Source organism: Pseudomonas sp. KNUC1026, from assembly GCF_021650705.1.
Lineage (GTDB): Bacteria > Pseudomonadota > Gammaproteobacteria > Pseudomonadales > Pseudomonadaceae > Aquipseudomonas.
The window spans coordinates 5,160,440-5,216,554 of record NZ_CP087138.1; the positions used below are offsets into that span (position 1 = coordinate 5,160,440).

Consider the following 56,115-nt stretch of genomic DNA (forward strand, 5'->3'; position numbering starts at 1 on the left):
TTCCTCGCCGATCTGCGCCTGGCGCTCGGCCAGGCACTGGTGCAGGCGCTCGATGCTGCCGGCGGTGGGCGCGTTGTCGTCGTCCATCAGCCAGATGTGCTCGGCGCCGGCATTCAAGGCGGCCTCGATGCCGACCCGGTAGCCGTGGGCGGAGCCGGTGTTTTCGGCAAGCTCGACCACCTCGACCTGGCCGGGCCATTGCTGGGCCAGGCTGGCGAGGTTTGCCGTGGCGGCATTGCTGACCACGATCACCCGGCCGATGAAGGGGCTTTGCAGCGAGCGTTCGATCAGCTCGCGCAGGTACGCGGCGCGGTCGCCGTAGGTCAGGGTGACCAGGGTAGTTTGAGCGTTCATGGCGGCTTCCTCAGCAGGCAGTGGCAAGGCGCGCCACGCGTTCGCGTGGCAGGCTGACGCGCTGCTGGCGTTGCAGCAGGTTGAGCAGGATTACCGCGCGCTGGTCGCCGTCGTTGCACAGGAAGATCGCCTGCAGCTCGCCGTTGCCGGCCTGCACCCGCACAGGTTCACCTTCACGCAGGGTTTGCAGTTGTGGCTCGGCCAGGCGCTGGCGCATCTGCTCGATCAGCGCGTCAGGCACCGCGCAGGGCGCTGGGCCGAACGCCACCACCCGGGCCACGCCACGGGTGGAGCGGATCGGGAACCAGCTGTCGGTCGGCGCCATGCGCAGGAACAGGTAGCCGGGGAACAATGCCTGTTCAGCACCCTTGGCGCCTGCCTTCACCGGGCGGTAGCACTCCAGCTGCTGGCGGCGCAGGTGCTCCTCGGCACGCGCTTCCTGGCGGGCCTTGGTCTGGATGAGGTACCACTGTGGCTGAGCGAAATTGATGAAGGCATTCATGGTCGCGATCCTGTGCAACGTAATGGGGGTCAAGCCACGTGTTCGGTGGCGGCGCGGGCCGGCACACGGGTGAAGTCGGGCAGCCAGGCGCGGATGCGCTCGACCGGGTTGAACATCAGCACATCGATGATCGACAGGCTGGGCACAAAGGGCTCGCGCAGCTGCGGGTAGCTCAGCGGGTTCATCCGGTGGAACTCCAGGCTCATGCCGGCTGCCTCGAAGTAATCACGGTCGTACAGGCCCAGGCCGCCGATCGGGTTCAGGTAATGGCGGCCGCCTACGCACTCCAGGGTGCGGATCACCCGGTGCTGCTTGTCGGCCACAGCGCCTACCGGCAGGGCCGAAGCCACCAGGATCGGCGTTTCGATGTGCAGGTAAGCGCACAGCCCGCGCAGGGTGTGTTCCAGGTAGCGCGCCAGGTTGGCCTGCGGGTGCAGCAACAGCGGCTCCAGCAGCGCCATGACCTGCTCGCGGTACGGCGCGCGGGCGTAATGCAGGTTCAGCGTGCGCAACAGTTTGCCCATGGCCGCTTCGGCGTCGCCGGCAAGCTCCCGCTGGTTGATCGCCAGGCCGTGGGCGGCCTTTTTCAGCGGCAGGCTGAAAGTCCACGGCTCGCCGTTGCAGAGGATGCGGTTGCGGTTGATCCAGCCGTCCTTGACGTACTGCAGGTCATCGCCCAGCACGAACACGTCGGCAGCGGCGATCAGCTGGAAGTAGCCCAGATAGGGGAACCAGTAAGGCTGCATCATCGCGACGGTGTGGGTCATGGCCTGGGCTCCCTGCTCAGCGTTTGCGCGGCGAATAGTCGTAGCCGTAGGCGGCGGTGTCGTACTCGGCGGTACGGGCCTTGCGCTGCACGGCGTTGAAGATCGCGCCTTTTACCAGCACGCCGTTCTGCTCCAGGCGGCGCTTGGAAGTTTCGATTTCCTTCTCGGTGCTCTGGCCGAAGCGCGCCACCAGCAGGGTGGTGCCGGCCTGGCGGCCGACCAGGGCAGCGTCGGTGACGGCCATGATCGGCGGGGTGTCGATCAGCACCAGGTCGTAGCGTGGGGCCAGCTCGCGCAGCAGCTTGCTGAAGTTGTCGTGCATCAGCAGCTCGGACGGGTTGGGCGCGGCGTAGCCACAGCTGATCAATTGCAGGTTGTCGATGCCGCTGTCGTTGATCACCTGCGCGTTGGCGGCGCGGGCTGCCAGGGCGTCCGACAGGCCCAGCTCAGGGTGCAGGCCGAAGGTCTTGGCCAGGTAGCCCTTGCGCATGTCGGCGTCGATCAGCAGCACGCGCTTGCCGGCCTGGGCCATGATCACCGCCAGGTTGCCGCACACGAACGACTTGCCCACGCCCGGGGTAGGGCTGGTGATCATCAGGATGTTGTTGCGCGCTTCCATCATCGCGAAGTGCAGGCTGGTGCGCAGGCTGCGCAGCGACTCGACCGCCAGCTCCGCAGGCTCGGCCACGCTGAGCAGGCGCGAGCCCTCGCCCTGGCGCTGCTTCTTCAGTCGCTCCTGCTGGCGCGACAGCGGCAGCGAGGCGTACACCGGCATGCCGAGGTTTTCGATGGTCTCGGGGTTTTCCACGCCGCGGTAGAAGGCCTGGCGCAGGAACACCACTGCCACTGCCAGCAGGCCGCCGAGCAGCGCGGCCAGGGCCACGATCAGTGCACGCATCGGCTTGACCGGCTGCTCGATGTTGCTGTCGGCCTTGTCGATGATGCGCACGTTGCCGATGTTGCCGGCGCGGATGATGTCCTGCTCCTGTGCCTTGTTCAGCAGCAGGGTGTAGGTCTGGGTGGTCACCTGCATGTCACGGGTCAGGCGCAGCAGCTCTTGCTGGGTTTGCGGCAGGCCCTTGATGCGCTGCTGCAGGGCGGCCTTCTGGCCTTCGAGTTGGCTGATCTGCTGGCTCAGGGCGATGGAGGCCGGGTGCTGGCGGGTGTAGAGGCGGTCCATGTCGGCGCGCTTGAGGCGCAGCTCGGAAAGCTGGTTTTCGAAGTTGACCACCTGGTCGAGCACCGAGCGGGTTTCCAGGGTGATATCCACCGACTTGCTCTTGCTCTGGTAGTCGTTCAGGGCTTTTTCCGAGGTTTCCAGCTGCTGGCGCACCAGCGGCAGTTGCGAGCGCAGGAACTCCAGGCGCTGGGCGGCTTCGGCCGAGCTGCGTTCGACGTTCTGGCGCACATAGAGCTGGCTCACCTCGTCGAGCACGGCAATGGCCTTGGCCGGGTCAGTGTCCTGGATCGACAGGTAGACGATGCCCGAATCCTTGCCGGCTTCGGCGATCTTCAGGCGGCTCTGGTATTCCAGCGCCGTGGCCAGGTTGCGGTTGCGGGTGAGGTAGAACTCGGTGCCGGGGCGGGCATTGAGCTCGGCCACTTGCAGCTGCACGCCGTTGTTGTCCAGCTCTTCACCCACAGCGCCGTTGAGCAGCGTGTTGCCGTCCTTGTCGCGCAGGGTGAAGGTGGCGTTGTCACCGGCCACCAGCACCAGGCGCTGGCCGATGAGGTTTTCCGGCACGTTGAACGCATAGACGTCCAGCTTCTCGCCGCCCCAGGCGTAGCTGCCCAGGCCCAGCGGGGCAGGGGCGACGGCCTGGCCGGCTTCTGGGCTGAAGCGGCGCGCGTACCAGTGGCCGAAGCCTGGGAAGTAACGGGGCGTAGCGACCACGTCGAGCTTGAGGTCTTCGACCACCTTGGTCAGCACCGCACGCGACTTGATCAGCTCGATCTCGGTGGTGGCTTCGGACACCGAGTTGGGCTTGCCGCTGATCACCGGGGTGGCTTCGATGCCGATCTTCTTCGGCTCGATCTGGATCATGGCGTTGGCCTGGAACACCGGCGTTGCGGTGACCGCGTAGAGAATCCCCAGCGCGGTGCAGGCGGCGACCATCGAACCGATCAGGGCCTTGTGGTCGACCAGGGTGCGCAGCACGGTGGCGATGTCGATCCGAGTGTCCTGGTACAGCTCCAGGCCTGAACGGTTCATAGCGGCGGTCATGGGTGTTGCTCCTGGGTGGTCAGGTAGGGCAGCCAGTCGTCGACACAGCGCGACAGGTGCTCGAAGGTTTGTTGGAAGGCCTTGCGTGGCTTGCGAAAGGGGTCAGCGATCTGCAGCTCGTTCTGCCATTTGCCGATCAGAAACGCTTTGCCGCGTACCTGAGGGGCCAGGTGCTGCACCTGGGCGATCTGGGTGTTTTCCATCAACAGCACCAGCTCTGCCCAGCGCAGCATGTCGGCGGTGACCTGGCAGCCGCGATGGGCCTGGATGTTCAGCCGGGCTTCGGCCAGCACCGCCTGGGCGTGCGGGTCGGCAGGCGCGCCGACGCAGGCTTGCAGGCCCGCCGAGGCGACCTCCACGGCCTGGCCGGCCAGGCGCTCGCGCAGCATGGCTTCGGCCATCGGGCTGCGGCAGATGTTGCCCACGCACAGCACCAGCACTCTGCTGAACATGGCTCAGCTCCGCGCGGCGCGCAGTTGCAGGCGCCGGAACAGGTTGCGGGTGACGTTGCGCAGCATCAGGCCCACGGCGAGCAGCTTCTGCCCCGGCGAGATGGCGGCCAGGGACAGGCCGAAGACCTGCACCAGGTAGTGTTCGTAGAGCAGTTGGTCGCCCTGGTTGTGGTAGTAGTTGGCCAGTGCCATGTGGGTCTGCAGCGACATGTGGATCTTTCGCTTGTTCGAGCGCATCGAGAAGATGCCCCCGTCGTGGCGGCGGTAACCGCCGGGCTGGATGCCTTCCATGAACTTGCCCTTGCCGTGGCTGCCCAGCAGCGACCACCAGCACAGGTCCAGCATCGGTGCGTGCTCCAGCTCCTTGGGCAGTACGCCCAGCACGTTGCGAAAAACCGCCGTAAGGGTTGAGATGCGGCGGCCCTTGAGCAGGTCCATGCCGGTGGCGTCGCAGCGCTGCGCCTTGTCGATCTGCAAACCGTGGGTGCCGTGCTGGTCGACCACCAGGGCGTCGTGGTAGGTCAACACGTAGTCGGGGTTGGCCTCCAGAAAGTCCACTTGCTGTTGCAGCTTGGTCCGGTCGCACCAGTAGTCGTCGCCGTCGCAATAGGCGATGTAACGGCCGCGGGCCATGTTGAACAGCGCAGGGAAGCAGTACTTGCCTTGCTGGTACTGGTTCTGCTCGTGGAACACCGGGCGGATCAGGTTCGGGTAGCGCAGGGCGTACTCGGCGATGATCTCGGTGGTGCCGTCATGGGAAGCGTCGTCGTTGATCAGGATCTCGAACGGGAAGCTGGTTTGCTGGCTCAGGAAGCTGTCCAGGGTCTGGGCGATCCATGCGCGCTGGTTGTATGCCGGGCAAGTGATGCTCACTACCGGCTCGCGTGCCTGGCCCCAGGCGAGCATGATCTGCTGCTCGGTTCTGTTGCTCATCGTCCTACGCTCGGCTTGTTCAGAAGAAGTAAAAGGCGCGCAGCCATGGCGCGGTCGCTGGCCAGGACCAGTGCCAGGGTGATCGCACCGCACAGGCCCAGGGCGAACAACGAGCTGAGGCGCCCGCCGGCGATGGCCTGGTACAGCGGCTGGGTGATCAGCAGGCTGAACGCGGTTACCGCGCTGATGCGCAGGATGTCGCCCAGCCAGTGGCGGTGGATGCTCGGTGCCAGGCGGCTGTGCACCACTTGCGGCCAGATGGCGAACGACACCAGGCGCAGGATGAACCAGGCCAGTGCCGCGCCCAGCGCGCCATGGTTCTCGACCGCCAGCAACATCACCGGCACGGTCACCAGCGCCGACACCAGGCTGTACCAGACGTGCAGGCGGATGCGCCCGTGGGCGTACTGCAGGTGATACTGGAACGCGCTGGCGGCCATGATCGCCGCGCCCAGGGCGTACCACAGCAGGATCGGCGCGCCCCAGGCGGCTGCCTCGGCGTCACCGCTCCAGGCCAGCAGCAGGTCGTAGGCGTGTACGCCCATCACCGCCGCCAGCGGAAACAGCAACGTGCAGGTGAAGCGGCTGGCGCCCAGGTAAAGCTGCTGCATGTCCTGCTCGCGGGCTTCTGCCTTGAGCATGGTCATGCGTGGCAGCAGGGTCTGCACCAGCGGGTTGATCAGCATCAGGATGCCGTTGGTCATCAACGCCACCAGCGAGAAATAGCCGTAGTGCGAGAGCGACAGCTGTTCGGAGAGCAGCATCTTGTCGAGCTGGGTGAGCACGATCCAGAGCACCGAGGTGAACGACACGCTGGCAGCGAAGGGCACGATCGGCCCGACCAGGCCCCAGTTGAAGCCGCTCAGGCGTGAAGGCGCGGGCAGGCGGGCGTAGGCCTGGGAGGCGAAGATCGCCACTTCCACCAGCGCGACCACGAACTGGAATTCGAAGAACACCAGCGGGTCTTGCGACACGAACGCCACCAGCGCCAGGCCGCCGAAGTAGCGCAGGGTGGCGATCAGCACGTTGGCGCCGTTCAGCCAGGCATGCATCTCCAGGCCTTGCAGGCCGCTTTTATAGAGCGTTGCATACAACCGCAGCCCGACCATCGCGCCCATCAGGGTGATGCACTGCATCAAGGTGGCGGTGCTCAGTGCCTGGGCGTTGAGCCAATGCGCGGCGATCCAGCCGCTGCCCTGCCACACCACCAGCAAGGTGCCCAGGGTCAGCGGCAGGAAGATGATCTCGAACGAGCGCAGCAGCCAGCCGGCATCGCGCAACCCGCCTTCGGCCTGGCCGCGGTGGTGGGCGATCTGTCGCACCAGAGAGGCCGACAGGCCCACATCCAGCAATTGCAGCCACGACTGCATGACCGTGTAGAAGCCTACAAGGCCATACACCTCGGCACCCAGGTGGCCAAGGTAGAACGGCATGATCAGAACGCCCACCAGCAGTGCGTAAGCCTGGCCGGCGTAGCTCAAGGTGGTGTTGTGAACAAGCGAAAGCTTTCTGCTCATGGCGTTCTCGAAGGGGGCGGAAGGTTTAACGTGCGCCGATGAACGACGGCACGCTGACCGGCGCGTGGCTGCGCAACAGAGTGGTGGCTACCGTGCGCTGCACCTCTTTGCTCAGGCCCGGGTAGATCGGCAGGCACAGCACACGTTCGGCGAGGTCCCTTGAGACCGGCTGGATGGCTTGTGGTTGCAGGTACGCCAAAGTATCGAGCGAAGGGTAGAAATAGCGCCGCGGGTTGATGCCTTGTTCCTGCAATGCCGCGCGCGCAGCGAGCATGCTGGCGTGGTCGGGCAGGGCGATCGGGAAATAGCTGTGGTTGAGCTGTGCGCCGTCGGTGGGCGACTGCAACTGCACGTGGTCGCACAGGGTGCGTTGGTAGAAATCGGCGATCTCTTCGCGCTGGGCGAGGATGCTGTCGATGTCGTCCAGCACGGTCAGGCCCATGGCCGCGCAGAACTCGTTGAGCTTGGCGTTGATGCCCACGCCTTCGATGGTTTCGTAGTCGGCGATGCCGAAGTTGCTCATCAGGCGAATGCGTTCGGCCAGGTCATCGTCGTTGGTCACGATGGCGCCGCCTTCGATGGTGTGGAACAGCTTGGTGGCATGGAAGCTCAGGGTGCTGGCGTGGCCGTGGTTGAGCACCGACTCGCCACGGTAGCCAGTGGCGAAGGCGTGGGCGCCGTCGTAGATCACTTTCAGCGAGTGTTTGCGCGCGACCTTGTCGATGGCTTCGGTGGCGCAGGGGTTGCCGAACACGTGAGTGGCCACGATCGCCTGAGTGTCTTCGCGCAGGGCGGCTTCGATGCTCTGCGGGGCGAGGTTCCAGGTGGCCGGGTCGATGTCGGCGAACACCGGGGTGATGCCTTCCCAGGCCAGGGTGCTGCTGGTGGCCACGAAGCTGAACGGGGTGGTCACGGCCGAGCCTTCGATGCCCATTGCCCGATAGGCCAGTTGCAGGGCCAGGGTGCCGTTGCTCACCAGCACGATGTTACGCACGCCCAGGTAATCCTTCAGACGTTCTTCCAGCTCGCAGCACAGCGGGCCGCGGTTGGTCAGCCAGCGGCTGCGGTACAGGCCATCCACGTAGCTTTTGAATTTCTCGGGGTTGCCCATGTAGGACTGGGTTACGTTGATCATGCTGCTCTCCCTGCGCGAGCCATGCGCGTGTCTGGACGTCATCTATCCGGGATGTGGGGGCGTGGTATCAGGTGTGTGCGGTGTTGCTGCCGGCGCGGCCACCGGCTCGTTCGCTGGCCCGGCGCGCGCGGCGCTGGTTCAGGCGCAGGATCCAGCGGGTCAGGCCGCTGCCGGCGTGCGGGTCGGCGTAGTGAAACAGTGCCGTGGCGCGCCGGGCATCGACTGCGCAAGGCTGGTTGGCGTGCAGCGAGCGGTAGCCCCAGAACAGGTAGGCATTGCCCGGCACCATCGGCAACAGTTGAGGCTTGAGCCAGCCACGCTCGATGGCCAGGCACAGCAGCTTGCGTGCCACGCGGTTCTGCAAAAGCGCCTTTTCGATCACGTTCAGAACCACGTTGCTGCGTACGCGCCGGCTGTTGGGGAACAGCACCAGGTCGCCGCGCTGCTCGCCTTGCGTGGGAATGTGGATCGGCAGCAGCAGGGTGATGAGGGTGGCGTCGTAATGGAACGCGTTGGATTCCTTGCGCCCGCTGCCGCCCTGCACGCAACGCAGCACGGGGAAGATTCGCGAGCTTGCGGCCGCCTCGCCGGCCCCTGCCTGGTGCAGGCGAGCCAGGGTGCGCTCGAAGCCTGCGGCCTGGGCGAGCTCGGCCAGGGGGCTGCCGGCCAGAGCGTCGAGGCCGTGGTAGGCGAAATACTGTTTGTCATGGCGCTGGGCCTGGGCGTCGACATAGTCGCGCAGGCGCTGCAGCTCTTCGGCACTCACGGCGCCTTCGATCACGGCATGGCCGCGCTCGTCCATGTCCTTTGCCAGGCGGCGTGCCAGAGATGGGTCAACATCGAGTAAGAGCGACATGGCAATCCATTCCTTGGGTGAAAGTTTGACTTTCGTTAAGCACGCCGCGGCGTAATCGCCTGCCCGGCAGTGGCTGGGCTCAATAACTTGCAACTTTGAAGTTGCTTTCCAGCGGCAACAGCTCGCCGGGCTCACCGCGCGTTTAATAGGCGAGGCAAGTTTCTCTTTGGTTAATAGCGCCTCACCCTGGCGAGAATGCGTCAGGAAATCGAAGGCTGTAGGCGGCAGGGGCTCACCGAGGTTTCGTGTGATTTTATTGGATGGTTGCCCCGGTCTTCGCCGTGGGTCGAGCGCATTTATCGGCTTCGGCGAAGGTGCTGTCAAACGCTTTTGTCAAAAAAATGGGCAAAAGTCACATAACGGTGCGGTGTTGTTGTTAACTGCATGTTTTATAAGGAGAAAAACTATTTGCACAGAGTCTGTTTTCGGTTTTTTGCATACTGGCCACCCGATAGTGGCACTGGCGGGCGGCAAAGCCCCGAAAATGCTGGCCAAAGGCTTGTTCCAGGCGGAGTTCGAGCAGATTTCAGGGGAGGTTGTGCCGACGGGTCCTTGGCTATGCATTTGCCAAAATATTGACTGAGGGCAATGTGCCAGATACCTGCGCCAGAAAACTGCTGATGTTTACGACGATTCAGAGCGGCTTTCAGTGCGCAGGTCTGTGAGATAGGGGTTTTCACGTCGAGATTTTGTCAGCTCAGGCCGGTTCACTGTTGTGAGCATCAATTCCTCGTTGGCAGCGGAGCCTTCGATTCGGCTCCCTGACGGCCCGTTGACGCTGCTGAGCCCGCAATAGGCCAATCCGTTTTCCTTGCCGGTAAAGTTGGCGTAAGCGACAAAACAAGCGCTTTCCCACGCCCGCGCCCTCACCGTGACCTGGGCGACGAACTCGAAGCCTGCCATGTTTGCCGTAGGCACCAGCACCAGCTCTGCGCCAGCCTGAGCCAGGCGGCGAGTGCCCTCGGGAAATTCGATGTCGTAACAGATCTGCAGGCCAACCGACCAGCCGGCCAGCTGTGCCACCTGTTCCAACGCATCACCTTCGCTGAACTGTTCCCGATCAAGTACGCCGAACAGTTGGCGTTTGCGGTAGTTCAGCAGGGGTTGGCCATTGGCATCGAGCAGTTGGGCACTGTTGAACACATGGCCGTTTTCACCGCGCTCCGGGTAGCCATAGCACAAGGCAATGCCTCGCTTGCGTGCGATGGCGCCAGCCCGCTCGGCCATTGCCCCGTCCGCTGGCTCGGCCAGCCGCTGCACGGCCTCGGCGCCGATGTTGTAGCCGGTCATGAACATTTCCGGCAGCACCAGCACGGCCGCGCCTTGCTCGGCCGCCTGCGCCGCCTGTGCTTCCAGCCGCGCCAGGTTGCCGGCAATGTCCAGCGGCCGTGGCTCACATTGATAGAGCGCGATGCGTAGGGTGTCGGGTGAATTCACGGGTTGCTCCTGTTGCGTGGTGTGAGTGTTCGAAGCGTCGCGCGGCAAGCCGCCCTCCCATCAGGTGATCAACTGGGGCTCAGATCAAACCGTGGGAGGGCCGCTTGCCGCGCGACGGCCTATCTCAATCCGGCAGCGCAATCGGCCCCAGTTCTTCGAACACATCCCCTGGCCCCGGGTTCTCGGCATGGGTGGCGCCCCCGAAGTGCGCGATGATGCCCCACACCGCGTTGAGTGAAGTCTGCACCGCCCCTTCGACCCACGCCGGGGTCCACGAAACGTCGTCGCCCGCCAGGAAAATGCCTTTCTGCGCCTCAGGGAAGCCCTGCTGCATGAAATGCGCGTACATCCGCTGGTTGTAGCGGTAATGCCCGGGCAGTGCGCCTTTGAATGCGCCGAGGAAATACGGGTCTGCCTCCCAGGACACGGTGATCGGGTCGCCGATGATATGGCTGGCGATGTCCACCTTCGGGTAGATCTTCTTCAAGGCGTCCAAAGCCAGCTTCACGCGTTTTTCCACCGGGTACGGCAGCACTTTGAGCGCATCGCTCATCCAAGCGTAGGAGAGGCATATCACCCCTGGCTTGCCCGGCCCATGGTCGAACAGATAGGTCCCGCGCGTGAGGCGGTCGGTGAGGGTCATGCTCATCACGTCGCGGCCGGTTTCCGGGTCTTTGTCCTTCCAGAACGGCCGGTCGACCATCACGAAGGTTTTGGCCGACTGCATATAGCGGGTGCGGTCCAGCGCCATCCACAGCTTTTGCGAAAACAGCGATTCGTCACAGTCGATCTGGGTGGTCAGCAGCCAGCTCTGGCACGTCACCAGCACCGCCGGGAAGCTGCGCTCGCTGCCCCACACATCGGTGATGCGCACCTGGCCGTCGGTTTCGCGGCTGATGCGTGCAACCCCTGGCCGGCTGGCGCCGCTGTGCAGGCTGCTCAGGCTGGTGCCGGCCGGCCAGTGCGCGCACTGCTCTGGCACATGGCGCCAGAGCCCGGTGGGCACCTGTTCTACGCCGCCTACCACCAGGTGCTGATGGTCATCGCAGTTGGTCATCACCACGCGGAAGATTTCCAGCATCGAGTTGGGGAAGTCCGAGTCCCAGCCGCCGGTGCCGAAGCCCACCTGCCCGAAGATCTCCCGGTGCTGGAAACTCAGGTTGGCGAAAGAGCGCGAGGTGGCGACGAAATCATAGAAGGTGCGGTCGTCCCACAGCGGCACCAGCTCGTTCCAAAGGGCTTTGAGGCGTACGGGGTCACGTTCACGGATGGCTTGCTGGATACCGCTGAAATGCGCGCGCTCCTCGAGGGCGTCGGCCCAGGCGTCGGCCACTTCGCGAAAGATATCCGGCAGATCCTTGAGTGTTTCGGCATACCAGGTCTGCCCCTCGAGGTCGATCACGGTGCTGCCGGAGGCGCCGGTCAAGGGGTTGGGAAAGGGCTGGGTGCTCAGGCCGAGCTTGTCCACGTAATGCCAGAATGCAGTGGATGACGCCGGAAAACGCATGCCGCCCAGCTCCGCGACGATGCCGTCTGCCGCCTCGAACGGCTGTGAGCGCAAGCGCCCACCCAGGCGCGAGGCCTCATACACCACCGGCTTGAGCCCCAGCTTCATCAATTCGTAGGCGGCCACCAGCCCGGCGATGCCGCCGCCGACGATAGCGACTTCCTTGCCATGGTGCTCGGCGGGGACCTGCCCGAGGCCTGCGGGGTGCTCCAGCCATTGGTCGAAGGCGAACGGAAAGTCCGGGCCGTACAGGGTGATCGGCTTTTGCGAACCTTCGGGGTGGCGGCTGGGTTTGAGCATGGGAACCTCGCGCGGTGGGCTGGGTGAGTATAGGAAAACACCGGGCCATTCTAGGCAACGCGAAGCACGTAATTAAGACGAAAAATGCAGCGTTCTGCGGGTCTTTTTACGCAGAGTGACGATCATTTGCAGCAGAGTGACGAAATCAGATGCGACCGCGGTCGATCTTGGTGCTCAGGATGATCGACGTGGTGGTTTTCTCGACCCCTTCGATGTGCCCGATGGCGTCGAGCAGGCCGTCGAGTTGTTCGGGGGACTCGCTGCGCAGCCAGGCCACGTAGTCGAACTCCCCGCTTACGGCGCACAGTTGCAGCACCTGGTCCATGCCCTCGAGCTGTCGCAGCACTTCCTTGCCGCTGCGCGGTTGCACGGTGATGCCGACGTAGGCTTGCAGGCTGCCCTCCATCGCCTTTTGCCCAAGCCGCACGCCATAGCCTGCAATCGCGCCGCTGCGCTCCAGGCGCGCCAGCCGCGAAGTAACCGTGGTGCGCGCAATGCCCAGATTGCGAGCCAGGGTCGCAACGCTTTCGCGGGCATTGAGCTGAAGGGCGGCGATGAGTTGGCGGTCGGTGGAGTCGAGGGTCGCGATGCTGGAGTCGTTCATCTATAAACCGATATAGCAGTGTGCCGCCTATCTTAGAGAAGTCTTTCCAAAGTGTCACGGTGAGGGTGATGTAGAACTTTTGACGTGGCCGATGAACGGTCATTCGACAACTTGCGATTCTGGCGTCAAGCGGCTGGCGAGTGACAAAGTGTGAATTGATATTATTGAAAATAATATTTGCTAATTAACGGTATATTGACCTGAATTAATTTCATTTTGCCTTGGAGTATGGCCGGAATGGGTCATCGCAACGTCGAATTGTCCAATGCACGCTGGGCAGCTTTTTTATTGGTACTGGCGTGCAGTTCAAGTTTCTGGGCCAGTAGCGGTGCTGTTCAATGGATGGACAACGGGCAATACCTTGCGCAGGCGGCTGACCCGGCCAGTGCCGATCCTTCAATGCACCCTTTGTTTCAGAGATTGATGAGCTGGGCCTGGTCGCTGGGTGGTGCGTCACTGGCCGGCGCTGCCAATGCCTGGCTGTTGCTCCCTTATGCAGCTGCTACCGCGTGGCTGGGGCGTGGCTTGGGGTTGGGCATGGCGGCTGCGCTGGCAGCCAGTGCCGCGACAGTGCTGGCCCATGGTGTGTTCTGGCAGGCGACCAAGGCCAGCCCGGCGTTGCTGCTTGGGCTGTGTACAACACTTGCGTGGGCGCTGCACTGCGACCCGTTCCTGCGATTGCCTGCCATTGGCCGCCTGCTGGCGATCGGTGTGGCCGCAGGCCTCGCGCTCAGCGTGCACCCCATTGCGTTGTTGCTGCTGGCGCCGTTGAGCTGGCGGCTGTGGCGCCAGTACCGCGGGCAGGCAATGCTGGTCGTGCCAGCGGTCCTGCTGGGCAGCGCCGCCGCCTGGCCGGCGGTGCTTCAGGACTTCAGCGCAGGGTTGCCGGTTCAGGCTGTGCTGCGTCATTACCTCACCGGGTTCTCGGTGCTCGAGCCGGGCAGCGGCCGCGAGGTGGCTTTGCTGCGCTGGGACCTGGTCTGGCACGAAAAACTCGGTGATGCTGCTGATGTTCTCGCTGATCGGCCCGCAACTGGCCGGGCTGGTGTGGCGTCCGGCCAGCGATAACGCACGGGCTCTGTGGTGCGCGCTGTGGCTGGGGCTGCTGGCGAGCGTATCGTTCAACGTGTTCGACCGTTTCGCCTACTTCGTGCCCTGCGTGGGCATGGCGGCAATCCTGGGCGTGTTGAACCTGCAGGCCCGGCTGGCTGCAGGGCGGCTGACGCGTGGCGCCTTCAATGGCTCGCTGGCGGCCGGCCCGATGCTGCTGCTGTGCATGTGGGGGTTGTACGCACAGGGTGTGTTGCACCTGCCGTCGCACAAAGAGAGCCTGCCTTACCGGGATGACATCCATTACCTGATGGTGCCATGGCTGCCCGACCGCTCCGCTGCGGCCTTTGCCCAGCACTACGAAGGCGCTGCGCCGGCGGGTGCGCTGATCGTGTCCGACGAAACGCCCTTGGGCGCATTGCGCTCCGCTCAGGCGGCGGGGCTGCTGCAGGGTCGCCAGTTCGAGCCGTGCGACAGTGCCAGCGACATCGGCATGTTCGTACGTGGGCCGGGTGCTTACCTGCCCCGCACCAGCTACTGCGAGCGAATCGTGGAGCGGTACCGGCTGAACAAGCTGATGGTGGGCTACCAGCTGGAGCCGCGTTGACTCACCCGGCTAGCGCCGGGTAGCTGAACAGCGTGAAATGCACAGCGTTAATGCTCGCGTGTACCGCAATCGCACACAGCAAACCCCCATGGCGCCATGCCAGCCCGTAGCCGACACCTGCAAGGCCGGCCAGCAACACCCAGGCCGGCCCCAGCCCCAGATGCGCCAGCCCGAACAACGCACTGGCCGCTAACAGCCCGGGGCCATGGCCAACGCGCCGGGCAAGCCACCTTTGCAGGTAGCCCCGAAATAGCAGCTCCTCCACTACGCACACCAGCAGAATGTTGTTGGCAAGCCACCAGCCCGCGCCCTCGGGCCATTTCGGGCGCCCAGGCCAGCCAGCCGAGGCCAAGCGCAAGGCCGAACAGCACAGCTGCGCTGCCAAGCGTGACCGCCGCCCATGTGCCCAGCACCTTGGGCCAGCGTTGTCGAGTGGCGATGGCCGGGCATGCCAGGAGCAGCCACACGCCGATCAGTGGTTTGTCCAGGTTCAGCGCGAACGTGAAGGGGAGCGCACCGGGGCTCAGCACGGTGTCGGTCATCACCCTGGCGCTGTAGAAGCCTGGCCACTGGTGGGCGGCGAGCACGATGCCCACCAGCAGGAACAGGCCGTGGCCGGCGCTGCGGGCCATGGCCACAGAATGACGCGCCAGCAGGGCTGCCATGGCCAGCACCAGCAACGCGCCGAGTGCCTGCATGCCTAATTGGCCTTGGGTCAGCGCCAGGGCATATCCGGTAGCCAGCAGCATGGCTGGCCACGTCGTGCGCCGGGTATCAGCCTGCATTGGCCAGGTAATCGAGCATGCCTTGCGCCGCCTGGCGGCCGCTGGCGAAACAGGCGGTGAGCAGGTACCCGCCTGTAGGCGCTTCCCAGTCGAGCATTTCGCCGGCACAGAACACCCCCGGCAGTGCGTGCAACATCAGGCCGTCGCTCAGGCCCTGGCGGCAGACACCGCCAGCGCTGCTGATCGCTTCGTCCAGGGGCCGGGTACGCAGCAAAGGGCAGGGCAGCGCCTTGATTGCCTGGGCCAGGCGCTCGGGTTGGTCGAACGCGCTTTTGTCCAGCAGTTCGCGCAGCAGCGCAGCCTTGGCGCCGTCCAGTCGCAACTGGCTGTGCAGGTGCTTGGCCATGCTGCGGCTGCCACGGGGTTTTTCCAGCGCTGCGCGCACCTTGGCCAGCGGTTGTTGTGGCAGCAGGTCGATCAACAGCGGTGCCTGCCCTTGGCGCTCGATGGCCTGGCGCAGGCTGGCCGACAGCGCATAGATCAGGCTGCCCTCCAGGCCGTGCTCGGTGAGGATGGCTTCACCGCTGTGCATCGCTTGCCCAGGCAGGCCCATGGCGATGTTTTTCAACGGGCTGCCGGCGAACTTGCTCTTGAGCATATCGCTCCAGCCGCTTACCTCGAACCCGCAGTTGGCCGGGCGCAGAGCCGCGACGGGCACGCCACGCTGCGCAAGCCAAGGCTGCCAGGCGCCATCTGAGCCCAGCCGCGGCCAACTGGCGCCGCCCAGCGCCAGCAGGGTCGCAGGGGGGCTGAGCCGAAGTTCGCCCTGCGCGCTGTCGATCAGCAAGCGGCCTTGCTCGTCCCAGCCCTGCCAGCGGTGGCGGGTATGAATTTGCACGCCTTGCTCGCGCAGCCGCGCAACCCACGCGCGCAACAGCGGCGCGGCTTTCATGTCGATGGGGAACACCCGGCCGGAGCTGCCGATGAAGGTATCCAGGCCCAGCCCTCGAACCCAGGCGCGTAACGCCTCGGCATCGAAATCCTGCAGCCAGGCGCCGACCCAATCGGCCTGTTCGTAGTAGCGCTGCACGAACGCAGGCGTTGGCTCGCTGTGGGTGATGTTCATTCCCCCCACACCGGCCAGCAGAAACTTGCGGCCCACCGAGGGCATGGCGTCATGGATCGCCACTGAGTACCCGGCCTGGCTCAGCACCTCGGCGGCCATCAGCCCGGCGGGGCCTGCGCCGATGATGGCAATGGGGGAGGTGCTGGGGTGGGTGGGCATGGCGGGGTTCACTGGCTTGAAAGCCGCGCAGTTTAACCGAGCAGGCATTCCCGGTCATTGGCTAAAAAATAACCAGTGCTCTGGCGGGCTTGTGGATAAAGGGCGCGGCGGGCTTTCACAGAGGTTATCCACAGGCACCTCCACAGCGGATGGGGGTAACTTACTGGTTTTCCCAGACTTTTTTTGCCGTGTGGTGAAGGATGCCATGGCGCCTGGCTAGGGCGTGGCGGTCTTTGCTGTAGCCGCCGCCGATCACACCCATCACCGGGATGCCGCGCCCAAGGCAGCGGCGCATCACCGTTTCATCGCGCCGCGCCAGGCCTTGGTCGGTCAGGCAAAGATAGCCGAGCGCGTCGTCCTGGTGAACGTCTACACCGGCGTCGTAGAGCACCAGGTCGGGCTGGTAGAGCGGCAGCAGGTAATCCAGTGCGTCTTCCACCACTTTGAGATAGTCATCGTCGCCCATGCCGCGTGGCAATGGGATATCCCAGTCGCTGTGGGCCTTGCGCACGGGGAAATTCTGTTCGCAGTGCAGCGACACGGTGACCGCGTCAGGGGTGTCCTCGAGGATGCGCGCCGTGCCGTCGCCCTGGTGCACGTCGCAGTCGAAGATCAGCACCCGCCCGACCTTGCCGGCCTCCAGCAGATAGCGGCTGATGACCGCCAGGTCGTTGAAAATGCAGAACCCAGCCGGGTAGTCGTAGTGCGCATGATGTGTGCCGCCGGCCAGGTGGCAGGCCAGGCCATGGGCCAGCGCTTGCTCGGCGGCCAGCAGCGAGCCGCCCACCGCACGCACGGTGCGCCGTGCCAATGCTTCGCTCCAGGGCAGGCCGAGGCGGCGTTGATCATCCGGTGGCAACTCGCCGGCCATGTAGCGCTCTATATAAACGCGGTCATGGGCCAGGGCGAGGATGTCCGGCGGGCACAGGGCCGGGCGCAGCAGTTGTTCGCTGCGAGCGACCCCTGTGTCGATCAAATGATCGTGCAGCAGCCGAAATTTCTCCATGGGGAACCGGTGACCGGCTGGAAAGTCTGGGCTGTAGTCTTCGTGATAGATCAGCGGCAACGGCATGATGGTGGGCCTTGGAAACAGGCCGCTATCTTGCCACTCCCTTAGCGCTTTGAAGAACAAGGAGTGATCGATGACGCCGATCCTGGAGCTGAGAAGCCCACGGCTGCGGTTGCGCCAGTGGCGTGACGCGGACCTGGATGCGTTTTCGGCGATGTGCGCCGACGAGCAGGTGATGCGCCATCTTCCGGCATTGCTCAGCCGCCTGGAAAGCGCCGCGCTGATCGGGCGCATCCGTGGCCATTTCAATGAGTACGGCTATGGCCTGTGGGCGCTGGAGCACCATGACAGCGGCGCCTTCATCGGCCTCACAGGCCTTTTGCAGGTCAGCTTCGATGCGCCTTTTGCACCGGCGGTGGAGATCGGCTGGCGCCTGGCGCGTGAACACTGGGGCCTGGGTTATGCCAGCGAGGCGGCCGTGGCCTGCTTGAGTGCAGCGTTCGGCAAGCTGGAGCTCGACGAAGTGGTGAGCTTCACCGCCCACAGCAACCTGCCGTCGGAGAAGGTGATGCAGGCGCTGGGCATGGTTCACGACCCCGAAGGCGATTTCGATCACCCCGGCCTGCCTGAGGGCCACCCCCTCCGGCGCCACTTGCTGTACCGCATCAGCCGCGGCCAGTGGGGCGAAACCATGGGGTATGATGGCAACTTTTTACCGCTGCCTGGGAGTGCTCCATGAGCCAAGTGCTCGACGATCTCGTTCACCTGCTGAGCCTCGAAGCGATCGAGGAAAACCTGTTCCGTGGCAACAGCCAGGACCTGGGCTTTCGCCAGCTGTTCGGCGGCCAGGTGCTCGGCCAGTCGCTGTCGGCGGCCAGCCAGACGGTGGAGCCGGGCCGGCACGTGCACTCGCTGCACGGTTACTTCCTGCGCCCCGGGGATGCGGCGTTGCCGGTGGTCTACATGGTCGACCGCGTGCGTGACGGTGGCAGCTTTACCACCCGCCGGGTCACGGCGGTGCAGAAGGGCAAGCAGATCTTCACCGCTTCCATGTCGTTTCAGGGCGATGAGCCGGGCATGGAGCACCAGACCCCCATGCCGCAGGTGCCAGGGCCGGAAAACCTGCCCACCGAGCTTGAGCTGATGCGCCAGCACGAGCACCTGATCCCCGCGCCGCTGCGAGAAAAACTGCTGTGCGCCAAGCCCATCGAAATGCGCCCGGTGACCGAGCGCGACCCGTACAACCCGACCCCGGGCGAGCCGGTCAAGTACATCTGGTTTCGCGCCGACGGCCGCCTGGCACAGAACCCTGCGCTGCATCGCTGGATCCTGGCCTATGCCTCGGACTTCAACCTGCTCACCACGGCGCTGCTGCCCCACGCCAAGTCGGTGTGGCACCCAGATATGCAGATCGCCAGCCTCGACCACGCGCTGTGGTTCCACGGCAACGTGGTGGCCGACGACTGGCTGCTTTATGCCCTCGACAGCCCGTGGGCCGGCAACGCACGCGGCTTCAGCCGTGGCAGCGTGTACAACCGGGCCGGGCAACTGGTCGCCTCCTCGGCTCAGGAAGGGCTGATTCGCCATCGCAAGGATTGGGCATGAACCTGAGCGCACAGCAACACTGGGTTTTCGACATGGACGGCACGCTCACCCTGGCTGTGCATGATTTTGCAGCCATTCGGGTAGCGCTCGATATCCCACCTGAAGACGACATCCTTGGCCACCTGGCGGCGTTGCCGGCCGATGAGGCGCAGCGCAAGCATGCGTGGTTGCTGGAGCATGAGCGAGAGCTGGCGGTCGGTGCGCAGGCCGCACCAGGTGCCGTGGCGCTGGTGCGCACGCTGCATGCCAAAGGCTGCCGGCTGGCGGTGCTCACCCGTAATGCGCGGGAGCTGGCACACATCACCCTGGCGGCGATCGGCGTGGACGATTGTTTCGATGTGGCGGACATCTACGGCCGCGACGAAGCTGCGCCAAAGCCTGACCCTGAGGGCCTGCAGCTCATTGCCAGGAAATGGGGCGTGGCGCCGGAGGCGTTGGTGATGGTGGGCGATTACCGCATCGACCTCGCCTGTGGCCGTGCGGCGGGGGCTGATACGGTGCTGGTGAACCTGCCGGAAAACCCCTGGCCGGAACTGGCCGATGCGCACTACATCGATTGCGCGGCGATGCTCCAGGCGCTGAGCTAGAAGTGCCGCTCGCGGCCTGCGAACAGGTCGCGCAGGTTGCCACGGTGGCGCCAGACGATCAGCAATGTGAGCACCGCCATCGGCAACAGCGCTTCGGGCGCTTTCCAGGCCAGCAGCGGCAGGGTCATGGGGGTTGCAAGTAACGAAGCCAGCGAACTGGTGCGGCTCAGGTAGAACGCCAGCAGCCAGACGGCCATCGCCAGCAGCAAAGCTGGCGGGTAGAGTGCCAGCAGCATGCCGGCGGCAGTGGCCACACCCTTGCCGCCGCGAAAGCGGAAGTACAGCGGGAACATGTGCCCCAGCACCGCGCACAAACCGACCCAGGCCTGGCCCTGCAGCGACATGCCCAGGGCTTTGGCCAGCAGCACCGGTACGAACCCTTTGGCCAGATCGCCGAACAATGTGAGAATGGCGAGCTTGCGCCCAGCCAGGCGCAGCATGTTGGTGGCACCCGCATTGCCGGAGCCGCTTTCGCGAGGGTCGGGCCTGCCGGCCAGGCGGCTCAGAACGATCGCGAACGAAACCGAGCCAAGCAGGTAAGCGGCTGTAGCCAAAGGTGCCAGCAACCAAGACATGTGGACTATTCCGGGCGGGGACGCCCCGATTCTAACGGCGCACTGCGCCGTTGTCGTGCAGTGGAGTGAAGTGTTTGGACAACGTGTTCATCGACGGCCTTGAAGTGGACACCGTCATCGGTGCCTACGACTGGGAGCGCAAGATCCGCCAGTGCCTGCGCCTGGACCTGACCTTCGGCTGGGACAACCGCCCGGCGGCGGCCGGTGACGATCTGGAAAAAGCGCTCGACTACGCCAAGGTCGCCGAGCGCGTGCAGGCCTTCGCCGATGCCTCGTCGTTCGTGCTGGTGGAGACTTTCGCCGAGCGCCTGGCCGAGGTATTGATGAGCGAGTTCGGTATTCCATGGCTGCGTTTGCGCCTGACCAAGCCTGGCGCGGTGCCGGCGGCACGCGGTGGGGTTGGTGTGGAGATCGAGCGCGGATGCCGCTGACACGTGTCTACCTGGGCGTCGGTAGCAACATCGACCGCCATCGCCACATCAGCGCCGGGCTGGACGCGCTGGCGGAGTTCGTTACGCAGATGCAGTGCTCGCCGGTGTTCGAAAGCGAGCCTGTGGGTGTGCGCAGTGGGCCGTTCTTCAACCTGGTGGTCACCGGCTTTACCGACCTTGCACTGATGGACCTGAGCCGCAGGCTCAAATTCATCGAGGCCGATAACGGCCGCTACGCGCCAGACCGCGTGGGCCTGCCGCTGGACATCGACGTGCTGCTCTATGGCGAAGAGGTGGGCAGTTTCGAAGGGCTGGTGCTGCCACGGGCCGAAATCCTGAAGAATGCCTTCGTGCTGTGGCCGCTCAGCCTGCTTGCGCCTGATCGTTTGCACCCGGTGGCACAGCGCAGCTTCGCGCAGTTGTGGGAGCAGGCGCAGATCGACCAGCGCCTGGCGCCCGCACCGTTCGAATGGCGCGGGCGGCAGTTGACGCCCTGAAGCAGGCGCGTCGCGCGGCGAGCCGCTCTCCTGCGGTTTAGCTGGTGGGCGGACGGTTCAGCCAGTGGGAGGCTGTCGCGCGGCAAGCCGCCCTCCCACCGCAGATCAGCAGATCACCCAGTGGGGGGCCGGCTTGCCGGGCGACGCTCTCCCATGGTTTACCCGGTTGAGGCGGACGGTTTACCCAGTGGGAGGCCGGCTTGCCGGGCGACGCGCAAGGCGTCGAGCCGAGCCTGCTTAAGTGCCTCTCCCAGCCCCTGGCCGCTGAAACCTTGTGCGATCAGGGGCTGGGCCTGAACACCTCGCACTTGCTGCATCGCTTCGATCAGCCACTCGCGCTGGCTGAAACCACCTTCATTCAACACTCCCAACACCTCCAGAAAAGCCTCGAAGCGCTGCGGCCGGCGGAAGATATCGAAATGTTGAAGCATTTCGAGCAGTTGCGCTGGCTCAAGCGCCTCTGCCCCGGCCGCAGGCTCGGCATAGCGCTCCAGCAACACCGCCAGCTCCTGGCAGTCGCGGGGCACCTTTAGCGCTTCGCTGAGGCTGCGCGCACTTTCGACCATGCCGTGCAGCAGGCAGGCCCAACGCCCGGGCAGCGCCAATTCGGCACGGGCCGCACGCTGCAAGGCCGCAGCACTCTCCATCGACCACGGCAGCGCAGGCATCAGCTCGCCCAGCGCACCGCAGTCGGCAAGCGTCTGGATAAACACCTCCGGGTTCGGCTCCATGAGCGCCCGGGCGATTTCCTTCCAGCTCCGTTCGGGTGTGAGCTCGCGCAATTCACCTGACTCGGCGAGTTGCCGCATCAAGGCCAGGGTGGGCTCGACGATGGTGAAACCCAGTTGCGCATAACGCGCGGCAAAGCGGGCTACACGGAGCACACGCAAAGGATCCTCGGCGAATGCTGGCGCCACATGGCGCAGCAGCTTCTGGTTGAGGTCCTGTTGGCCGCCGTAGGGGTCGATGACCCGGCCGTCATCGTCTTCGGCCATGGCATTGATGGTCAGGTCGCGGCGGGCGAGGTCTTGCTCAAGGGTAACGTCGGGGCTCGCGTGGAAGGTAAAGCCGCCATAGCCGCGGCCGCTCTTGCGCTCGGTGCGTGCCAGCGCGTACTCCTCGCCGTTATGAGGGTGCAGGAAGACCGGAAAGTCCGCCCGACCGGCTTGTAGCCCAGCGCCTGCATCTGCTCGACGCTGGCGCCGACTACCACCCAGTCGACATCAGTGACCGGCTGGCCCAACAGGCGGTCGCGGACCGCGCCACCGACTTTGTAGATCTGCATGCTCATCGAAAACCTCCGTCAGCGCGACAGCATACGCGCCAGCGGAGGGGCAGGGGAGGGTCAGAGGTGGACCACAGCCATGTCCATGCGGCCGTAATCGCCTTCGTTGCCATCGGGCCGCGGTGGCATGTGGTGGGTTTTCATCACTTGTTCGTCCTGCACCGTCTCCAGGTGTACATCGAAGCCCCACAGCCGGTGCAGATGGCGCATCACCTCTTCGGTGGATTCGCCCAGCGGCTTGCGATTGTGCTGGGTGTGGCGCAGGGTCAGCGAGCGGTCGCCCCGGCGGTCGACGCTCCAGATCTGCACGTTCGGCTCGCGGTTGCCCAGGTTGTACTGGGCCGCCAGCGACTCACGGATCTGCCGATACCCTTTTTCATCGTGAATGGCCGGCACCAGCAGATCATCGCGCTGATCGTCGTCAAGGATGGTGAAGAGCTTGAGGTCGCGAATCACCTTGGGCGACAGGTACTGCAGGATGAAGCTTTCGTCCTTGAAACTGTTCATGGCGAATTTGAGCGTCGACAACCAGTCGCTGCCAGCGATGTCGGGGAACCAGTGGCGGTCCTCGTCATCAGGGTGTTCGCAGATCCGGCGGATATCGCGGAACATGGCAAAACCCAAGGCATAGGGGTTGATGCCACTGTAGTAAGGGCTGTCGTAGCCCGGCTGGAACACCACGCTGGTGTGGGACTGCAAGAACTCCATCATGAAGCCGTCCGTCACCAGCCCTTCGTCGTACAGGTCGTTGAGCAGGGTGTAATGCCAGAAGGTGGCCCAGCCCTCGTTCATGACCTGAGTCTGGCGTTGCGGGTAGAAGTACTGCGCGATCTTGCGCACTATCCGCACCACTTCACGCTGCCATGGCTCCAGCAGCGGCGCGTGTTTCTCGATGAAGTACAGGATGTTTTCCTGCGGCTCTGCCGGGAAGCGCCCGCCGTCGGCGTCGTGCGCCTTGCCCGCACCTTTGGGGATGGTGCGCCACAGGTCGTTGATCTGCCGCTGCAAGTGCTCCTCACGCTCCTTCTGGCGGCGCCGCTCCTCTTCGGCGGAGATGGGGTAGGGCCGCTTGTAGCGGTCGACGCCGTAATTCATCAAGGCATGGCAGGAGTCCAGAAGCTCCTCCACCGCATCGATGCCGTGACGTTCCTCGCACTGCATGATGTACTGCTTGGCGAACACCAGATAGTCGATGATCGAGCTCGCGTCGGTCCAGGTGCGGAACAGGTAATTCCCCTTGAAGAAGCTGTTATGCCCGTAGCAGGCATGGGCGATCACCAGCGCCTGCATGCAGATGGTGTTCTCTTCCATCAGGTAGGCGATACAGGGGTCTGAGTTGATCACGATCTCGTAGGCCAGGCCCATCTGGCCACGGGTGTAGGATTTTTCAGTGCTGAGGAAATGCTTGCCGTAGGACCAGTGGTGATACCCCAACGGCATGCCGACCGACGCATAAGCGTCCATCATCTGCTCGGCCGTAATCACCTCGATCTGATTGGGGTAAGTGTCGAGCGCATAGCGCTCGGCAAGGCGGCTGATCTCCTTGTCGTAGGTGCGGATCAGGTCGAAGGTCCATTCCGAGCCTTCGGACAGGGGCTGGCGTTTATGCTCTCTGGCGGTCATGTGGCTAACCTGCGCTGGAAGAGTTCTCGGAAGACCGGGTAGATATCGCCGGCCGTGACCAATTGCTGTTGAGCGAACGCGTCGGGAAATTGCTCACCGATGCGCTCGTACTCGAACCACAGCGCCTGATGCTCGCGCGGAGTGATTTCGACGTAGGTGTAGTACTGCACGAAGGGCATGATCTGCTTGGCGAGAATATCCCTGCAGATGGGCGAGTCGTCGTTCCAGTTATCGCCGTCCGAAGCCTGAGCCGCGTAGATGTTCCATTCATTGGCCGGGTAACGCTCGGCCATGATTTCCTGCATCAACTTCAAGGCGCTGGAAACGATAGTGCCGCCGGTTTCCCGCGAATAGAAAAACTCCTCCTCGTCGACTTCTCGCGCGCTGGTGTGGTGGCGGATGAAGACAACTTCGATCTTGTCGTAATTACGCTTCAGGAACAGGTACAGCAGGATGAAAAAGCGTTTGGCAACATCCTTGGTTGCCTGGGTCATGGAGCCGGAGACGTCCATCAGGCAGAACATGACGGCTTTGGAACTGGGGTTCGGGTGTTTGACCAGCAAGTTGTACTTGAGGTCGAAAGTGTCAAGAAATGGCAGCCTGTGAATACGCGCCGACAGCCTTTCTATCTCTTCCTGCAGGGCTTTGATATCGGAAAAGTTGTCTGGCTCCTCTCGCAGCAAGCGCTCCATCTCAGCCTTGGCTTCGCGCAACCTGGCGCGGCTGCTGCCGGTCAGAGCAATACGCCGAGCGTGTGCTGAACGCAGCGTGCGTACGATATTGATACGCGAAGGGTTGCCCTCGCTGGCGACCCCGGCACGTACGGTCTTGAAGGTGTCCATGCCGGCCAGGTTGCGCTTGACCAGATTGGGCAGTTCCAGGTCTTCGAACATGAATTCGAGAAACTCTTCCTGGGTGATCTGGAAGACGAACTCGTCCATCCCCTCGCCAGAGTTACCGGCCTTGCCGCCACCACGGCCTCCGCCGCCGCCTTGCGGGCGGGGAATGTGTTCACCGGCGGTAAATTCCTTGTTGCCCGGGTGCACGACCGTCTGCTTGCCACCGCGACCGTGGTGCAGCACTGGCTCGTCGGTGTCTCGGCCGGGGATGCTGATCTGTTCGCCGTGCTCCATGTCAGTGATGGAGCGGCGGCTTACGGCCTCTTCCACAGCCTTCTTGATGTGTTCACGGTAACGCCGCAGAAATCGCTGGCGGTTGACCGTGCTTTTGTTCTTGCCGTTCAGGCGTCGGTCGATGACGTAACTCATAAGCCCCTCCGGGGCAGCTCGAAGCTCGGCGGCCGCCGAGCCCCAAGCTGCAAGTGTGAGTCAGGCGCACGCCGGCACGTGGCCGGCGGCACTTGAGGCTTGTCGCTTGCAGCTTTCAGCTTTACTGCGATTTACGTACGCGCAGGTACCACTCCGACAACAGGCGCACCTGCTTCTCGGTATAACCGCGCTCGACCATTCGAGTGACGAAGTCGTTGTGTTTCTTCTGGTCCTCCTTGCTGGCTTTGGCATTGAAGCTGATGACCGGCAGCAGGTCTTCGGTGTTGGAGAACATTTTCTTCTCGATCACCACCCGCAGCTTTTCATAACTCAGCCAGGCTGGGTTCTTGCCATTGTTGTTGGCGCGTGCGCGCAGGACGAAGTTGACGATCTCGTTGCGGAAGTCTTTTGGGTTGCTGATCCCGGCGGGCTTCTCGATCTTTTCGAGTTCCTCGTTCAGCGCCACGCGGTTAAGGATTTCTCCAGTCTCAGGGTCTCGGTACTCCTGGTCCTGAATCCAGAAGTCTGCATACAGCACGTAGCGGTCGAAGATGTTCTGGCCGTATTCGCTGTAGGACTCCAGGTAGGCGGTCTGGATTTCCTTGCCGATGAATTCGATGTAGCGCGGCGCCAGGTATTCCTTGAGGAAACGCAGGTAGCGCTCGCGAACTTCGGCGGGGAACTGCTCTTGCTCGATCTGATGCTCGAGCACATACAGCAGGTGAACCGGGTTGGCAGCGATTTCGTGAGGGTCGAAGTTGAAGACTTTGGAGAGGATCTTGAACGCGAAACGGGTCGACAGCCCAGTCATGCCTTCGTCGACACCGGCCGAGTCGCGGTACTCCTGAATGGACTTGGCCTTAGGGTCGGTGTCCTTGAGGTTTTCGCCGTCGTAGACACGCATCTTCGAATGATATTGGAGTTTTCCGGCTCTTTCAGGCGCGACAGCGTGGTGAACTGGGCCAGCATCTTGAGCGTGTCGGGAGCGCAATGAGCCTGCGACAACGAGCTGTTGATCAGCAGTTTGTCGTAGATACGGATTTCGTCGTTCACGCGCAGGCAGTAAGGCACCTTCACGATGTAGATCCGGTCGATGAACGCCTCGTTGTTCTTGTTGTTACGGAAGGTGTGCCATTCCGATTCGTTGGAGTGGGCCAGCAGGATGCCGTTGTACGGGATTGCCCCCAGGCCCTCGGTGCTGTTGTAGTTGCCCTCTTGCGTTGCGGTGAGCAACGGGTGAAGCACCTTGATCGGTGCCTTGAACATCTCGACGAACTCCATCATCCCCTGGTTGGCGCGGCACAGGGCGCCCGAGTAGCTGTAAGCGTCGGCGTCGTTCTGCGGGAATTCCTCAAGCTTGCGGATATCGACCTTGCCCACCAGTGCGGAGATGTCCTGGTTGTTCTCATCTCCTGGTTCGGTCTTGGCGATGGCGATCTGGTTGAGAATCGAGGGGTACAGCTTGACCACCTTGAACTGGCTGATGTCACCGCCGAACTCTGCCAGCCTTTTGGTAGCCCAAGGCGACATGATCGAGCTCAGATAACGCGGGGAGATGCCGTAGTCCTCTTCGAGGATCTGGCCGTCTTCAGCCGGGTTGAACAACCCCAGGGGCGATTCGAATACGGGAGAACCCTTGATCGCGTAAAACGGGACCTTCTCCATCAATTGCTTGAGCTTTTCAGCAAGCGACGATTTACCGCCACCCACCGGGCCCAATAGATAAAGAATCTGTTTCTTTTCCTCGAGCCCCTGAGCGGCATGGCGGAAGTACGACACGATCTGCTCGATGCAGTCTTCCATGCCGTGGAAATCCTGAAACGCCGGGTAGCGGCGGATCACCTTGTTGGAAAAGATACGTGAAAGCCTTGGGTCGAGAGAGGTGTCGACCAGTTCAGGCTCCCCGATGGCCATGAGGATGCGTTCAGCCGCCGAAGCGTAGGTGCGCCTATCGCTTTTGCAGAGTTCTAAGTACTCCTGCAGGCTGATTTCTTCCTGACGGGTGGTTTCGAAACGTTGCTGAAAGTGGCTAAAAATACTCATGGACGTCAACCTCGCTCGATACGTGGAGCCGACGCCGGATCACTCAGCGATGCTGGCAGATGAGCATATCCTTGCGTTCACCTGTTATCCCCCAATGCATCTGAAGCTTGGTACCGATGACCCGCGCGCCGGTGTACCGGCTCTCCCCTGTTCTGGATGGCCTGAAATTAAGAATAGATGGGAATCTCAGACTTCAAGGAGGAAGGCGTACGAAAGTCGTTGCAACCGTTCGTCGGCCCCGCTGTGGGCCGCATGGGCCGGGGCACTGAGCCCCGAAATTTTTTTTACTCCTCTACAGCGCTGGCCACACATTCCGGGTAGGTGGAGCGCCACAGCTCGAAACCACCGTCCAGGCTGTAGACCTCTGAAAAGCCCTGGCCTGCCAGATAAGCGGCCGCGCCTTGGCTGGAATTGCCGTGATAGCGCACCACAACCACCGGCGCGTCGAGGTCGGCGCGGGTGATGAAGTCGTGCAGCGAATGGTTGTCCAGATGGCGGGCGCCGTCGATGTGGCTGGCGGCATAGGTGGCAGGGTCGCGGATATCCACGAACACTGCGCCTTGCTCACGCAGGGCGAGAGCTTCTACCGGGGGAATACGTTTGAATTCGGACATCTTGGGCTCCAGTGAAAAAGAGTGGGTCAGCAAGTGCAACGGTGCAGTTGCTGGCTGTCGATGTTCATCAGTGTCATCGCGCCGCCCCATACGCAGCCGGTATCCAGCGCGGTTATGCCGGGGGTATCGCAACGCCCTTCGAGCGCGGCCCAGTGGCCAAACAGGATGCGCGTGCCGGCGGCCTTGCGCTCGGGGTGGGCAAACCACGGGGCGAACCCTGCGGGCGCGGTGTCGGCGCCTTCCTTGGCCTTGAGGTCCAGGCGGCCATCGGCGCTGCAGAAACGCATGCGGGTAAAGTAGTTGGTTATCACCCGCAGCCGATCGATGCCGGCCAGCGCCTTGTTCCATTTGCTCGGTTCGTTGCCGTACATGCCATCCAGAAACCGGGGCAGAAGCTCATCGCTTTGCAGCGCCGCCTCGACTTCCCCGGCCAGGCGCAAGGCTTTTTCAATGCTCCATTGCGGCGCGATGCCGGCATGTACCATCGCCAGGTTGCGCTCGGCGTCGTAGTGCATCAGCTTTTGCTGGCGCAGCCAGCCGAGCAACTCGGCCTTGTCGGGGGCATCGAGGATCGGTTGCAGGGTATCCCCACGTTTGAGCCGCTCCGGTTTGCGCGCCACCGCCAGCAGGTGCAGGTCGTGATTGCCGAGCACGCAGACCAGCGCCTGGCGGATGCTGTCGAGAAACGCAGGGTTTCGAGCGACTGCGGGCCCCGGTTGACCAGGTCACCCACCAGCCAAAGGCGGTCGATGGCCGGGTCGAACGCAACTTCATCGAGCAGGCACTTGAGCGGAGTGAGGCAGCCTTGCAGGTCACCGACGGCATAAGTCGCCATCAGTGCAGAGCCCCCGGCACCGCCAGGCGGAACGGCGCAATGGGTGCGTCGAAGGCTGTGCCGTCGCTGGCGATCATCTGGTAGCTGCCCTGCATGCTGCCGACCAGCGTAGGCATCACGGTGCCGCTGGTGTAGGTGTGGCTGCCGCCCACCTGGATCAGCGGTTGCTGGCCAACCACCCCCGGCCCGCGCACTTCATCGACCTTGCCGTTGCCGTCAGTGATGATCCAGTGGCGCGACATCAAGGTGGCAGGCACCTGGCCGGTGTTTTCCAGCGTGATGGTGTAGGCGAACGCGTAGCGGCCCTGCTCGGGGCTGGACTGCTCGGCCAGGTAGCGGGTATCAACGTGAACGTCGATCTGGTAGCGCGAATCGGGCATGCGTAAACCTTTCAATTCATTACACGATCAGGCCCCCCATGGGGCCTGCGGCTTGAGTCTAGGCGAGATCCGCACCCATGCGACGCCATTCAGAGGGGCTGATCGGCCAGTTGGTCGGCCAGCCGCACGAAGGCAGCCAGGTCCAGCTGCTCGGGGCGCAGGCTGCCGTCCACGCCAGCGGCCTCGATGGCCTCGGCGGGGAGCAGAGCCTTGAGGGTGTTGCGCAGGGTCTTGCGGCGCTGGTTGAACGCCTCGCGCACCACTCGCTCAAGTTGTTTCGGGTTTTTGGCCTGGTGCGGCGGGGTTTCGTGTGGCACCAGGCGCACGATGGCCGAGTCCACTTTCGGCGGCGGGTTGAAGGCGCCGGGGCCGACATTGAACAGGTGCTCCACACGGCAGTGGTACTGCACCATGATCGACAAGCGCCCCAATCACCCCCACCCGGGCCTGCAGCCATGCGCTCGACCACCTCTTTCTGCAACATGAAGTGCATGTCGCGAATCAGCGGCGCGTTGCCCAGCAAATGGAAAATCAGCGGCGTGGAGATGTTGTAGGGCAGGTTGCCCACCACGCGCAGGCTGCGCGGCTCGGCACCAAGCGTGGCGAAGTCGAACTTGAGGGCATCGCCTTGGTGCAGGTTGAAATTTCCACGGCCGGCGAACTGGTTTTGCAGGATCGGCACGAGGTCTTTGTCCAGCTCGATCACATCCAGTTGCGCGCCGCTGCCCAGCAGGCCTTCGGTGAGAGCACCCTGGCCAGGGCCGATTTCGAGCAGGTGCTCGCCTTCGCGTGCGCGAATGGCCCGCAGAATACGGTCGATCACGCCGGCGTCATGCAGAAAGTTCTGGCCGAACCGCTTGCGCGCCCGGTGTTGGTAATGCTCGCTCATCAAGGTGTCTCGGCCATCTGGTAGGCGGTTTCCAGGGCGACGCGCAGGCTGCCGGTATCGACCCGGCCGGTGCCGGCCAGGTCCAGGGCTGTGCCGTGGTCGACCGACGTGCGCACGATCGGCAAGCCCAGGGTCACGTTGACCGCAGCGCCGAAGCCTTTGTACTTGAGCACAGGCAGGCCCTGGTCGTGGTACATGGCGAGCACTGCATCGCAGTGCTCGAGGTATTTGGGGGTGAACAGTGTGTCGGCGGGCAGCGGGCCATGCAGGTCGATGCCTTCCGCGCGCAGGCGCTCGAGCGCCGGCTCGATCACGTCGATCTCTTCGCGGCCCATATGGCCGCTTTCCCCGGCGTGCGGGTTCAGGCCGCAGACCAGGATGCGTGGCCGAGCGATACCGAACTTGTTCACAAGGTCGGCATGCAGAATGCGCGTGACCCGTTCCAGCCGCTCGGCAGTGATGGCATCGGCCACCTCGCGCAGTGGCAGGTGCGTGGTCACCAGCGCAACCCGCAGCCCGTGCGTGGCCAGCATCATCACCACCTGATCGGTGTGGGTGAGTTCGGCAAGGAATTCGGTGTGGCCGGAAAACGCCACGCCCGCATCGTTGATCACGCCTTTGTGCACCGGCGCGGTGACCATGCCGGCGAACAGGCCGTCGAGGCACCCCCGGCCCGCGCGGGTGAGGGTTTCGATCACGAAGGGGCCGTTGGCCGCGTTCAATACGCCCGCCTGCACCGGCGCCGCCAAGGGCGTATCCCAGACATACAAGCTGCCTGCCGGGGCAGGGTGCTCGGGCAACTCGCCGGGTGCCACAGGCACAAGGTCAATCGCCACCTCCAGCTGGGCGGCCCGCTCAGCGAGCAGGCCAAGGCTGGTGATGGCGATCAGGGGGTGAGGCTGAGAGTGCTGGGCGAGCAGCAGGCACAGGTCAGGACCGATGCCGGCCGGCTCGCCGGGAGTCAGAGCGAAGCGCAAGGTCACTCTTTGATTTCCACGTAGGCCTCGTCACGGATCTGACGCAGCCAGTTCTGCAACTCTTCGTCGTACTTCTTGCTGCGCAGCAGATTCATGGCCTGAGACTCGCGAGCCTGGGTGGTCATGTCGGTGGCGCGGCGCCCCAGCACTTGCAGAATGTGCCAGCCGAACTGGCTCTGGAACGGGCGGGAAACCTGGTCGGTGGCGGTTTGCGCCATCACGTCACGGAACTGAGGAACGACCGAAGCGGGGTCGATCCAGCCCATGTCACCGCCATGCAGTGCAGAACCTGGGTCTTCGGAGAAGGCCTTGGCCAGCTTTTCGAAGTCCTCACCCGCCTGGAGGCGCTCGTAGAGGCGATCGATCAGGCGCTTGGTTTCGGCTGCGCTGCGGATTTCACTCGGCTTGATCAGGATGTGGCGCACATGCACTTCTTCGCGCACCTCGGCCGAATGGCCACGGGTTTCAACCAGTTTGATCAGGATGAAACCACCCGGTGCGCGCACCGGTTGGGTCACGTCACCTGCACTCATGCTGGCCAGCAACCGATCGAAAGGCGGTGGCAGTTGAGCGGCCTGGCGCCAGCCCATGTCACCACCTTCCAGCGCGTTGTCCGAGGCGGAGCGAGCGATGGCCATCTTGCCGAAGTCCGCGCCGCCCTTGAGCTGCTGGTAGGTGTCCATGGCCTGGGCGTAGGCTTGCTGGATCTGCTGCGAGTTGGCGCTCTGCGGCACAGGGATGGTGATGTTGGCCAGGTGGTACTCTTCGGAGAGTTGCGCCTTGCCCAGGTCTGAATTGAGGAAGTTCTTCACTTCCTGCTCGCTGACCTGAATGCGGTCGGCCACACGGTGCTGGCGCACGCGGTTGATGATGATCTGCTCGCGAATGCGACGGCGGAATTCCTCGTAGCCGGTGCCATCGTGGGCCAGCGCAGCGCGGAACTGCGCGTCGTTCATGCGGTTGTTCTGGGCGATGTTGGCGATCGCCTCGTTGAGCTCTTCATCGGTGACACGAATACCGGAACGCTCGCCGATCTGAAGTTGCAGGTCGTCGAGAATCAGGCGCTCGAGGACCTGCTTGCGCAGCACATCCTCAGGCGGCAGCTGCTGGCCGCCGCCGCGCTTGGCGATATCCTGCTTGATATCACGCACGCGCGAGTCGAGCTGGCTTTGCATGATCGGGTCGTTGTCGACAATGGCGACGACGCGGTCCAGTTGCTGAAGCTGCGCATGTGCGCTCGAACCCAGGAGCATCGCGCCCAGCAATGCCGGGCGCAGCAGATTACATAGCTTGGTCTTCACGTTCACGATAACCCTGAATGCCTCTGTCGAGGAAACCTTCGACTTTTTTGCCCACAACGCCACCGAGGCCCTTGAGCACGATTTGCAGGAAGACGCCGTGGTCGCCTTTTTCGTTCTGCGGAGCGGCCTGGCCGAACTCGTCGTAGTCAACCCAGTAACGGCTGATCACGCGCATCTTCCAACAGCAGTTGTCGTACTCGAAGCCACCGAAGGCTTCCAGCGTACGGTTGCGGTTGTAGTCGTACTGCCAGCGGCTGATAACGCTCCACTGAGGCACGATCGGCCACATGATCGACATGTCGTGTTGCGAGATCTTGTAGTAATCCTTCTGGTAGTTCGGCGAGTCCGGCGTGCCGTAGTCGCCGCCGTACTGCCAGGTACCGGTTTGCGTATCGTAGTGAATGATGTCATCACGATAGCGATAGCCGACGTTGACGATCTTGTTCGGATTGTCTTCAGGCTGGTAGTGGAACATGGCGCTGGCCGAGCGGGTGCTGCGGCTGTCCGGGTCCCAGTTGAAATCGGAGTTGAAGCGCCAGTCGCGGTTGAAGCGATATTCGTACTCAAGTGCATACGGCGACACGTCCGACTGTGCGTCGCTACGGGTGCGGTAGTCGATACCTGGCAGTTGCACTTCGCGATCCCGAAAATACAACGCTTGGCCAAGGCTTACGCGTTGGCGCTCGAAACCGTCATCCTGGATCCAGCGGCTGGTCACGCCCAGCGACAACTTGTTCTCGTCGCCAATGCGGTCACCGCCGGTAAAGCGGTTGTCGCGGAACAGCGAAGAGAAACTGAACGGCGACTCCGAGGTATCGAACGACGGGATGTCGGACTGGTCCTTGTACGGCACGTAGAGGTAGAACGCGCGAGGCTCAAGCGTTTGCCGATAGCTGTTGCCGAACATCGTGGTGTCACGGTCGAAGTACAGGCCGCTGTCGATGCTGGCGATCGGAACGTTGATGTCAGGGGAGCTGTTGTAGCGGCCACCGGCTTGAGCCTTGCCCTGAGCATCCAGATCCAGGTCGTACTGGGTGTACTTATACTTGAGCTTGGGCGTGATGTAGCCGTAGGTCCACTGCATCGGGAGACTGACCGCAGGTTGCAGGTCGAGCCGGGTGCCATTGGCACGGTTGATGCCGTCGACGTTTTCATCCAGGCGAGGGTTCGCTATGCCGTCTTTGTCGAAGTATTCCCCATTGCGCAAATCACGCTCGAAGCGCACAGCCTCAGTGTGGTAATCGAACTGCAGCCCGCCCGGGTTATAAGGCAGAGTGCCATCCAGGGTAAGTTGCGGCATACGTCCGTACGGCGTCACGTCGGCAACGCTGGCCAGCTGATAATCCTGGACGTTCAGCGCTGCACTGTAGGTGTCGCCACGCCAGTTCAGCCTGCCCTGCTGGTTGACGTAATCGGTACTCTTGACGCCGATCTGGTCGGTCTGCAGATCCTGGAAGTAGTAAGGATCGCTGATCTTGGTGTAATCGACATAGGTGCTCAGGCGCGAGTCCAGGTTGCCCTGATGCTGCCAGTTCACCATCCAGCGATCTTTCTGGTAGTCGGACTGAAGCTTGCGATCGTCGCTCTGGTCGTTCAGGTAGCTGCCGCCCAGTTGCCCTTCGCTGGTGGGCGTCAGGTAACGGAATTCGCCTTCGAGCTGCGTACCGCGCTTGGCCATGAAGTGTGGGTACAACGTGGCGTCGTAATTGGGCGCCAGGTTGAAGTAGTACGGCGTGACCAGCGTGAAGCCGTCCTTGCTGCTGCTCGAAAAGCTCGGCGGCAGGAAACCGGACTGGCGACGGTCGTCGATCGGGAAGTAGATGTAGGGCGTGTAGAAAACCGGGAAGTCCTTGACACGCAGTGTGGCGTTGGTCGCCGTGCCGAAACCGGTGGCCGGGTTCAGTGTGATGTTGTTGCCCTTGACCACCCAGGCATTGCTCGAAGGCTCGCATGTGGTATAGGTGCCGTCCTTGAGACGGATGATGGCGTTCTCTCCGCGCTTGGCGTAGAGAGCGTTGCCGCGAACCCGTTGCTGGTGCAGCACGTATTCGGCGTTGTTGATTTCGGCGGCGCCGGTGTCGAGCTGCACGTTGGCGTGGTCGCCGACGATCAGCGCGCCGTTGTCGCGCAGCTTCACGTTGCCGTTGAGCTCGCCGCGGCTTTCAGCCTGATGCAGGCTGGCTTCGTCGGCTTCGACCTGCATGCTGCCCTGGCGCAGCACCACGTCACCTGCGAGGGTCGCGACCTGCTCTTCCTGCTGGTAGCGCGATGCCTTGGCGTTGACGTAGGTGGGGGCGTCCTGCTTGGAGGTCTTGTCGTTCATCCCCGGGCGCACCGGTTCGACGTACGCGCCTTCGCAGTACGGGCCGGTCTCGGCCAGTTGCGCGGGCGTGAGCTTCTCGCGAGGCACCCAGTCCAGATGGCTGTAGTCGGCACTGCGAGACAGCAGGCCGCGGCCCTTGCTCTCGGTCACCAGCTTCGGCCCCTGGGCCTTGCCGCTGTCGCTGACCACCTCGCCATCGGCGCGGGTGGATGCAGTGCTCACCGAACTGGCATCATGCGCCGGGCGTGGCGGCAGGACCGCTGCGGGCGCTTGAGTCTGGCAAGCCCAGCCGCCACCGGCGGCAACCTGGCAGTCGTACTGCTCGGCGGCAAGCACGTGCGAGGCTGCGATGGGCTGCATCGCGAGGAGGCTGCCAGTGACCAGCAACGGGAATTTTCTACGAAACACGGGCGATTTCAATGCCATCTTTATAATCCGGGCTTCCTGCGTGCCATCTTCCCGCGCGGGGTGCACGCCTATCGATGGTCTGAAAAAGATGCTGGATAATAAAGCATGACCTGCTTGACGGCTAGCGCCGTCGGAGACCTGTATAAATGCAAGAAGTCGATGCACGCTTTGAAACACTCTCCCGCTGGCTGGCGGGCAACCTCGCGCAGCTCTTTGGCACCGAGGGCTGGGGCGATGTTCCGCCTGGCCGATCGACCGCAGCCAGCAGCGACGCGAGCTTTCGCCAATATTTTCGCTGGGAGGGTGGCGGGCGCAGTTTCATCGTGATGGACGCACCGCCCCCGCAGGAAAACTGCCAACCGTTCGTGGACATCTGTGCCTGGCTCGCCAGCAGCGGGGTGCACGTGCCGGTCATTCATGCTCAGGACATCGCCCAGGGTTTCCTGTTGCTGAGCGACATGGGCCGCCACACCTATCTGGACGTGATCGATGAGCACAATGCCGATGCGCTGTTCGCCGATGCCATCGAGGCGTTGCTGGCCTACCAGCGCCTGCCGCTGACTGCACCGTTGCCCAGCTACGACACCGCGCTGCTGCGCCGCGAGCTTGAGCTGTTCCCTGAGTGGTACGTGCGCCGCCACCTGGGCCTGCGCTTCGATGCCGACCAACAGGCGGCCTGGGAGCGTATCAGCCAGTTACTGATCGAGAGCGCCCTGGCCCAGCCTCAGGTGCTGGTACACCGCGATTTCATGCCGCGCAACCTGATGCACAGCGAACCGAACCCGGGCGTGCTGGATTTTCAGGACGCAGTCCACGGCCCCGTGACCTACGACATCAGCCTGCCTGTTCAAGGACGCTTTTCTCAGCTGGCCCGAAGAACGCGTGCACGATTGGCTGCGCGGCTATTGGGAAACCGCGCGGGCGCGGGGGATACCGGTGCAGGCCGAGCTGGGCGACTTCCTGCGCGCCAGCGACCTGATGGGTGTACAACGCCACCTCAAGGTAATCGGTATTTTCGCGCGCATCTGCCACCGCGACGGCAAGCCGCGCTACCTTGCGGACGTGCCGCGCTTCTTCGATTACATCCGTGCAGTGCTGGCACGCCGGCCTGAGCTGGCCGAACTCAGTGCCTTGCTCGGCAGCCTGGAGCCTCGGCCATGAAGGCGATGATCCTGGCCGCAGGCGAAGGCGAGCGGCTGCGGCCTCTGACGCTGCACACGCCCAAGCCGCTGGTTCGCGCCGGCGGTGTACCGTTGATCGAATACCACGTTCGAGCTCTGGCTGCGGCAGGTTTCACGGAGCTTGTGATCAACCATGCCTGGCTGGGTGAGCAGATCGAAACGTACCTGGGCGACGGCGAGCGCTTCGGCGTGAGCATCGCCTGGTCGCCGGAAGGTGAGCCGCTGGAGACCGGCGGCGGCATTCATCGTGCCTTGCCATTGCTCGGCGGTAAGCCGTTTGCGGTGGTCAACGGCGACATCTGGGCCGACTACGACTTCTCGCAACTGCATCGACCCTTGGCCGGGCTGGCGCACCTGGTGCTGGTGCCCAACCCTGCACACCACACTGCGGGCGACTTCCAGTTGCGAGGCAGCCAGGTCATTGATGCAACGGCGGGCGCCGAAACCCTCACCTACAGTGGCATCTGCGTGCTGTCGCCGACGCTGTTCGAGGGCTGCGAGCCCGGTGCGTTCAAGCTGGCACCACTGCTGCGAGCGGCCATGGCCCAAGGCCAGGTCAGTGGTGAACGTTTCGTGGGGCGCTGGGTCGATGTAGGCACTCACGAACGCCTGGCCGAGGTAGAACGCTTGCTCAAGGATACTCACTGATGTTCTGGCCTGCGACCACGCTGGGCGTGCTGTTGGGGTTCGCGCTGGCTCACATACCCGGCGCGATCCTCGGCGCGGTGCTGGGCCAACTGGCGGATAGGCGCCTGGAGCTGCACAGCTGGCCGCAATTGCGCGAACGCCTGGGCGGCAAGCCTGCGATGGCGCAGCACGAACTCCTGTTCACATTGCTCGGGCGCGTTGCCAAGGCCAACGGTCAGGTGCAGCCCGAACACATCCAGCAAGCGCGCGATGAAATGCTGCTGCTGGGCATGGGCAGCCAGGCCCAGCGCGAGGCGATCGATGCGTTCAACCGTGGCCGCGATGGCCGTACGTCCCTGCGCCCTTACCTGCGCGGGCTGCAGCGCAAACCTACAGCGGCCGAAGGGCTGTTGCGTGCTGGCTGGCGGATGGTCTGGGCTGACCATCGAGACCACCCGGTGGAGCGTGAGCTGCTGCTGGACTGGGGGCGCTGGATGGGCTGGCCGGCACAGCGTGTGCAGGCGTTGAGCGATGACTACGAGCCGCGGCGCCGCGCGCTGGCCCGCCCGGACGAGCGCTTTCAGATGGCGTTGAGCCTGCTGGGCGTGGCCTCCACTGCTCAGGCTGACGAGGTCAAGCGTGCTTACAGGCGGCTGCTGAGCAAACACCATCCCGACAAGCTCGAAGGCGCCGGTGCCAGCACCCGGCAGGTCGAGGCCGCCACTGAACGCACCCGCCAGCTGCACGATGCCTATGAGTTGGTCCGTTCACGCCTGGGTTTCTGATGCGTCATTGATCCTGCGAAGGGCTCAACCAACCGCGCACCCTGCGGAACATCTGTTCCTGGGCGTCGCGGTTGCCCGGCATCGCCGTCATCTCGACCTGGGTATAGGCGCCACTCTTTTGCCGTTTGCTTGCCTGCAGGCGAGCTTTGGCGGCGCTGACCAGTGCCGGGCTGTTGGGGTAGAAGAAGTCCGCGACTGGAATCTTCAAAACCGGCGCCAGTGCGTCCAACCCTTGTGGGGCGGAGCCCGGCGTGCGCGCTTCGACCATTACCAGCTTTTGCGCACGCGTGGCCTGGCGCTCGCTCAGGTAGCGAGCGGCCCAGTAGGCGCCGGTCCCGTGGCCGAGCAATACGATGCTGCGGGCCTTCTGTTGCTGCGCAAAGGCGATGCCGGCGTCGATGCGCGCGAAGATGCGTTCGGCGTCGGTCTGCAATTGGTCGTTGGTGCTGTCGCCGCCGGTGCTGGCGCTGTTTTCGCTGCCAGCAGCGGTGGCGGCTTCGACCGGCGCGTTGGCATCAGGTGGGGTGCTGGAGCTGCCGGCCTTGGCGGGCGCTGGCTGGGTGTCGGCGCCGCGTGGCTGGATTGCGTCACTGAGCAAGTCGGGCAGGGTCAGGCTCAGGCTTGCCCATTTCACATCCGGCAGGCGGTCGCGCATCGGCCCGACAACGTCTGGCCAGTTGGCGCTTTCGCCGGCGCCGGGCACGATGATCACCACCCCTTCGCCATCCGGGGCATTGGCTGGGCGCCACAGGGCCAGGAAGTTGTCGCCGCTGGCCTCCAGTTGCTGCTGTTGTTCTGCCGGTAGCGTGCGGGCGAGGTCTTGAGCCTGCTCGGTACTGCGTTCCAGTAATGCCGCCCTCGGCTCGGCCTTTGCGGCCGGCGCGGGTGCGTCGGCGGCCCAGGCCGGAAGGCCGGCAGCCAGGCAAAAGGCCGACAGTGCGAAATGACGAATTGATGGCATCGTGCTTTCCTGATCAAAATGCGTAGGCCGAGCGTACGGCTAAACCTTGCGCCCGCCAACTGCGGGCTTTGCGGATGTGACAACCGATGATGTTCAAGCGCTGCCTGGTAGTGATCAGCGGGTTTCTGCTGGCCTTGACCGCGATGCTCGCTCAAGGCGCCGCGGTGCCCCAGGCTGGGTTGTCCCCGGCCGTACAGCAATGGCTCGGTGAGCACCGGCAATGGCGGGTAGGTGTGGTGCTGCAAGCTCCCTATGCTCGGTGCGACAAGCGAAGCCAGCAGTTGGCCGGGCTGAGCGTCGACGTGATACAGGCACTGGGGCGTGCCCTTGGCGTTGAGCCTAAATGGCGCACCTTCAATGATCAGGCAGCGCTGGATGATGCGCTGCGCAGGGGTGAGATCGATATTGCACCCGGCCTTACGCAAACCCCGGCCGGCCTGCGATCGTGGGATTTCTCAGACCCTTACCTGCGCATCGCCCAACGCGTGGTGGGTGAGCGCGCTGGCGCCAGTGCGCTGGACCTTGAGAACCTGCCCGAGCACGAGCGCATCGCCGTACGCGGCCCAGGTGCGGTGGCCGACTACGTGCGCCAGACCTATCCTCGCCTGGATGTGGTGCGACGTCACCCAGGATCGCAAGGCGCTGGAGGCCGTGATCTCTCAGCAGGCCCGGCTTGCCGTGGTCGACGAGGCGCAACTGGGGCGCCTGTCGCGCGAGCCGGAGTTCGCAAGCCTGGCCGTTGTGGGCGATGTGGGCCTGCCGCAACTGCTGCGCATCGGCTCTCGCCCTGACCTGCCGGAATTCGCCACTGCCATCAGTGCCGGGCTGCACGCCCTCTCGGCGCGCGAGGTGGAGCAATGGCGCGCCCGCTGGTTGCCTGCGGCGTACCCCGCTGCGGCGGTTTCCCTGGGCACCTGGCGCGTGTTGGCCGTGCTCGCGACCTTGCTGGCACTGCTGCTGGCGGGCGTGGTGCTGTGGCTGCGCCGGCAGCAGCGCCAGTACGAGCGCCGCCTGGTCCGTGCTCGCGAAGCCATCGCCCAGACCCAGGCGCGCGAGGCGGCGCTGCGGCTCACGCAGTTCTCCATCGACCAGAGCACTGTCGGCATCTTGTGGGTGAACTGGGACAGCCACATCCGCTATGCCAACCGCGCAGCGGAGAACATGCTCGGCTACGCCCCCGGGGTGCTTGAGAACCAGCCTTTGGCCGAGCTGGAGCCGACATTGAGCATGGACCGCTGGCTCGACCTGTGGCGGCGCGCACGCGCTGGCGAGGAAACACCCGTGTTCGAAACCCATTGCCGCAGCGCCGTGGGTGAGTGGGTGCCAGTGGACGTGGCGTTGAGCTTCCTGCGCTATGACGACGAGGAGTACCTGGTGGTGTTTCTCACCGACATCACCGAACGGCGGCGCGCGCAAGCGCAGTTGCGTGATCTGTCGGCGCACCTTGAAAGCGTGCGCGAAGAAGAAAAGGCACGCATTGCCCGCGAAGTGCATGATGAGCTCGGCCAGGTGCTGACGGTGCTGAAACTGGAAGTGTCGATGTGCGAGCTGGCGTACGCTGGCCTCGATGCCGGGCTTCAGGAACGGCTGGACAGCATGAAGCGGCTGCTGGTGCAGCTATTCCAGCAGGTGCGCGATGTGGCCACGGCACTGCGCCCACCGATTCTGGATGCGGGGCTGTTGTCGGCGATCGAGTGGCAGGCGCGGCGCTTCGAGGCGCGTACGCAGATTCCGTGCCTTGTGCAGGCCCCTGAACAGGTGCCTGCCATCAGCGATGCGATGGCCACCGGCCTGTTCCGGATCTTGCAGGAGGCGCTGACCAATGTGATGCGCCATGCGCAGGCGCACAGCGTGGAGGTGAGCTTGTCGTTCGAGCAGGGCGGCCTCCAGTTGCTGGTCAGCGATGACGGCCGAGGGTTCGATGTGGCGCAGCCAAGGCCGAACTCGTTCGGGTTGGTGGGCATGCGCGAGCGGGTAATGATGTTGGGTGGCAGGCTGGAGCTGTCCAGCACGCTAGGGGAGGGGGCCACGTTGGTGGTCTGGGTTCCGATGAAGGAGGGGCAGGGGTGATTCGAGTATTCGTGGCCGAAGACCACACCATCGTGCGCGAGGGCATCAAGCAATTGATCGGCCTGGCTCAGGATATGAAGGTCGCCGGTGAGGCGGGCAATGCCGAGCAATTGATAGAAGGCCTGCGGCACACACCCTGTGAGGTGGTGCTGCTGGACATCTCCATGCCCGGCGCCAATGGCCTTGAGGCTATCGGCCGGATCCGCGCATTGAGCCCTGCGCCGGCGATCCTGATGCTGTCGATGCACGACGAAGCGCAAATGGCGGCGCGGGCTTTGAAAATGGGCGCCGCCGGCTATGCGACCAAGGACAGCGACCCTGCCTTGCTGCTGTCAGCGATTCGCCGGGTGGCTACCGGTGGGCGTTACATCGACCCGCAACTCGCAGACCGCATGGTGTTCGAAGTGGGGCTGACCGATTCTCGGCCCTTGCACTCGCTCCTGTCGGAGCGTGAGTTTTCGGTGTTCGAGCGCCTGGCCCAGGGCGCTCGTGTCAACGAAATCGCCGACCAGTTGGCGTTGTCGAGCAAGACCATCAGCACCCACAAGGCGCGCCTGATGCAGAAGCTCAAGGTCAATTCACTGGCTGAGCTGGTGAAGTACGCGATGGAGCATCGGATCATCTGAAACCGATTGTTTCATTTGCGACCTGCGTGAGAAGCCTACCAGCATGGCCTTGCGCTATTACCCATGCCAGATTGCGCCATTCGTGTAGGGCAATTCCTACACGCAGCTCTCAGCGCGGCTGAAGCGAATCTCTCCGCCCCCCCGATTTTCGGGGGTTGACCCGTTACGTACGCTTGGCCCACGCATCACCAACAAGGGTACGGGGACATGAGCGAGGCGAAGTCAGGCGCGGCCGATATTCTGGTCAGCTTTCGTGGGGTACAGAAGAGCTACGACGGTGAAAACCTGATCGTCAAGGACCTCAACCTGGACATCCGCAAGGGTGAGTTCCTTACGCTGCTGGGGCCTTCGGGCTCTGGCAAAACCACCAGCCTGATGATGCTCGCCGGCTTCGAAACGCCGACCGCAGGCGAAATCACCCTGGCCGGGCGTGCGATCAACCACGTACCGCCGCACAAGCGCGACATCGGCATGGTGTTCCAGAACTACGCCCTGTTTCCGCACATGACCGTGGCCGAGAACCTGGCCTTCCCGCTCACCGTGCGCGGCATGAGCAAGGCGGACGTGGCCGACAAGGTCAAGAAGGCACTGGACATGGTGCAGCTTGACCGCTTCGCCCAGCGCTACCCGGCGCAACTGTCCGGTGGCCAGCAACAGCGCGTGGCGCTGGCGCGGGCGCTGGTGTTCGAGCCGCAACTGGTGCTGATGGACGAGCCGCTGGGCGCGCTGGACAAACAACTGCGTGAACACATGCAGATGGAGATCAAGCACATTCACCAGCGCCTGGGCGTGACCGTGGTGTACGTGACCCACGACCAGGGCGAAGCGTTGACGATGTCGGACCGCGTGGCAGTGTTCCATCAAGGCGAGATCCAGCAGATCGAAGCCCCGCGCTCTCTCTACGAGCACCCGCGCAATACTTTCGTGGCCAACTTCATCGGCGAGAACAACCGCCTCAGCGGCCAATTGCTCAGCCGCGAGGGCGACCGCTGCGTGGTGGCCTTGGCCCGTGGTGAAAAGGTCGAAGCGCTTGCCGTGAACGTCGGCCAGCCCGGCGAGCGGGTAACGCTTTCGGTGCGCCCGGAACGCGTGCGCCTGGGTAGTCAGAGCGATCAGCTCGCCAACCGTTTTTCCGGCCGTGTGGCCGAATTCATCTACCTGGGCGACCACGTCCGGGTACGCCTGGAAGTGGCCGGCACCACCGACTTCTTCGTCAAGCAACCCATCGCCGAGCTCGATCCTGCCCTCTCGGTCGGCGATGTAGTACCCCTTGGTTGGCAAATCGAGCACGCCCGCGCGCTTGACCCGTTGACCGACTGACCTGGTTAAAACAACAAGAACACCTAACTGCATAGTGGAGAGGAATTCATGCTCAAGCATTTGAAGCTCAGCGCCCTGGCCCTGGGGATGATGGCCGCAGCCAACGCCATGGCGGCTGACCTGACCGTCATCTCGTTCGGCGGCGCCAACAAGGCGGCCCAGGAAAAAGCGTTCTACAAAACCTGGGAAGAGGCTGGCAACGGCAAGATCGTGGCGGGCGAATACAACGGCGAAATGGCCAAGATCGAAGCTCAGGTCGATACCAAGGGCGTGACCATGGACCTGGTGGAAGTCGAGTCGCCGGAGCTGTCCCAAGGCTGCGACGAAGACCTGTTCGAAACCCTCGACCCGAAACTGTTCGGCGACAAGGCTAACTACGTCGACGGCACCATCCAGACCTGCGGTGTGGGCTTCTTCGTATGGTCCACGGTGCTGGCCTACAACGCCGACAAACTGCAGACCGCTCCGGCCAACTGGGCTGATTTCTGGGACACTCAGAAATTCCCGGGCAAGCGCGGCCTGCGCAAGGGCGCCAAGTACACCCTGGAAATCGCCCTGATGGCCGACGGCGTAGCGCCGGCCGATGTGTACAAGGTACTGGGCAGCAAGGACGGCCAGAACCGTGCGTTCAAGAAGCTCGACGAGCTCAAGCCCAATATCCAGTGGTGGGAAGCTGGCGCCCAGCCCCCGCAATACCTGGCCTCGGGTGACGTGGTGATGAGTTCTGCCTACAACGGCCGCATTGCCGCTGTGCAGAAGGACAGCAACCTGAAAGTGGTGTGGACTGGCGGGGTGTACGACTTCGACGCATGGGCCATCCCGCGCGGGGCGAAGAATGCCGAAGAGGCGAAGAAATTCATCGCCTGGACCCTCAAGCCCGAGAACCAGAAAGTCTACGCCGAGAACATCGCTTACGGCCCGACCAACAAGGCCGCCGTGCCGCTGCTGGCCAAGAGCGTGACCGACAACATGCCTACCACCGAGGCCAACCTCAAGGATCAGGTGCGGATCGACGTCAAGTTCTGGGCTGACAACGGTGAGCAGCTCGAGCAACGCTTCAACGCCTGGGCCGCGAAGTAAACCGTTTTGGGCGCGGCCACCGGCCGCGCCCGTCTGATTCGTCTGGAGAGTTTCAATGGCCCAATCCGCCCCACTGGCCGACGCTGGCCCGTCCCTGAAGCAGCGCCTGATCCGCGCCGAGCGCGTCAACCGCTGGAAGGCCCAGGCGCTGATCGCGCCGCTGGTGATCTTCCTGTTGCTGGTGTTCCTGGTCCCGATCGGTGCGCTGCTGTATCGCAGCGTCAGCAACCCGGAGGTGGTCGGGACCTTGCCCCGCACCGTGACCGCCATCGGCGCCTGGGACGGCAAGGGCCTGCCGGACGAAAACGTCTACAAAGCGTTCAGCGAAGACCTCGTGGACGCGCGCAAAAACCAGCAATTGGGCGACTTGTCCAAGCGCTTGAACATGGAAACGGCCGGCTATCGCAGCCTGCTGATGCAAACTGCACGCGCGCTGCCGTTCAGCGAAGTGCCTGCTTCTTATAAAGAAGCGTTGGAAGGCCTCGACGAGCGCTGGGGCGACCCGGCCTACTGGCAGGTGATCCGCCGCAACACCAGTGACGTGACCTCCTATTACCTGCTGGCCTCGCTCGACCACCGTATCGATGACCTCGGCGAAGTGGCCCCGGCCAGCCCCGACCAGGCCATCTACCTCGACATCTTTGCCCGCACCTTCTGGATGGGCCTGGTCATTACCCTGCTGTGTGTGGTGCTGGCCTATCCGCTGGCCTACCTGCTGGCCAACCTGCCTGCGCGGCAGAGCAACCTGTTGATGATCATGGTGCTGCTGCCGTTCTGGACCTCGATCCTGGTGCGGGTCGCGGCCTGGATCGTGCTCTTGCAGTCCGGCGGGCTGATCAACAGCGCGCTGATGGCCATGGGCATCATCGACAAACCCCTGGAGCTGGTCTTCAACCGGGTGGGTGTGTACATCTCGATGGTGCATATCCTGCTGCCGTTCATGATCCTGCCGATCTACAGCGTGATGAAGGGCATCTCGCCCAGCTACATGCGCGCGGCGATCTCGCTGGGCTGCCACCCGTTCACCAGCTTCTGGAAAGTGTACTTCCCGCAAACCTACGCCGGCGTAGGCGCCGGCTGCCTGCTGGTGTTCATCCTGGCCATCGGTTACTACATCACCCCGGCACTGCTGGGCAGCCCTAACGACCAGATGGTCAGCTACTTCGTGGCCTTCTACACCAACACCAGCATCAACTGGGGCATGGCCACTGCACTGGGCGGCCTGCTGCTGCTGGCCACCGTCATTCTCTATCTGATCTATAGCAAGCTGGTCGGCGCCAGCCGACTGCGCCTGAGCTGAGGACACCGCCATGTTGAGCCCGTATCAGTCGCCCATCGAGCGTGTGTGGTACTACGCGTTGCGTATCCTGTGTGGCGCCGTGCTGTTGTTCCTGATCCTGCCGGTGCTGGTGATCATCCCGCTGTCGTTCAACTCGGGGAGCTTTCTGGTGTATCCGATGCAGGGTTTCTCGCTGCATTGGTATCAGGACTTCTTCGCCTCGGCCGAATGGATGCGCGCATTGCGCAACAGCATCATCGTCGCGCCAGCTGCCACTTTGCTGGCCATGGTGTTCGGCACCCTGGCTTCCATCGGCCTGGTGCGCAGTTACTTCCCCGGCAAGGCGCTGGTGATGGCACTGGTGATCTCGCCGATGGTGGTGCCGGTGGTGATCGTCGGCGTGGCGACTTACCTGTTCTTCGCCCCACTGGGCCTGGGCAACAGCTACTTCTCGCTGATCGTGGTACACGCGGTGCTGGGTGTGCCGTTCGTGATCATCACCGTTTCGGCGACACTTCAAGGCTTCAACTACAACCTGGTGCGCGCTGCGGCAAGCCTGGGCGCCAACCCGCTGCTGACGTTTCGCAAGGTCACCCTGCCGCTGATTGCGCCTGGTGTGATCTCCGGTGCGCTGTTCGCCTTCGCCACGTCGTTCGATGAAGTGGTCGTGACGCTGTTCCTGGCAGGCCCCGAGCAGGCAACGTTGCCGCGGCAGATGTTCAGCGGCATCCGCGAGAACCTCAGCCCCACCATCGCGGCAGCGGCGACCTTGCTGATCGCCTTCTCGGTGGTGCTGTTGCTCACTCTGGAATGGCTTCGCGGCCGCGGCGAGCGCCTGCGCACCAGCGCGCCGGCCTGAGGCGGGTCATCGCCGCCTGAGGGGGCAGTGGGGTACAATCCGCGCCACTGTGACCCTAGCCTACAGGTGCGCCATGCAGCCCTTCGCCATTGCCCCCTCCATCCTGTCTGCCGACTTCGCCCGCCTGGGCGAAGAGGTGGACAACGTTCTCGCCGCTGGCGCGGACATCGTTCACTTCGACGTGATGGACAACCACTACGTGCCCAACCTCACCATCGGCCCGATGGTATGTGCGGCGCTGCGCAAATACGGCGTCACCGCACCGATCGACGTGCACCTGATGGTCAGCCCGGTCGATCGCATCATCGGCGACTTCATCGAGGCCGGCGCCAGCTACATCACCTTCCACCCTGAAGCCAGCCAGCACATCGACCGCTCCCTGCAACTGATCCGCGACGGCGGCTGCAAGGCGGGCCTGGTGTTCAACCCGGCAACGCCGCTGAATCTGCTCGAATACGTGATGGACAAGGTCGACATGATCCTGCTCATGAGCGTGAACCCTGGGTTCGGCGGGCAGAAATTCATCCCCGGCACACTGAACAAACTGCGCGAGGCGCGCGCGCTGATCGACGCAAGCGGGCGCGACATCCGCCTGGAGATCGACGGCGGCGTGAACGTGAAGAACATCCGCGAGATCGCTGCAGCCGGTGCCGATACTTTCGTTGCCGGGTCTGCCATTTTCAATGCGCCTGACTACAAAGCCGTCATCGACCAGATGCGTGAAGAGCTGGCGTCGGCCCGCTCATGAGCGGCCTGGAGCAGCTGTTTCCCGGGCAGTTGCCCAAGCTGGTGATGTTCGACCTCGACGGCACATTGGTCGACTCGGTACCTGACCTGGCTGCCGCAGTGGACGAAACCCTGCGCCAGCTCGGCCGCCCGCCTGCGGGTATCGAGCAGGTCAGGCTGTGGATCGGGAATGGCGCGAAGGTGCTGGTGCGCCGTGCGCTGGCCGGCGGGCTGGAGCACTCGGGTATCGATGACGCCGACGCGGAGCACGCGCTCGAACTGTTCATGCAGGCCTATGCAAACGGCAACCATCACACCGTGGTCTATCCCGGCGTAAGCGACACCCTCAAGTGGCTGCACAAGCGGGGTGTGGAGATGGCGTTGATCACTAACAAGCCAGAACAGTTCGTTGCGCCGCTGCTCGATGATGTGAAGCTTGGCCGTTACTTTCGCTGGATCATCGGTGGCGACACTTTGCCTCAGCAGAAACCGGACCCTGCCGCGTTGTTTTTCGTGATGAAGATGGCGGGCGTAGAGGCGCATCAGGCCTTGTTCGTCGGTGATTCGCGCAACGATATCCGCGCTGCGCAGGCGGCGGGTGTCGCCAGCGTCGGGCTCACCTATGGCTACAACCATGGGCGGCCTATAGATGAGGAAGGCCCGACCCTGGTGATCAGTGACTTGCGGCAACTTCTGCCAGGTTGCCTGGCCACTTCGGGTGCTGTAACGTTGGGCGCATTCACCTCTTCACCTGGCCGGGAATCGATCGTGGCGGGCACCTGCAAACTCTGGATGAAAGTCATCAAGGCACTGGCGCGTTGGCGCTGGCGCGCCTGATTGCGTCTGGCCGGCCCTGCCGGAGCGTTTGCCTGATTGTCCCTTTTATCCGCCACGAGGCAGATCATGACCCGCGAAGAATTCCTGCGCCTGGCCGAGGCCGGCTACAACCGCATTCCCCTGGCCTTCGAAACCCTGGCCGACTTCGACACTCCTTTGTCGATTTACCTCAAGCTCGCCGACCTGCCCAATACCTACCTGCTCGAATCCGTACAGGGCGGTGAGAAGTGGGGGCGTTATTCGATCATTGGCCTCGCCTGCCGCACTGTGCTGCGGGTGCATGGCTACCGTGTCAGCGTCAGCCGCGATGGCGTGGAAGTCGAAAGCGCCGAGGTCGAAGACCCACTGGCGTTCGTCGAACAGTTCAAGGCTCGCTACAACGTCCCGACGTTGCCGGGTTTGCCGCGTTTCAATGGCGGCCTGGTCGGCTATTTCGGCTACGACAGTGTGCGTTATGTCGAGAAGCGCCTGGGCGCCTCGCCCAACCCTGACCCGATCGGGGTGCCGGACATCCTGTTGATGGTTTCCGATGCCGTGGTGGTGTTCGACAACCTGGCCGGCAAGGTGCACGCGATCGTGCTGGCCGACCCGGCCGAGGCCGATGCATTCGAAGCAGGCGAGCAGCGCCTGCAGGCGCTGCTCGAGCAAATGCGCCAACCCCTGGCGCCGCGCCTGGGCCTTGACCTGTCGCGGCCGCAGGCGGCAGAGCCTGCGTTTCGTTCCAGCTTCACCCAGGCTGACTACGAGCACGCAGTTGAGCGCATCAAGGAGTACATCCTCGCCGGCGACTGCATGCAGGTAGTGCCCTCGCAGCGGATGTCCATCGACTTCGCTGCTGCTCCTATGACCTGTATCGTGCACTGCGCAGCATCAACCCCACGCCGTATATGTACTTCTTCAATTTCGGTGACTTCCATGTCGTTGGCAGCTCACCCGAGGTGCTGGTACGTGTCGAGGAAGGTGAAGTGACCGTCCGCCCGATCGCCGGCACTCGCCCGCGTGGCGCTACTGAAGAAGACGACATCGCCCTCGAGCGCGACCTGCTCGGCGACGAGAAGGAAATCGCCGAGCACCTGATGCTGATCGACCTTGGCCGCAACGACACCGGCCGGGTATCGGAGGTGGGCAGCGTGCGCCTGACCGAGAAGATGGTCATCGAGCGCTATTCGAACGTGATGCACATCGTGTCCAACGTGACCGGCAAGCTCAAGGCCGGCCTCACCGCCATGGACGCCCTGCGTGCGATCCTGCCGGCCGGTACGCTGTCCGGGGCGCCGAAGATCCGCGCGATGGAGATCATCGACGAGCTGGAGCCGGTCAAGCGCGGTATCTATGGTGGCGCGGTGGGCTACTTCGCCTGGAACGGCAACATGGACACCGCCATCGCCATTCGCACTGCAGTCATCAAGAATGGTGAACTGCACGTTCAGGCCGGTGGCGGCATCGTCGCCGACTCAGTGCCGCTGCTGGAGTGGGAAGAAACCCTGAACAAGCGCCGCGCGATGTTCCGCGCCGTGGCGTTGGCCGAACAGCGCAACCTGTAAGGCTACTGCTGTTCGCTCAACCATTCCCGCACGCCAGGTACGCCTGGCCAGCCGCGAGTACACACGTTTCCAGAGGTAAGCGCCATGCTGCTGATGATCGACAACTACGACTCCTTTACCTACAACGTCGTGCAATACCTGGGCGAGCTGGGTGCCGACGTGAAAGTGGTGCGCAACGACGAAGTGACCATCGCCGATATCGAGGCCATGGCCCCCGAGCGCATCGTGGTTTCCCCGGCCCTTGCACCCCCACTGAAGCAGGCATCTCGATCGAGAGCATCCTGCATTTTGCCGGCAAGCTGCCGATCCTGGGTATCTGCCTCGGGCACCAGGCCATCGGCCAGGCCTACGGTGGCGACGTTGTGCGCGCTCGCCAGGTGATGCACGGCAAGACCAGCCCGGTATTCCATCACGACCTGGGCGTGTTCCATGGCCTGAACAACCCGGTCACGGTCACCCGCTACCACTCGCTGGTGGTCAAGCACGGCACTCTCCCCGAGTGCCTGGAAGTGACCGCCTGGACCCAGCACCCCGACGGCAGCTTCGACGAGATCATGGGCCTGCGCCATAAGTCGCTCAACATCGAGGGCGTGCAGTTTCACCCCGAGTCGATCCTGACCGACCAAGGCCATGCACTGCTGGCCAATTTTCTTCAGCAAACCGGCGGCCAGCGTCAGGGTTAAGGAGCTTTAATGGATATCAAGGCAGCACTGGCGCGGGTCGTCGATCATCTCGACCTGAGCACCGATGAAATGCGCGACGTCATGCGCCTGATCATGACCGGGCAATGCACCGACGCGCAGATCGGCGCCTTCCTCATGGGCCTGCGCATGAAGAGCGAGAGCATCGACGAAATCGTCGGTGCGGTGTCGGCCATGCGCGAGCTGGCGGGCAAGGTCGAGCTGGCGACGCTCGACAAGGTGGTCGACATCGTCGGCACCGGCGGCGATGGCGCCAATATCTTCAACGTATCTACCGCAGCGTCACTGGTCGTGGCAGCCGCCGGGTGCACGGTCGCCAAGCATGGCAACCGCGCGGTGTCCGGCAAGAGTGGCAGCGCCGACCTTCTGGAAGCCGCTGGCGTTTATCTGAACCTGACTCCCGTGCAAGTCGCACGCTGCATCGACAGCGTGGGCATCGGCTTCATGTTCGCCCAGTCGCACCATGGCGCCATGAAGCACGCCGCCGGCCCGCGCCGGGATCTGGGCCTGCGTACGCTGTTCAACATGATCGGCCCGCTGACCAACCCGGCCGGCGTGGTGCATCAGGTGGTCGGTGTGTTCAGCCAGGCGCTATGCCGGCCGGTGGCCGAGGTGCTGGCGCGGCTGGGCAGCAAGCATGTGCTGGTGGTGCATTCCAAGGACGGGCTGGATGAGTTCAGCCTGGCAGCGCCGACCTTCGTCGCCGAGCTGCGCCATGGCCAGATCAGCGAATACTGGGTGCAGCCCGAAGACCTGGGCATTCAAAGCCAGAGCCTGTACGGCCTGGAAGTGGACAGCCCGCAGGCCTCGTTGCAACTGATTCGCGACGCGCTGACCCGGCGCAAGACTGTCCAGGGGCAGAAGGCAGCCGAGATGATCGTGCTCAACGCAGGCGCTGCGCTGTACGCCGCTGACCATGCCTCAAGCCTCAAGGAAGGCGTAGCGCTGGCGCATGACGCGCTGCACACTGGCCTTGCTCGAGAAAAACTCGAAGAGCTTGGGGCCTTTACCGCCGTCTTTCAGTTGGAGAACCAGGCATGAGCGTGCCAACCGTTTTGGAAAAGATCCTCGCTCGCAAAGCTGAGGAAGTGGTTGAGCGCAAGGCGCGCGTGAGTTTGGCCGAAGTGGAAAAGCTGGCTTCGGCCGCCGACCCGGTGCGCGGGTTTGCCCAGGCTCTGCAAGAACGTGCCGCTCGCAAGGAAGCTGCAGTGATCGCGGAGGTGAAGAAGGCCTCCCCTAGCGAAGGTGTGATCCGCGAGCATTTTGTGCCCGCCGAGATCGCAGCGAGCTATGAACGTGGTGGCGCTGCATGCCTGTCGGTGTTGACCGACATCGACTTCTTCCAGGGTGCCGATGCCTACCTGCGTGAGGCTCGTGCGGCTTGCTCGCTGCCGGTGATTCGCAAGGACTTCATGATCGACCCTTACCAGGTCGTGGAGGCGCGCGCGCTGGGTGCCGATTGTATTTTGCTGATCGTTTCGGCGTTGAGCGATGCCCTCATGGTAGAGCTGGCCAATGTGGCCAAAGCCCAGCAGCTGGACGTACTGGTCGAGGTACACGACGGTGATGAGCTGGAGCGTGCGCTCAAGCTGCTGGATACGCCACTGGTGGGCATCAACAACCGCAACCTGCATACCTTTGAAGTCGGGCTCGAAACCACCCTCGACCTGCTGCCGCGTATCCCCAGCGACCGCATGGTGATTACCGAAAGCGGCATTTTGAACCGTGCCGATGTGGAGCTGATGGAAATCAACGATGTCTATGGCTTCCTGGTGGGTGAGGCATTCATGCGCGCCGAGGAGCCGGGCACCGAGCTGCAACGGCTGTTCTTCCCGAGCTGATTGCCGATGGCCAAGGTACTGAGTGTGCCCACCGAAGCGGGCCTTGCTGCCGAGCAGCAATTGCTCGCTGATGTCTGCGCCGGCAGCGCGGCCGGTGGCGTTCTGTTCTGGCAGGCCACTGACCAGGCGCTGGTAATGCCGCGCAGGCTCAGCCGCGAAGCGGGCTTCCAGGCCGGTTGTGAGGCGGTTGCAGCCTTGGGTTGGCCGGTGCTGCTGCGGGAAACCGGGGGCGAGCCGGTACCCCAGTCGGCGGCGACCATCAACGTGGCCCTGGTGTATGCCGCCCCGCGCGAAGACAACGACCGCAACCGTATCGAAACTGCCTACCTGCGCCTGTGTGAACCGCTTTGCGAGCTGCTCCGGGCGCTGGGTGGGCAAGCGTCTTTGGGTGAGGTGGCAGGCGCGTTCTGCGATGGCCGCTACAACGTCAACCTCGACGGGCGCAAATGGGTCGGGACTGCACAGCGCTGGCGCCAGGCGAATGGGCGAGCGGTGGTGCTGGCCCATGGCGCGATGCTGATTGGCAGTGATCGTGAGGCGATGGTCGCGGCGGTCAACACATTCAACCGCGCCTGCGGGTTGCCCCAGCGCTGTGACCCGGCCGCGCATATCGCGTTGCACGAGCGTTTTTCGGAGGTCGACGTGGTGCCTGCCCTCGAGGCGGCGTATACCAGCATGCTCGGGCGGCTGATTGGCTAGCGGGTGCCGTAGACCACCATGGTCTTGCCCTTGACCTCGATGAGCTTGCGTTCCTCCATGTCCTTGAGCACGCGCCCGACCATTTCTCGTGAACAGCCGACGATACGGCCAATCTCCTGCCGAGTGATCTTGATCTGCATACCTGCCGGGTGAGTCATGGCGTCAGGCTGCTTGCACAATTCGAACAGGCAGCGGGCAACGCGCCCGGTTACGTCGAAAAAGGCCAGGTCGCCAACTTTGCGCGTGGTGTTACGCAGGCGCTGGGCCATCTGGCTGGTCAACGCAAAGAGGATGTCTGGCGTCTGCTGGGCGATATCGCGGAAGCGATCATAGCTGACCTCGGCGATCTCGCACTCGGTCTTGGCGCGCACCCAGGCACTGCGCTCTTGCTGAGTGGCAGGCGGGTCGAACAACCCGAGCTCGCCAAAGAAATCACCCGAATTAAGATAGGCGACGATCATTTCACGCCCGTCATCGTCTTCGATCAGGATGCTGACCGAGCCCCGGATGATGTACGACAGCGTCTGCGAACGATCGCCCGCGCAGATCAGATTGCTTTTCGGCGCATAGCGGCGCCGTTGGCAGTGGTTCAAGAATTTGTCGATGTTCTTGATCTTGGGAACAGGCACGGCCATGGTGAGTTTCCGGCAATCAGGCGGGCGGGCGATAGGGTTCAAGTTCTTTGACGCCATCAAATTGGCACTACTGTATCAGAACTTGTCCGGGATGCGATACGCCCACCGGTGCCGTTCGGGCGGTTGGTGGCCAAGCCTGTGCTAAGCTGGCGCACTTTTTCGACGGAGAGCGAGATGAAGGCACGTATTCAGTGGGCCGGCGAGGCCATGTTCATCGGTGAGTCCGGCAGTGGCCATGCGGTGGTGATGGATGGCCCGCCAGAAGCAGGCGGCCGCAATCTGGGCGTGCGGCCGATGGAGATGGTGCTCATCGGGCTCGGCGGCTGCAGCAATTTCGATGTGGTCGGCATTCTGAAGAAGTCTCGCCAGCCTGTGGAGAGCTGCGAGGCATTTCTCGAGGCCGAGCGCGCCGATGAAGACCCCAAGGTGTTCACCAAGGTGCATCTGCATTTCGTGGTCAAGGGCCGTGGATTGAAGGAGGCGCAGGTCGAGCGTGCGGTCGAGTTGTCCGCCGAGAAGTACTGCTCGGCTTCGATCATGCTCGGCAGGGGTGGCGTCGAGATCACCCATGATTACGAGATCGTCGAACTGGGGTGAAAAAAAACCGGCCTTTTGGCCGGTTTTTCATGGGTCAGACGCGGTACGTGCTGCTGGTCATCACCTTGGCCAACAGGCTCATGCCGAACTTGACCGGTGCCGGAAAACGCAGGCCACCTGCATCCAGTGCGCTTTCGGCGTGGTGTTGCTCATCGACGCGCATCTGCTCCAGGATCGCACGGGATTTGCGGTCCTGCTCAGGCAGCTTCACCAGGTGTTCGTCCAGATGCTTGCACACCTGGTGCTCAGTGGCGGCGACGAACCCCAAACTCACCTTGTCGCTGATCAGCCCGGCAACTGCGCCGATACCGAACGACATGCCGTAGAACAGCGGGTTGAGCACGCTTGGCCTGCTGCCTAGCTGGCGAATGCGCTGCTCGCACCAGGCCAAATGGTCGATTTCTTCTTCGGCAGCATGCTCCATGGCTTTGCGCACGCCGGGCAGGCGCGCGGTAAGTGCCTGGCCCTGATAGAGCGCCTGGGCGCACACTTCGCCGGTGTGATTGATGCGCATCAGCCCGGCAGCGTGGCGGCTTTCGCCGTCATCGAGCTCGGCGTCGGGCTCTGGCGCTGCGGGCGTCGGGCGCGCTGGCTGGCCGCTGAAAGGCAGCAGGGTGCGGGCCGCAGTGTCTGCTTGCAGCAGCAGTTTATCGAGAGGGGAGTACTGGCGTTCAACTGCCACGTTGACCTCCAAAGAAGTAATGGAAAATCGTGTTCGATCAGCCCGGAGGCCAATGCATCTGGCGCTGGCCGAGCACATGCAAGTGAATGTGGTAGACCGTTTGCCCGCCGTCATCGCCGGTATTCATCACCACGCGGAAGCCTTTATCGCACCCGAGCTCTTTGGCCAGGCGCTGCGCGGTGAAGAAAATATGGCCCAGCAGTGGGGCGTCGGCTTCGGTGACATCAGATAGCGTCACGATCTCTTTCTTGGGCACCACCAGAAAATGCACGGGGGCTTGCGGCGCGATGTCGTGGAACGCGATGACCTGATCATCCTCGAAGATGATCTTGGCCGGGATCTCGCGGTTGATGATCCGGGTGAATGGCGTAGCCACATCGGTTCTCCGTGAGGGATGTTGCCGGCCAGTGTAGCGGCCCCCGCGCGCGGCGCACAGTGCTTTACATCATACGCCCAGGCGTAGACGGTTAGTCCGGGCGCTCAGCTTGCGCGCCAGCCATCGGGGCAGCGCGCCGCTCAGGCCCAGTTTCACTCGATTGCGCCAGCCTGGGATGATCAGCGCCCGGCGCCCGCCAAGCGCACTCACTGCCTGCCGGGCGATCTCCTCGACGCTCAATGCCCGGCCGCCGCGCTGATTGAATAGAAAGGGCCGGATGGGGCCAGGGCACAGTGCTTGTACCCGGATGCCGGTCTGGCGCAGCTCTTCGCGCAGGCCCTCGGTGAAATGCAACACATACGCCTTGCTTGCGCTGTAGCTTGTGCGCCAGGCGCCGGCGTTGAAGCCCTCGTGGCTGGCGATGTTGAGAATCTGCCCGCCACCTTGTACCGCCATGTTGTTGCCAATGGCATGGCACAGCCGGGCCACAGCCAGGATATTCAGTTCGATCAGGTCCTGTTCGCGGCCCCAGTCCAACGCCAGGAAGTGCCCCTGAGACTGCAGGCAGGCGCAGTTGACGAGCAGGTCGATGCGCGTTTCGTTTTCTTCGAGTTCAAGCAGAAAGCCCGAAAGCCGGAGCGGCTCGGTGAGGTCGCAGGCACGGAACAGCACCTCCACACCGAAGCGTTCGGTGAGCTCGAGTGCGATGGGTTCCAGTTCTTCTCGGTAGCGCGCCATCAGAATCAGCGAGCGCCCCTGGCGGGCCAGCGCTTCGGCCAAGGCGTGGCCCAGGCTGCTGGAGGCGCCGGTGATCAGGGAATAGGGGGCATCGCGGGTCTCCTTGCGGGCCCTGCCGGAGCAGGGCCGTATCGCTGGCGAGTTTGGCGCTGGCCAGCGACGCAGGAAGCACTTGCGTGTTCAGCGATGATTCATGCCTTGGCCGAGTTCGGCCATCAAGGCGCCGAAGTAGGTCATGTACGCGATGGAGGAGAGCACATACACCACCACTGCCACGACAGCCAGGATCTTTACCGCCTGGCTGTTCGGAGGTGGCGGCGCGCCGAAGCGGTTGGCATCCTTGTTGCCTGGCATGAATACCAGCACCAGGCCAAAAATGACGTTTACCAACGGAATGATCATCAGCAAAAGCGTCCAGGCCGACCAACCGAGGTCATGAACACGCTGCCCGGCGATGATGACAATCAGAACCACCATGGCAATGTCGGCAACCAGCGTGATCGGCACACCTAGCCAGGCCGAGACGAAGAGGTTCAGCAGTGCGCCCACCAACACAAAAGCAAACAGCGCTGCCGTGGCGACGAAGCTCCAGACGAAGTAGCGAAGGCGGCCGATGCGGCCATCCATGTTTTTCCAGCTCAGTGGAGCGTAGTAGCCGCTGCCCTGGGAAAGGTTTGCGGTAGGTGGTGCGAAAGGCGAAGAAGAGGAAAGCGGCGGGGCGTTTTCGGGGGAGCTCATGGGACATTTCCCTGTCGGTTTGAGAGGCGTGGATAGTACAGGGCGGCTGGGTGCAGATCAAAACCGCCCTATAGGGTTTAGAACGGTTTCACAACAACCAGTACCACGATGACAATCAAGGCCACTACTGGCACTTCGTTGAACCAGCGGTAGAACGTGTGGCTGCGGCGGTTTTCGTCCCGAGCGAAGCGCTTCACCCAGGCGCCGCAGACATGGTGGTAGCCCACCAGCAACACAACCAGCGCCAGCTTGGCGTGCAACCAGCCTTGTTGCAGCCAGCCAGGTGTGAGGTAAAGCATCCAGATGCC

General features: G+C 63.4%; 50 protein-coding genes and 9 pseudogenes (2 of these 59 only partly in view). 25 read left to right on the forward strand and 34 right to left on the reverse strand.

From position 1 onward, the window contains the following. The 9 genes from LN139_RS24275 to LN139_RS24315 form a co-directional block, all read right to left on the reverse strand. Window positions 1-354, reverse strand: partial view of a glycosyltransferase gene (locus LN139_RS24275; protein WP_236357649.1) — the 5' end (the start) only. The gene continues 648 nt to the left of window position 1, outside the view; 354 of the gene's 1,002 nt are visible here — the first part of the coding sequence; the start codon lies at window positions 352-354; its stop codon lies off the left edge, out of view. 10 nt (window positions 355-364) lie between these two features. Beyond that, window positions 365-856: a transcription/translation regulatory transformer protein RfaH gene (gene rfaH, locus LN139_RS24280; protein ID WP_236357651.1), complete on the reverse strand. Its 492-nt coding sequence runs from the start codon at window positions 854-856 to the stop codon at window positions 365-367. A 29-nt stretch (window positions 857-885) separates the two neighbouring features. Beyond that, entirely contained in the window at window positions 886-1,623 is a 738-nt protein-coding gene (locus LN139_RS24285) for a WbqC family protein (RefSeq protein WP_236357653.1), read from the reverse strand. Between the two features lie 16 nt (window positions 1,624-1,639). Beyond that, window positions 1,640-3,847: a polysaccharide biosynthesis tyrosine autokinase gene (locus tag LN139_RS24290; RefSeq protein ID WP_236357656.1), complete on the reverse strand. Its 2,208-nt coding sequence runs from the start codon at window positions 3,845-3,847 to the stop codon at window positions 1,640-1,642. Then, window positions 3,844-4,299, reverse strand: a complete 456-nt coding sequence (locus tag LN139_RS24295; protein ID WP_236357658.1) for a low molecular weight protein-tyrosine-phosphatase — start codon at window positions 4,297-4,299, stop codon at window positions 3,844-3,846. The genes LN139_RS24290 and LN139_RS24295 overlap by 4 nt, the downstream gene beginning before the upstream one ends. Before the next feature lie 3 nt (window positions 4,300-4,302). Further along, the gene (locus LN139_RS24300) at window positions 4,303-5,232 is read right to left on the reverse strand and encodes a glycosyltransferase family 2 protein (RefSeq protein ID WP_236357660.1); all 930 of its coding nucleotides are present in this window, start codon (window positions 5,230-5,232) and stop codon (window positions 4,303-4,305) included. Next, window positions 5,229-6,749 carry a lipopolysaccharide biosynthesis protein gene (locus tag LN139_RS24305; protein ID WP_236357662.1) on the reverse strand — a complete coding sequence of 507 codons (1,521 nt, stop codon included), beginning with the start codon at window positions 6,747-6,749 and terminating at the stop codon, window positions 5,229-5,231. Before LN139_RS24305 ends, LN139_RS24300 begins: the two co-directional genes overlap by 4 nt. A 25-nt stretch (window positions 6,750-6,774) precedes the next feature. Next, entirely contained in the window at window positions 6,775-7,884 is a 1,110-nt protein-coding gene (locus LN139_RS24310; protein WP_236357664.1) for a DegT/DnrJ/EryC1/StrS family aminotransferase, read from the reverse strand. Window positions 7,885-7,951: 67 nt separating this feature from the next. Continuing rightward, on the reverse strand, window positions 7,952-8,740 hold the full coding sequence (locus tag LN139_RS24315) for a hypothetical protein (RefSeq protein ID WP_236357665.1): 789 nt from the start codon (window positions 8,738-8,740) through the stop codon (window positions 7,952-7,954). A 247-nt stretch (window positions 8,741-8,987) separates the two neighbouring features. Here LN139_RS24315 and LN139_RS24320 point away from each other — a divergent pair, with 247 nt between their 5' ends. Continuing rightward, complete coding sequence (locus LN139_RS24320; protein ID WP_236357668.1) at window positions 8,988-9,323, forward strand: hypothetical protein; 336 nt, start codon at window positions 8,988-8,990, stop codon at window positions 9,321-9,323. A gap of 41 nt (window positions 9,324-9,364) precedes the next feature. Here the strand turns inward: LN139_RS24320 and LN139_RS24325 are convergent, their stop codons facing one another. The 3 genes from LN139_RS24325 to LN139_RS24335 form a co-directional block, all read right to left on the reverse strand. Continuing rightward, window positions 9,365-10,177, reverse strand: a complete 813-nt coding sequence (locus LN139_RS24325) for a carbon-nitrogen hydrolase family protein (protein ID WP_236357670.1) — start codon at window positions 10,175-10,177, stop codon at window positions 9,365-9,367. A gap of 124 nt (window positions 10,178-10,301) precedes the next feature. Further along, complete coding sequence (locus tag LN139_RS24330; RefSeq protein WP_236357672.1) at window positions 10,302-11,984, reverse strand: flavin monoamine oxidase family protein; 1,683 nt, start codon at window positions 11,982-11,984, stop codon at window positions 10,302-10,304. 145 nt (window positions 11,985-12,129) lie between these two features. Continuing rightward, window positions 12,130-12,588: an Lrp/AsnC family transcriptional regulator gene (locus tag LN139_RS24335; protein WP_236357674.1), complete on the reverse strand. Its 459-nt coding sequence runs from the start codon at window positions 12,586-12,588 to the stop codon at window positions 12,130-12,132. A 423-nt stretch (window positions 12,589-13,011) separates the two neighbouring features. On the opposite strand from LN139_RS24335, the gene LN139_RS24340 reads away from it, so the two are divergent. Both LN139_RS24340 and LN139_RS24345 read left to right on the forward strand, forming a co-directional pair. Further along, complete coding sequence (locus LN139_RS24340) at window positions 13,012-13,656, forward strand: hypothetical protein (RefSeq protein ID WP_236357676.1); 645 nt, start codon at window positions 13,012-13,014, stop codon at window positions 13,654-13,656. Beyond that, window positions 13,589-14,245: a hypothetical protein gene (locus tag LN139_RS24345; protein ID WP_236357678.1), complete on the forward strand. Its 657-nt coding sequence runs from the start codon at window positions 13,589-13,591 to the stop codon at window positions 14,243-14,245. Before LN139_RS24340 ends, LN139_RS24345 begins: the two co-directional genes overlap by 68 nt. Before the next feature lies 1 nt (window position 14,246). Here LN139_RS24345 and LN139_RS24350 read toward each other — a convergent pair. From LN139_RS24350 to LN139_RS24360, 3 genes and pseudogenes are all read right to left on the reverse strand, one after another. Then, window positions 14,247-15,030 (reverse strand): annotated as a pseudogene (locus LN139_RS24350) (lysostaphin resistance A-like protein). Further along, window positions 15,020-16,255 carry a TIGR03862 family flavoprotein gene (locus tag LN139_RS24355; protein WP_236357680.1) on the reverse strand — a complete coding sequence of 412 codons (1,236 nt, stop codon included), beginning with the start codon at window positions 16,253-16,255 and terminating at the stop codon, window positions 15,020-15,022. The pseudogene LN139_RS24350 and the gene LN139_RS24355 overlap by 11 nt, the downstream one beginning before the upstream one ends. Window positions 16,256-16,415: 160 nt before the next feature. After that, the gene (locus LN139_RS24360; protein WP_236357682.1) at window positions 16,416-17,327 is read right to left on the reverse strand and encodes a histone deacetylase family protein; all 912 of its coding nucleotides are present in this window, start codon (window positions 17,325-17,327) and stop codon (window positions 16,416-16,418) included. Between the two features lie 70 nt (window positions 17,328-17,397). On the opposite strand from LN139_RS24360, the gene LN139_RS24365 reads away from it, so the two are divergent. From LN139_RS24365 to LN139_RS24375, 3 genes are read left to right on the forward strand one after another with little or no spacing between them, the layout of a single operon-like run. After that, window positions 17,398-18,003, forward strand: a complete 606-nt coding sequence (locus LN139_RS24365) for a GNAT family N-acetyltransferase (protein WP_236357684.1) — start codon at window positions 17,398-17,400, stop codon at window positions 18,001-18,003. Continuing rightward, entirely contained in the window at window positions 18,000-18,869 is an 870-nt protein-coding gene (gene tesB, locus LN139_RS24370; RefSeq protein WP_236357686.1) for an acyl-CoA thioesterase II, read from the forward strand. Before LN139_RS24365 ends, tesB begins: the two co-directional genes overlap by 4 nt. Next, window positions 18,866-19,456: an HAD family hydrolase gene (locus LN139_RS24375; protein ID WP_236357688.1), complete on the forward strand. Its 591-nt coding sequence runs from the start codon at window positions 18,866-18,868 to the stop codon at window positions 19,454-19,456. The genes tesB and LN139_RS24375 overlap by 4 nt, the downstream gene beginning before the upstream one ends. Here LN139_RS24375 and plsY read toward each other — a convergent pair. Further along, the gene (gene plsY / locus LN139_RS24380) at window positions 19,453-20,031 is read right to left on the reverse strand and encodes a glycerol-3-phosphate 1-O-acyltransferase PlsY (protein ID WP_236357690.1); all 579 of its coding nucleotides are present in this window, start codon (window positions 20,029-20,031) and stop codon (window positions 19,453-19,455) included. The genes LN139_RS24375 and plsY overlap by 4 nt on opposite strands. Window positions 20,032-20,105: 74 nt before the next feature. Here plsY and folB point away from each other — a divergent pair, with 74 nt between their 5' ends. Then, window positions 20,106-20,462, forward strand: coding sequence for a dihydroneopterin aldolase (gene folB, locus LN139_RS24385; protein ID WP_236357692.1), 357 nt, complete (start codon window positions 20,106-20,108; stop codon window positions 20,460-20,462). Beyond that, window positions 20,453-20,959, forward strand: a complete 507-nt coding sequence (gene folK, locus LN139_RS24390; RefSeq protein WP_236357694.1) for a 2-amino-4-hydroxy-6-hydroxymethyldihydropteridine diphosphokinase — start codon at window positions 20,453-20,455, stop codon at window positions 20,957-20,959. Before folB ends, folK begins: the two co-directional genes overlap by 10 nt. 158 nt (window positions 20,960-21,117) lie before the next feature. On the opposite strand, the pseudogene LN139_RS24395 reads toward folK, so the two are convergent. From LN139_RS24395 to LN139_RS24445, 11 genes and pseudogenes are all read right to left on the reverse strand, one after another. Continuing rightward, window positions 21,118-22,244: pseudogene (locus LN139_RS24395) on the reverse strand (multifunctional CCA tRNA nucleotidyl transferase/2'3'-cyclic phosphodiesterase/2'nucleotidase/phosphatase). Window positions 22,245-22,304: 60 nt separating this feature from the next. Then, window positions 22,305-23,867 (reverse strand): SpoVR family protein, encoded by a 1,563-nt coding sequence (locus tag LN139_RS24400; protein WP_236357696.1) that lies wholly within the window; start codon window positions 23,865-23,867, stop codon window positions 22,305-22,307. Next, window positions 23,864-25,135 carry a YeaH/YhbH family protein gene (locus LN139_RS24405; RefSeq protein ID WP_236357697.1) on the reverse strand — a complete coding sequence of 424 codons (1,272 nt, stop codon included), beginning with the start codon at window positions 25,133-25,135 and terminating at the stop codon, window positions 23,864-23,866. Before LN139_RS24405 ends, LN139_RS24400 begins: the two co-directional genes overlap by 4 nt. A 121-nt stretch (window positions 25,136-25,256) precedes the next feature. Further along, window positions 25,257-27,178: pseudogene (locus tag LN139_RS24410) on the reverse strand (PrkA family serine protein kinase). A 284-nt stretch (window positions 27,179-27,462) separates the two neighbouring features. After that, window positions 27,463-27,792 (reverse strand): thiosulfate sulfurtransferase GlpE, encoded by a 330-nt coding sequence (glpE, locus tag LN139_RS24415; protein WP_236357699.1) that lies wholly within the window; start codon window positions 27,790-27,792, stop codon window positions 27,463-27,465. Between the two features lie 26 nt (window positions 27,793-27,818). Further along, a pseudogene (locus LN139_RS24420) lies at window positions 27,819-28,627 on the reverse strand (symmetrical bis(5'-nucleosyl)-tetraphosphatase). Next, window positions 28,627-29,007 (reverse strand): Co2+/Mg2+ efflux protein ApaG, encoded by a 381-nt coding sequence (apaG, locus tag LN139_RS24425; protein WP_236357701.1) that lies wholly within the window; start codon window positions 29,005-29,007, stop codon window positions 28,627-28,629. Before apaG ends, LN139_RS24420 begins: the two are co-directional and overlap by 1 nt. Before the next feature lie 89 nt (window positions 29,008-29,096). Next, window positions 29,097-29,896: pseudogene (rsmA, locus tag LN139_RS24430) on the reverse strand (16S rRNA (adenine(1518)-N(6)/adenine(1519)-N(6))-dimethyltransferase RsmA). Beyond that, window positions 29,896-30,879 (reverse strand): 4-hydroxythreonine-4-phosphate dehydrogenase PdxA, encoded by a 984-nt coding sequence (gene pdxA, locus LN139_RS24435; RefSeq protein WP_236357702.1) that lies wholly within the window; start codon window positions 30,877-30,879, stop codon window positions 29,896-29,898. The pseudogene rsmA and the gene pdxA overlap by 1 nt, the downstream one beginning before the upstream one ends. Further along, entirely contained in the window at window positions 30,876-32,174 is a 1,299-nt protein-coding gene (locus LN139_RS24440) for a peptidylprolyl isomerase (RefSeq protein ID WP_236360599.1), read from the reverse strand. The genes pdxA and LN139_RS24440 overlap by 4 nt, the downstream gene beginning before the upstream one ends. Further along, window positions 32,155-34,923, reverse strand: a complete 2,769-nt coding sequence (locus LN139_RS24445) for an LPS-assembly protein LptD (protein ID WP_236357704.1) — start codon at window positions 34,921-34,923, stop codon at window positions 32,155-32,157. Before LN139_RS24445 ends, LN139_RS24440 begins: the two co-directional genes overlap by 20 nt. Window positions 34,924-35,051: 128 nt before the next feature. On the opposite strand from LN139_RS24445, the pseudogene LN139_RS24450 reads away from it, so the two are divergent. The 3 genes and pseudogenes from LN139_RS24450 to LN139_RS24460 all read left to right on the forward strand — a co-directional run bounded on the left by LN139_RS24450 (window position 35,052) and on the right by LN139_RS24460 (window position 37,498). Then, window positions 35,052-36,066, forward strand: a pseudogene (locus tag LN139_RS24450) (aminoglycoside phosphotransferase family protein). Then, window positions 36,063-36,734: an N-acetylmuramate alpha-1-phosphate uridylyltransferase MurU gene (murU, locus tag LN139_RS24455; RefSeq protein WP_236357708.1), complete on the forward strand. Its 672-nt coding sequence runs from the start codon at window positions 36,063-36,065 to the stop codon at window positions 36,732-36,734. Before LN139_RS24450 ends, murU begins: the two are co-directional and overlap by 4 nt. Beyond that, a complete protein-coding gene (locus LN139_RS24460; protein ID WP_236357711.1) occupies window positions 36,734-37,498 on the forward strand; it encodes a TerB family tellurite resistance protein in 765 nt (254 codons plus the stop codon). Before murU ends, LN139_RS24460 begins: the two co-directional genes overlap by 1 nt. 4 nt (window positions 37,499-37,502) lie before the next feature. Here the strand turns inward: LN139_RS24460 and LN139_RS24465 are convergent, their stop codons facing one another. Further along, a complete protein-coding gene (locus LN139_RS24465) occupies window positions 37,503-38,459 on the reverse strand; it encodes an alpha/beta hydrolase family protein (RefSeq protein ID WP_236357713.1) in 957 nt (318 codons plus the stop codon). An 89-nt stretch (window positions 38,460-38,548) separates the two neighbouring features. Between LN139_RS24465 and LN139_RS24470 the strand changes: the two are divergent. From LN139_RS24470 to LN139_RS24530, 13 genes and pseudogenes are all read left to right on the forward strand, one after another. Then, window positions 38,549-40,529 (forward strand): annotated as a pseudogene (locus LN139_RS24470) (PAS domain-containing sensor histidine kinase). Then, the gene (locus LN139_RS24475; protein ID WP_236357715.1) at window positions 40,526-41,155 is read left to right on the forward strand and encodes a response regulator; all 630 of its coding nucleotides are present in this window, start codon (window positions 40,526-40,528) and stop codon (window positions 41,153-41,155) included. The pseudogene LN139_RS24470 and the gene LN139_RS24475 overlap by 4 nt, the downstream one beginning before the upstream one ends. A gap of 207 nt (window positions 41,156-41,362) precedes the next feature. After that, a complete protein-coding gene (locus LN139_RS24480; RefSeq protein WP_236357717.1) occupies window positions 41,363-42,475 on the forward strand; it encodes an ABC transporter ATP-binding protein in 1,113 nt (370 codons plus the stop codon). Between the two features lie 48 nt (window positions 42,476-42,523). Then, window positions 42,524-43,555, forward strand: coding sequence for an ABC transporter substrate-binding protein (locus LN139_RS24485; RefSeq protein WP_236357719.1), 1,032 nt, complete (start codon window positions 42,524-42,526; stop codon window positions 43,553-43,555). 55 nt (window positions 43,556-43,610) lie between these two features. Next, entirely contained in the window at window positions 43,611-44,855 is a 1,245-nt protein-coding gene (locus LN139_RS24490) for an ABC transporter permease (RefSeq protein WP_236357721.1), read from the forward strand. A 10-nt stretch (window positions 44,856-44,865) separates the two neighbouring features. Beyond that, window positions 44,866-45,693 (forward strand): ABC transporter permease, encoded by an 828-nt coding sequence (locus tag LN139_RS24495; RefSeq protein WP_236357723.1) that lies wholly within the window; start codon window positions 44,866-44,868, stop codon window positions 45,691-45,693. 73 nt (window positions 45,694-45,766) lie between these two features. Next, complete coding sequence (gene rpe, locus LN139_RS24500) at window positions 45,767-46,441, forward strand: ribulose-phosphate 3-epimerase (protein WP_236357725.1); 675 nt, start codon at window positions 45,767-45,769, stop codon at window positions 46,439-46,441. Further along, complete coding sequence (locus tag LN139_RS24505; protein ID WP_236357727.1) at window positions 46,438-47,256, forward strand: phosphoglycolate phosphatase; 819 nt, start codon at window positions 46,438-46,440, stop codon at window positions 47,254-47,256. Before rpe ends, LN139_RS24505 begins: the two co-directional genes overlap by 4 nt. A 66-nt stretch (window positions 47,257-47,322) precedes the next feature. After that, window positions 47,323-48,800 (forward strand): annotated as a pseudogene (trpE, locus tag LN139_RS24510) (anthranilate synthase component I). 84 nt (window positions 48,801-48,884) lie between these two features. Beyond that, window positions 48,885-49,483, forward strand: a pseudogene (locus LN139_RS24515) (aminodeoxychorismate/anthranilate synthase component II). A gap of 9 nt (window positions 49,484-49,492) precedes the next feature. Continuing rightward, window positions 49,493-50,542: an anthranilate phosphoribosyltransferase gene (gene trpD / locus LN139_RS24520; RefSeq protein WP_236357729.1), complete on the forward strand. Its 1,050-nt coding sequence runs from the start codon at window positions 49,493-49,495 to the stop codon at window positions 50,540-50,542. Further along, window positions 50,539-51,342 carry an indole-3-glycerol phosphate synthase TrpC gene (gene trpC, locus LN139_RS24525; RefSeq protein ID WP_236357731.1) on the forward strand — a complete coding sequence of 268 codons (804 nt, stop codon included), beginning with the start codon at window positions 50,539-50,541 and terminating at the stop codon, window positions 51,340-51,342. Before trpD ends, trpC begins: the two co-directional genes overlap by 4 nt. A gap of 6 nt (window positions 51,343-51,348) precedes the next feature. Beyond that, window positions 51,349-52,041: a lipoate--protein ligase family protein gene (locus tag LN139_RS24530; protein ID WP_236357733.1), complete on the forward strand. Its 693-nt coding sequence runs from the start codon at window positions 51,349-51,351 to the stop codon at window positions 52,039-52,041. On the opposite strand, the gene crp is transcribed toward LN139_RS24530, so the two are convergent. Further along, the gene (gene crp / locus LN139_RS24535; protein WP_236357735.1) at window positions 52,038-52,676 is read right to left on the reverse strand and encodes a cAMP-activated global transcriptional regulator CRP; all 639 of its coding nucleotides are present in this window, start codon (window positions 52,674-52,676) and stop codon (window positions 52,038-52,040) included. The two genes, LN139_RS24530 and crp, sit on opposite strands and share 4 nt — an antisense overlap. Before the next feature lie 174 nt (window positions 52,677-52,850). Here crp and LN139_RS24540 point away from each other — a divergent pair, with 174 nt between their 5' ends. Further along, window positions 52,851-53,273, forward strand: a complete 423-nt coding sequence (locus LN139_RS24540) for an OsmC family protein (RefSeq protein WP_236357737.1) — start codon at window positions 52,851-52,853, stop codon at window positions 53,271-53,273. Window positions 53,274-53,307: 34 nt separating this feature from the next. Here LN139_RS24540 and coq7 read toward each other — a convergent pair whose 3' ends face one another. The 5 genes from coq7 to hemJ form a co-directional block, all read right to left on the reverse strand. Further along, on the reverse strand, window positions 53,308-53,955 hold the full coding sequence (gene coq7 / locus LN139_RS24545; RefSeq protein WP_236357739.1) for a 2-polyprenyl-3-methyl-6-methoxy-1,4-benzoquinone monooxygenase: 648 nt from the start codon (window positions 53,953-53,955) through the stop codon (window positions 53,308-53,310). Between the two features lie 37 nt (window positions 53,956-53,992). Next, entirely contained in the window at window positions 53,993-54,331 is a 339-nt protein-coding gene (locus tag LN139_RS24550) for a histidine triad nucleotide-binding protein (protein WP_236357741.1), read from the reverse strand. A 69-nt stretch (window positions 54,332-54,400) separates the two neighbouring features. Next, complete coding sequence (locus tag LN139_RS24555; protein ID WP_236360601.1) at window positions 54,401-55,201, reverse strand: SDR family NAD(P)-dependent oxidoreductase; 801 nt, start codon at window positions 55,199-55,201, stop codon at window positions 54,401-54,403. A gap of 48 nt (window positions 55,202-55,249) precedes the next feature. Then, window positions 55,250-55,696, reverse strand: coding sequence for a DUF805 domain-containing protein (locus LN139_RS24560; protein ID WP_236357742.1), 447 nt, complete (start codon window positions 55,694-55,696; stop codon window positions 55,250-55,252). 188 nt (window positions 55,697-55,884) lie between these two features. Then, window positions 55,885-56,115 carry the 3' portion of a protoporphyrinogen oxidase HemJ gene (gene hemJ, locus LN139_RS24565; protein ID WP_236360603.1) on the reverse strand. 192 nt of this gene lie beyond the right edge of the window, so the window shows 231 of its 423 coding nt (coding positions 193-423); its start codon lies beyond the right edge, outside the window; its stop codon occupies window positions 55,885-55,887.

Coding starts and splice junctions, on each gene's coding strand:
- rfaH (WP_236357651.1), bottom strand. CDS start 856: ATGAATGCCTTCATCAATTTCGCTCAGCCACAGTGGTACCTCATCCAG.
- LN139_RS24285 (WP_236357653.1), bottom strand. CDS start 1,623: ATGACCCACACCGTCGCGATGATGCAGCCTTACTGGTTCCCCTATCTG.
- LN139_RS24290 (WP_236357656.1), bottom strand. CDS start 3,847: ATGACCGCCGCTATGAACCGTTCAGGCCTGGAGCTGTACCAGGACACT.
- LN139_RS24295 (WP_236357658.1), bottom strand. CDS start 4,299: ATGTTCAGCAGAGTGCTGGTGCTGTGCGTGGGCAACATCTGCCGCAGC.
- LN139_RS24300 (WP_236357660.1), bottom strand. CDS start 5,232: ATGAGCAACAGAACCGAGCAGCAGATCATGCTCGCCTGGGGCCAGGCA.
- LN139_RS24305 (WP_236357662.1), bottom strand. CDS start 6,749: ATGAGCAGAAAGCTTTCGCTTGTTCACAACACCACCTTGAGCTACGCC.
- LN139_RS24310 (WP_236357664.1), bottom strand. CDS start 7,884: ATGATCAACGTAACCCAGTCCTACATGGGCAACCCCGAGAAATTCAAA.
- LN139_RS24315 (WP_236357665.1), bottom strand. CDS start 8,740: ATGTCGCTCTTACTCGATGTTGACCCATCTCTGGCACGCCGCCTGGCA.
- LN139_RS24330 (WP_236357672.1), bottom strand. CDS start 11,984: ATGCTCAAACCCAGCCGCCACCCCGAAGGTTCGCAAAAGCCGATCACC.
- LN139_RS24335 (WP_236357674.1), bottom strand. CDS start 12,588: ATGAACGACTCCAGCATCGCGACCCTCGACTCCACCGACCGCCAACTC.
- LN139_RS24340 (WP_236357676.1), top strand. CDS start 13,012: ATGAGCTGGGCCTGGTCGCTGGGTGGTGCGTCACTGGCCGGCGCTGCC.
- LN139_RS24345 (WP_236357678.1), top strand. CDS start 13,589: ATGCTGCTGATGTTCTCGCTGATCGGCCCGCAACTGGCCGGGCTGGTG.
- LN139_RS24355 (WP_236357680.1), bottom strand. CDS start 16,255: ATGCCCACCCACCCCAGCACCTCCCCCATTGCCATCATCGGCGCAGGC.
- LN139_RS24360 (WP_236357682.1), bottom strand. CDS start 17,327: ATGCCGTTGCCGCTGATCTATCACGAAGACTACAGCCCAGACTTTCCA.
- LN139_RS24365 (WP_236357684.1), top strand. CDS start 17,398: ATGACGCCGATCCTGGAGCTGAGAAGCCCACGGCTGCGGTTGCGCCAG.
- tesB (WP_236357686.1), top strand. CDS start 18,000: ATGAGCCAAGTGCTCGACGATCTCGTTCACCTGCTGAGCCTCGAAGCG.
- LN139_RS24375 (WP_236357688.1), top strand. CDS start 18,866: ATGAACCTGAGCGCACAGCAACACTGGGTTTTCGACATGGACGGCACG.
- plsY (WP_236357690.1), bottom strand. CDS start 20,031: ATGTCTTGGTTGCTGGCACCTTTGGCTACAGCCGCTTACCTGCTTGGC.
- folK (WP_236357694.1), top strand. CDS start 20,453: ATGCCGCTGACACGTGTCTACCTGGGCGTCGGTAGCAACATCGACCGC.
- LN139_RS24400 (WP_236357696.1), bottom strand. CDS start 23,867: ATGACCGCCAGAGAGCATAAACGCCAGCCCCTGTCCGAAGGCTCGGAA.
- LN139_RS24405 (WP_236357697.1), bottom strand. CDS start 25,135: ATGAGTTACGTCATCGACCGACGCCTGAACGGCAAGAACAAAAGCACG.
- glpE (WP_236357699.1), bottom strand. CDS start 27,792: ATGTCCGAATTCAAACGTATTCCCCCGGTAGAAGCTCTCGCCCTGCGT.
- apaG (WP_236357701.1), bottom strand. CDS start 29,007: ATGCCCGATTCGCGCTACCAGATCGACGTTCACGTTGATACCCGCTAC.
- LN139_RS24445 (WP_236357704.1), bottom strand. CDS start 34,923: ATGGCATTGAAATCGCCCGTGTTTCGTAGAAAATTCCCGTTGCTGGTC.
- murU (WP_236357708.1), top strand. CDS start 36,063: ATGAAGGCGATGATCCTGGCCGCAGGCGAAGGCGAGCGGCTGCGGCCT.
- LN139_RS24460 (WP_236357711.1), top strand. CDS start 36,734: ATGTTCTGGCCTGCGACCACGCTGGGCGTGCTGTTGGGGTTCGCGCTG.
- LN139_RS24465 (WP_236357713.1), bottom strand. CDS start 38,459: ATGCCATCAATTCGTCATTTCGCACTGTCGGCCTTTTGCCTGGCTGCC.
- LN139_RS24480 (WP_236357717.1), top strand. CDS start 41,363: ATGAGCGAGGCGAAGTCAGGCGCGGCCGATATTCTGGTCAGCTTTCGT.
- LN139_RS24485 (WP_236357719.1), top strand. CDS start 42,524: ATGCTCAAGCATTTGAAGCTCAGCGCCCTGGCCCTGGGGATGATGGCC.
- LN139_RS24490 (WP_236357721.1), top strand. CDS start 43,611: ATGGCCCAATCCGCCCCACTGGCCGACGCTGGCCCGTCCCTGAAGCAG.
- LN139_RS24495 (WP_236357723.1), top strand. CDS start 44,866: ATGTTGAGCCCGTATCAGTCGCCCATCGAGCGTGTGTGGTACTACGCG.
- rpe (WP_236357725.1), top strand. CDS start 45,767: ATGCAGCCCTTCGCCATTGCCCCCTCCATCCTGTCTGCCGACTTCGCC.
- LN139_RS24505 (WP_236357727.1), top strand. CDS start 46,438: ATGAGCGGCCTGGAGCAGCTGTTTCCCGGGCAGTTGCCCAAGCTGGTG.
- trpD (WP_236357729.1), top strand. CDS start 49,493: ATGGATATCAAGGCAGCACTGGCGCGGGTCGTCGATCATCTCGACCTG.
- trpC (WP_236357731.1), top strand. CDS start 50,539: ATGAGCGTGCCAACCGTTTTGGAAAAGATCCTCGCTCGCAAAGCTGAG.
- LN139_RS24530 (WP_236357733.1), top strand. CDS start 51,349: ATGGCCAAGGTACTGAGTGTGCCCACCGAAGCGGGCCTTGCTGCCGAG.
- crp (WP_236357735.1), bottom strand. CDS start 52,676: ATGGCCGTGCCTGTTCCCAAGATCAAGAACATCGACAAATTCTTGAAC.
- LN139_RS24540 (WP_236357737.1), top strand. CDS start 52,851: ATGAAGGCACGTATTCAGTGGGCCGGCGAGGCCATGTTCATCGGTGAG.
- LN139_RS24560 (WP_236357742.1), bottom strand. CDS start 55,696: ATGGATGGCCGCATCGGCCGCCTTCGCTACTTCGTCTGGAGCTTCGTC.